This window comes from Variovorax sp. NFACC27 (assembly GCF_048301545.1).
Classification (GTDB): Bacteria; Pseudomonadota; Gammaproteobacteria; order Burkholderiales; family Burkholderiaceae_C; genus Variovorax; species Variovorax gossypii.
The window spans coordinates 6,116,576-6,174,069 of the sequence record NZ_CP157613.1 but is presented as its reverse complement, the minus strand read 5'-3'; the positions used below and the strand labels follow the sequence as shown (position 1 = coordinate 6,174,069).

The following is a 57,494-nucleotide window of genomic DNA, read 5'->3' as shown; positions in this document are numbered from 1 at the left end:
ACGAAATGCGGATCGACCGATGAAGGATTGCTGCTCAGCCCGATACGCAGGTCCTGCGCATGGGAAAGACATGCAAGGCATGCGAGAAGCGCGCCGCACAGCAGCGCGCGCCAGTGACGCAGGGTCGGTCTCATGGGTTCTGTCTCCGTTGGAATTCCGGTTGTCGCAACGGTTCGGGATTCATAGAATCCAGCCCGCCATCGACACACATTCATGCGCTTGAATCGTTGGATCCGTGGGCGCAAATCGATGCCGGGACATTAGCAAGCGGCGGCTTTCCCGCCATGTAGATTCTTAGCTTCCATGGAACTTCTTGCATCTTCCTATTGGCGCGACAAAGAGTTGGCAGGCCTGCAGTTCACCGCCAACCGGTTCGTTCAACGAGAGATCCGGGCGCACCGGCATGGCGGCTACACGCTGTCGGTTTCCGACACCGAGTTGCATGTGAGAACCAGCACCGGCGTCACCGTGGTGCCCCCTGGTGCGCTGCTGCGCATCGGTCCGCAGGTCTGGCATTCGATCAAGGCGCGAAGCACGCCGTGGCGCGAGGACGCGATGTACTGCAGCGTGGCGGTTGCGCGCTGCGTGAACCCTGTGCCCGAGGCGGACGACGGCATGCACGGGCCCGAGCCCGAACCGGTCTCGGTGTTCGCATGCGAGCCCTGGGGGCGCGAGTTCGCGCAGTGCCACAGGCTGCTGCACGAGATCGCGGACACGGGCCGCGAGGACGCGGGCATCGCGGCGCGCGCGCTGGTGCGCCGCCTGCTCGCGCAGTGGATCCCGATGCAAGCCGGCAAGACGACCGAGTCAGGCGAGGCGGACGATCGCCTGCGCCGCTCCTACGGCCTGATCGCCAGCGGCTTCCAGCAGCGCCTGACGCTCGACGACCTCGCCGAGGCGGTCAACTGGCATCCGATCCATCTGCACCGCCGCTTCAAGGACGCATGGGGCTTCACGCCGCACGAGCTGCTGGTGGGGCACCGCATCGAATACGCGCGAGACCTCATGGCCGGCGGCGCCCGCGTGACCTATGCGGCGCACGCGGCCGGCTTCAGCGACCAGAGCCACCTGCACAAGACCTTCATGAGCACCTACGCGGTGGCGCCGAGCGAGTACCGGCGGCTGTCGGCGCTCGATGCGCTGCAACCGCCGGCGGCGAGGAACGGCATCGTCGACTGACGCCGCGCGAGCCCACGCGGCCCCGCACGGGGCGCGTCCACGTCAGGCGAGCAGTACCTCCGCCGCCTTCGTGCGCTGGGAGTGGCCCGGATCGACGTTGAGGAAGCCCGACAGCGCCGGGTTGACAGACTGCAGCGGGTCCTGCGCCGTACCCGCATCGAGCATCGCCTGGAGTTCGACGGCCGTGGGCTGCATCGTGTCGACGATGAAGCGCACGCCGCCGCGCTGGGAATGCGTCGGTGTCGGCGTCGGCGTCGGCGTCAGAGTTGGCTTCGGGTTCGGCGTCGGAGTGGGCGTTGCCGTCGATCTCGGTATCGGTGTCGGAGTGAACGTCAGGGTGGGGGACGGGGTGGGCACCGGCGTGGTCGTCTGCGAAGGAGTGGGCGTCGGTGTGGGCGTCGGCGTGGGTGTGGGAGCCGGCTGCTGCGGCTTCTTGTTCTTCTCGTGCATCGACCATTCCTCGGCCGCCACCCGTGCGGCGACGGCCACGCCCAGCAGCACCAGCGGCGCCGCGCCGCGGCGGATCCAGCCGTGCGAGGTCTCGGTCGGATTCGTCCTGGCCTCTCCGAGCGGGGCGTTGAAGTAGTTGGTCAGGCGCGAGTGGTAGACCATCGGTCCCATCTGCCGGTTCGAGCGGTATTCGTCGATGTAGTCCTTCTGCGTGCCGCGGAAGATGCCTATGTCGCTCGCCACCTTCATCAACTGCGGTGTCGCGAGGTCCCATTGGCCGGCGCGGATGTACATGTAGGCCTGGATGCTGTCGGAGATCGTCAGGCCGATCGTTCCGCTGGAGTCGCCCCACGACGAGAACTGCGCCAGGCGCTGCGTGAAGGTGCGCTTGACCATCGGGCCGCCGTCGGGTGCCACGCCGTCGTGCGTGACAGCCTTCGGGTTGCCCAGGCCGATGAGGGCGCGCCTGAACCACGAGTAGCCGTTGGTGGCCTTGTAGACCGGCAGCGGATTGCCGTCCTTGTCGAGCGGCGCCGTGGTGGCCTTGGGCGGCGGCGTCTCGCCGGCCTTGGGTGCCGGAGCCTCGGTCGATCCGCGCTCGCTCATGACGTGCCCGCCGCGCGCCTGCGCGATCGATGCATAGCGGTTCGCCACGCTGGCGCCGAGGCCGGTGGCGTTGCCCACCGCATAGTGCAGGCTGCCCTCGTTGCCGATCCACTGGCGCACGCCGTCGAGCGTGGTGATGTCCCAGGTCCACTGGTGGCTCGGCGCGTCGAAGAAGGGGTTCAGGTACAGCCGCGTGCCCGCCGAGTGGCTCAGCCCGAAGCTCAGCACGCGTGCGCCGAACAGCGCGCGGCCCACCGGCGAGTTCGGCGAGGTGAGCTTGCCGGGGCTCTGGTCCAGCACGGCGCGCGAGCGTTCGTCCGACGGGTTGGCGCGCAGCGTGTCCGTCGCCATCGCGATGGTCTGGCGGTCGGCCTTCGGAATGCCGCGGAATGCGCCGCGGGCGCCCGTGGTCTGGCGCGCGACGGTGTCGAGCGGAATGCCCTCCAGCGTCTTGAGCGCGGCGTTGACGTCGCCGCTCTTGTTCGCCATGGTCTGCACAGCCTCGCGGTAGCGCGCGCGGTCCGCGCCCGGCACGTTGCGCAGCAGGCGCCCGCGCACGAATCCCGCATGCTGGGTGCCGCGTCCCACTTCCGGCGCGGTCATCAGCAGCGCCGCGGCCTGGGTGTCGCGGGGGTTTGCGTTGAAGGCCTTCAGCGCCTGGGCGTAGTCGTTGCGAAGTGCCGGCGGTATCCGGTTCAGCCAGCCGCGCTTGCCGATCACCGGGCGAGCGCTGCGCTCGATCGCGCCCTTGTAGAGCGTGTCGAGGGCGGTTGTGCTGTCGGGGTTCCTCGACAGGATCCTCAGCGCCTTGGCATAGTTGTGGCGGCCCTCGATGCCGCGCCGCGCCGCGTGCCAGCTGTCGAGCTGGCTCTTGAGCTGGAACAGCGAGGCCTCGCGCTTGGCCGGGTCGGCGATGTTGCCGATCAGCGCGAAGGTGTCCTGGTCCTTGGGGTTGAGGTACTTCTGCAGCCGGATCTTGCCGCCCTGCTTCAGGCCCGCGATGCTGCCGCGGTAGAAGAAGGCTTCGTAGGCGTAGCGAAGGAACACGGCGCGCGCACCGACGTAGCCGCCGAGCGAAGCGCCGGCGACGCCGAGCGCCGGGTTGGTCATGTGCAGGCCCAGTGCCGCGCCGCCGAAGCGCACGGCGCCATAGAAGGCCGCGCCAGTGCCGACCATGTAGCCGACCGACTTGAGGAAGATCTTCCTCTTCTGCGCCGGCGTCATGACCTGATCGTTCTGCTCCATCGTCTTGTGCGGATCGACGAAGACCTCGCCGGGCTTCGGCGCGTGCGCGGCCTGGCGGTTGCTGATGCTGACGGGGTGTATCGCGCCGTCGGGGCGCACGCCCACGATGCCGTCGACCTGCGCCTGGGTGAAGCGTCCGGTTGCCGCGACCTGGGCCATCTCGGTTTTCGGGCCGATCAGCCGCACCACGCCCACGAGGCCGCTGCCTTCGGCGTTCGCATGCGCGGCCGCCGCCGCGCGCGCGGTCTCGAAGCTGGAGTACACGTGCGATCGGTCGAGCAGCGAGAAGGTGGCGTCGGGCGCGCCCTGGTTGAGGCCTGCCGCGTCCTGGGCCAGCACGTAGCGCCCGCCGACGTAGTCCGGCGCACCGATGAAGGAGGGCGCCTGCCCGCGTGCCCATTGCATGAAGCGCGTGCGCAGCGGAACGTCGCGCGCGGCATGGCCGTCCGGCGAGCCGGCGCTTGCGAGGTAGTGCGTCTGCTCGACGTCCTCGGGCGTGGCCGGGGCCTTGCTCGCCTGGAGTTCTCGCATCGTGGCCGGACCCGCGTAGGCGGGGCGCGGCTTGGTGTAGTCGCTGCCCCCTTCGAGCAGCGCGTCCATGTCGGGCTCGACCATCGCGAGGCCGGTGGATTCGCCTGCCTGGTGATTGGCCGCCGCCGTGCTCGGTGCTGCCGGCGCGGTTGCGCCTTCGCGCCATGCGGCCGAGCGCACGTTCGGAATGCCGATGGGCATCGGCTTCCCGTTCGCACCGACGTGCACCGAACCCATGATCTCCTCGGGCGTCGCGCGGCCGCGCTTCGTCAGCGGCGCCATGGTGCCGTCGGGATGGATGCGGTACACCCACGCGCCGCCCTTCTGCTGCGCCGCGGCGGAGGCCTCGGCGAAGGTCCCGAAGGTGTTGTTGCGCTTGGCGCGCACGCCGGTGCCGCCGTACATGGTTTCGCCCGGCGCCATCGGATGGACGGCGAAGCGCACGTTCGAACCCGCGGCGGGGTCCTCGGTGATGCGGGCCGTCACCGCGGCCTCGTCGGGCGAGGGCTGCAGCGGCCGCAGCCCCGAGCCGGGCTCGCTCGCGCGCTGGTGGAACGCGACGAGCCTGTCGCCGCGCAGCGCGATCTGCAGCCAGCTGCGCCCGTTGCCGAGCGTGGTCGGCGGCAGGGGAGCGCCGTGCGCATCCACGCCGGTGGCGGCGGGGTCCCTTGGCTGGCCGGCCGTCTTGACGGAGGGCGTGTCGGTGTCGCCGCGGCCGGTGCCGGCGGTGCGCGGCAGCTCGGGCGCGATCGGTCTTGTCGTGCGCGGGGGCTCCGGCATGGCGGATGCGGCGCGGGGCGCGGTGGGTTGCGCACCGGCCGGCTCGATCGACAGGCCCGGGCGAAAGCGCGCGTAGACCGGGGTGCCCTGCACCGCGATGTCGTCGTAGACGGTACGCCCGTTCTCGCGGATTCCGACGATGGGCAGCGACTGCAGCGGCTCGGCCTTGAGTGCGCCACCGTTGTAGGAGCTGCCTTCGTTGCTCAGGGAGATGCGCCGGGTGTAGAGGGAGCCCGGCGCGTTCGCGTCGCGGTTGTTCATCATGACCGACTCGGTTGCCGCGTACACGTCGTGGCCGAGCAGCGTGGCCAGGCGCTGCGCCATCGGCACCGCGCCGTCTCCGCTGAGGCACGACAGCATCAGCACCGGCTGGCCGTGATAGTTCTCGTGCGCGACGATGGCTCGCGCCAACCCCTCGGCCGTGAGCGGATTGCCGCTCGCGTCGTTCATCATGCCTTCGAGCCCGTGGCCGTTGACCGCGAAGTAGCCCTCGGGAATGGGGACCGCCTCGCTGCCCGGCTTGCCGTCGCTGCGTACGGCGCGCTCGCCTGGCGCGAAGATATCGAGGTCGGCCACGCGGCGGCGGAAGGCGTTGATGCCCATCTCGCTGCGGCCGGACTGCGTGTTGAGCAGGTCGACGCGCTGGCCGTTGGCGCTGGTGTAGATCAGCGGCTGGCCCGGCGCATAGCCCTCGGGGTAGGCGATGCGCAGGGCGGGCCTGCCCGGATGGGCGGTGACCTGCGTGGCCTTCGCGGGGCCGCCTTGGGTGGTTTCGACCTTCACGGTGGCCATCACGGCCGAGGGTGGGACGCTGCCGTCCGGCGCGATGCTTGCCGCGTGCACGATCGCGATCTCGTCGCCCAGCGCGACGAAGCCCTCTGGCTGCACCGTCGCGAGCGCTTCGTCGAGGGTGGCGTAGTGAGCGGGCAGGACGCCGGAGAAGTCGCCGCTGTTTTCGCCCTGTGCATGGGCGCTGGCGCGCTGCGCGGCACTGGGGCTGTCCGTGCCGGCAGGCAATCCGTCGCGATGCGCGGCGAAGACGAAGCCGTTGTCGTCAACGGTGCGCGGATAGATGTAGTAGCGCACGCCCTCGGCTTCGCCGCCGGCGGCGAACACGGTGAGCAGCGAATCCGACCAGTTCGTCGGGCCGAGACGGCTGGTTGCCGGCAGCGGATAGCTCGTGGGCCCGCCGAGCTCGGGGTCCTGTGCCGGCTTGTAGACGGCGAAGCTGCCCTCGTCGCCCTTGGCGGGCGATGCCGGCGTGGACTTCACGCTCACCAGGTCCTTGGTGCCTGCGTTCTGCTTCAGCCCGATGCGTTGCGCCGAGCGCACGAAGGGGGCGTTGGCGCGCGGTGCGTCTTCCGCGGTGTTCGAGCCTGGGGCCGCGCGTTTCTCCTGGGGACTGCGTGCGCCCGTCGGTGCGCGCGCGGCTCCCGGGGCATCGGCGGTATCGCCCGCGCGTCGCACCGAGGCCATGACCGGGTTGAACGAGACATCGGTCACGATGGACGGCAGCGCCGCCGGACCGGCCACGTCGGCGGGCACCGTACGCGGCGTTGTCGGCCATGCGACGCTCATGCGCGGCGGCTCGCGGAACGGCGTGAGCGCGTCGGGCTTTGTCGTTGCGTCCGCCGGCCTTGCGGTGCCGGCCGTATCGGCGGCATCGACCGCATCGACAGGCTTGGGCGACGCGGATTGCGCCGGCCGCGCGGGCACGGCCGCGTCGGTGGGCGTCGTGTTCCGCGCCTCGTCGCCCACCGTGCCGGCCGGCCGGTTCACGACCGCCGGCCGCGCGGTGTTCGTGGATGGCGGCTTGATCGCGTTGTGCACGCGCACGTAGCCCTTGGCGAAGATAGGCGAGGCAAAGCCCGCAGCGTTGACGCTGAGCATCATGATCTGCTGCTCGCGCTCGGCCGGGCTCATCTGGTCCCAGTTCTTCACCAGCGAGTGCACGCCTTCCCCGGTGGCGTAGGCGCTGCCGAGGCCGAGCGGCTTGGAGGCCATCGCCGCGGGCTTGCCCCAGGCCTGGGCAGTCTTCGCGTAGCGCGCGAAGTCGGCCGCGCGTGCCTGTGCCGTCACGGCGTCGCCGGCGGCTTCGGCGGCCGTGGCCGCCTTGGCGGCCCGGCCTGCGCGCAGCGCGGCCATGGTGGCGCGCGTGGAGGCGCCCACCACCGGCACGCTGACCGTCGAGAGACCGAGGTTCAGCCAGTCCATGCGCGCCTGCTCGCTGTTCGCCGGATTGATGCTCTGGCCGTGCGCGCTGAGCTTGTTCAGGTCTTCGACCGAGGTCGCGACGCCGTAGCCGGCCGCGAGCACGGTGAACGCGCCGGCCGCCAGCATGACGCCAGGCGCCGCGAGCGTGCCGAAGGAGCCCACCGTCAGCGCCACGCCGGCCACCAGGCCCACGCCGGCGACCACCATGTCCAGGTGGGTCGCGCGCCGGAAGGTCTCCCATCCGGTCTCGGTGCGCGCGTCGCCGGCGAAGAGCTTGACGTTGCCGTTCTGGTCGAGCGAGTAGCTGGCGTCCTCGGGCGTGACGAGCTTCACTCCCTCTACCGGCAGGCTGTTGTTGGCGCGGTAGTCCGTGAGGTTCTTGTAGGTCCAGGCCTGTTCGTCGACTAGCTTGGTCTCGCCGGGCTTGTCCTTGCTCTCGACCTTGAAGATCGCCGTCTTGATGATGCCGCCGTCGTCGCTGTCGAGGGCGTAGACGACGGGCAGCACGGTCACGCGCGCGTGCTCGCCGCCGACTTCCACCACCTTGTCGACCATCTTCGAGAGCAGGTCCTTCTGCGCGTCGCCGAGGTTGCCGAAGAGGCGCTGGTTCTGCCGGATGCGCTCGCTGTCGGCCGGCGTCGCGGCATCGAGCGAGCGGCTGGGGTTCCAGCCGAGCGCGAGGCCGATTTCGTTCTCGAGCTGCGTGCGGCTCTTCATCTCGATCGGGCCGCCGCCGTACTGCACGAACTGGTCGTTCATGATGGCCTGCGCCATCACCTGCGGGTTCTTCTCGAAGAGCCGGTAGAGCGCGCGCTTGTCCTCGCGCTGGTTGAACGGCAGGTTCTGGATGGTGAATTCCTGCTGCTGCGCGTAGGCGTTGTCGCGTGCGCCGGCGGCCTGGTAGCGCACGGCGGTGTCCGACTGGGTCTGCGCCGCCTGCAGCTTCTTCCATGTGTCGCTGCCGGTCTCGGCCAGGCCGGGGTTGGCGCTCTTCCATTTCTCGTGCGCCGACTTCGCGGCTGCGAGATCGCGCGCCGCAGTGTCGGTGTGGAACTTGTTGACCGAGCTGAGCCAGTCCTTGCGCGCGGCGTCGGCCTTGTCGCGCGCATCGTCGGCGGTCTGCTGCGGCGAGGTGGCGTAGCACAGCTGTGCGCGGCCCGCGCGCTTGTCGGCTTCGATGCGCTGGCGCGCGTGGTTGGCCTCCTGCCAGGCGATCGCGGCATCGACCGCGAGCTGTTCGTTCTGGGCGATGGTGACGCGCGTCTTGGCGTCGTCGAGGTCGTTGCCCAGCGCGGTGCGGTCGCCGGTGCCTGCGTCGTAGTCGGCCTGTGCCTTGTCGCGTGCCTTGATCGCATCCGTGAGGTTCTGGTCCACCGTCTTCTTGCGCGGCGCGAGGTCGTCGCCGAAGTTCAGCGTGGGCGCGGGCTTGCCGTCGGGCCCGGGCGCCGGCTGTGCGCCGGGCTGCGGCGGCGCATCGGCCGCAGCCTGCGCAAGGCGTTTCTCGACGTCGGCGCGCGCACCGCGCGCCTTCGCCAGGTCGCCATCGCCGAACTCGGAGGTCTTCCACCGCGCGGCCGTGGCGGGGTTCATCTTGTAGGTGCCGGCGCGCACCGAGAAGTCGACCATCTTGCCCTGGTCGGACTGCTGCCAGCCGAAGACCTTCGAGTCCTTCTTGATCGTGACGTTGTAGCCGCCGTTGCAGTCCGAGTGCACCTCGATGTCGTCGGGCGAGAGGCCGCGCGGCAGGCCCTCGGCGCTGACCTTGCCGTCCTCGCCGCGCTTGATGTTCCAGGTCGGGTCGTAGTTCTTCGGGTAGACGTCGCCGGTGGTCGACTTGTCGCCGTCCATGAACATCGTCAGCTGCGGCTTGGCGAAGGTCGTGCGGTCGTACTGGTAGCGCGCGGCATACCAGGCGCGCTCGGCGTCGATCAGTCCGAGCTGGGTCTCGATGTCGCGCTTGGAGAGATCGAGCGCGTCGAGTTCGTCGAGCGCCTTCTGCTGCTCGGCCTCGGTGGCCTTGCTGCCGGGCGCGGTGAGCGTCGTCACCTCCGCGGCCTTCTTGTCGTAGGCCTCCTTCGCTGCGGGCAACTGCGTCTCGCGCATCTTCTTCTCGTCGTCGGCCGAGAGCTTCGGCTTCGCGCCGTCGGCCAGGCGCTGGGCCTCGCGCGCCGCCACGCGCAGGTCATCCAGCTTGCCGCCGTCCACGGTCTTGCCCGCGGCCTGGTCGCGCTCGGCCGCGCGCAGGTCCTGCATGGCCTTCAGCGCCTTGGCGTCGGCCTGCGCGGCGCGCTGCTGCTCGAGCGCCCGGCCCAGGTCCTGCGGCTTGGCGTTGGCGACGGCGTTGTTGGCGTCGGTCAGCCCCTGGTTGATCTTGTCCGCGCGATCGAGATAGCCGGCCTCGTCGAGCTTGGCTCGGCTGCCGTCGGCGCCGCCGAAGAGGTCGTCCTTGACGGCGTTCAGCGTGGTCGTGGTCTGGTCGCCGCGGGCCTTTGCGGCATCCTGCTTTTCGTTCGCGGCGTACAGCGCGGCGGTCAGCGGATCGAGCTCGGTCTTCTTGTCGCCGTCGACGTAGAAGTACTTGCCGTCGATGTTCTTGACCTTCTTGCCTTCCTCGCTGCCGGGCTTGGCCCAGAACGCGGGGTCGTAGCCGTCGGGATCGATGTTCCGCGTCGTGGTCTTGTCGCCGTCGTGCTCGGTCACGGTGACGCGGGCGGGGCGCTGCAACGATGCCGCGCTCCATGCGCTCTCGGCGTCGGTCTTGGCGTTCTCGGCGTCGCTGGCCTCGAGCTTGGCGTCGAGGTCGTCGCTCAGCGCGTGCATGTAGCGCTGGCCCTGCTGCGCATCGCGCAGGGCGGCGTCGGCCTTCTGGATCTCCTTGGCATCGCCGCCGGCCACCGCCTGGTCGTACTTGAAGCTCAGCTCCTTGACCTCGGCGTCGGCGACACGTGCGTTGTAGTCGGCATCGACCGTGCCGAGGGTGTTCGTCTTGGGGTTCTGCGGGTCCGACGGATCGGTGGTGCCGAAAGCCTTCTCGGCGCTCTGGAGTTCGGACTTGGCACGGTTGGCCACGGCCCGCAGGCGCTCGGCTTCGGCCTTCGCGTTCTGCTGCGCGGTGATGATCGTGTCGTTGCCGCCGCCGCCGGTGCCGAAGCTGGCGGCGTATTTCTCGGCCTTGGTCGCGGCGGCGTCGGCGTCCTGTGCGCGGCTGCGCGCGTCGGCCACGTGCGCCTTGCCGGCCTGGCCGGCGTCGTATTGCTCGCCGCGCAGCTGCCGCACCTCGGGCGAGTCCGCGCGCACGCCGTCGCGCGCCTTGTCGATGTACTCGCCGATGCTCTTCGGGTCGAACACGCCGCCCTTGTCGAGCGCGTCGTGAGCGTCGGCCGCCACCTTGTCGATCGCGTCGTTCGGGTCCTTGCCTTCGGCGATCGCCTTGAGGCTGGCCTTGCGCATGTCCTGCTCGGCGGCCTGCAGCCAGTCCGTCATGGCGGTGTCGACGGCGGCCTTCTGTTTCTTGGTGCCGTCGCCGCCGTTCGCCTGCGCCTTGAACACCGGCTTGGCGGCGGTCTGGGCCTTCTCGAGCAGGTCCTGCGTGCCCGGGCTGGTCGCGGGGGCCTGGCCCTTGGGCTGGTTGGCCGGCGGCTCGAAGATGGCATTCATCTTCTGCGCCGCGTCGACCTCACCCTGCGCGGCGCGCGTGGCTTCCGACGGATTGTTGTCCGCACGGCGCTGCTGGATGTCGTCGAGCTTGGCATCGGCGAGCGTGGACTGCTTCTGCTTGAGGTTGCTCGCCGCTTCCTGCTTGAGCGCATCGCGCTCGGCCGCGTCGCTGGCACTGCGCGCCTTGGTGGCTTCCTGCTGGTCGGCCTCGGCCTTGCTTTTCTCGGCCTTGGCCTCGGCGGCTTCCGCGGCCTTGCGCGCTTCCTCCGCCTTGCGGCGTGCCGCTTCGGCTTGCTTGCGCGCTTCCTCGGCTTGCCGACGTGCCTCCTCGGCCGCGCGCTTCGCCGCGGCTTCCGCCTGGCGCCGCAGTTCTTCGGCAGCCCTGGCGGCCGCCAATGCCTCCATTGCTGCCTGTGCGGCGGATTGCGTTCCCGACCCATCGCTGCTGACTGCTAGAACCATAAGACCCCGGATGAAGTTGCAGATTGAAAGAAGGGCGCGCGGAACTGCCCGGCCGGCTCCGATGCCGCGCGAACTCTAAGTGGCATACCCGCGCGCGGGCAACAACGAGTTCTCGTAGACGGGCGCGCGCCAATGCGTGGATTCGAGGGGCTGCGCGATGCGCGCGGCAGCCGAAGAGTCATGCGCCGTCGCGAGCTCATCGATACGACAGCACGAGCCCGTGCACCAGTCGCGTCCAGCCGTCGAGCATCACGAACAGGAGCAGCTTGAAGGGCAGGGAGATGGTGGTGGGCGAGATCATCGACATGCCCAGTGCCAGCAGCACCGTGGCGACGATCAGGTCGACCACCACGAACACCAGGTAGATGATGAAGCCGATCTGGAACGCTCGCGTGAGCTCGCTGAGCGTGAAGCTCGGCACCAGCACCATGAAGTCGTCGTCCTTCAGTTGCTCGGCGCGTGCCTTCGGCCAGATGTTGGCGGCCGACTTCAGGAAGAACTGCCGCTCGCGCTCGTGCGTGTGCTTCTGCAGGAACTCCTTGACCGGTGCCTTGGCCGCGTCGATGACGGCCATGATGTCGCTCAACCCTTCGCCCTTGGCGCCGAAGCTGCGGCTGCGCAGCGTGTCGCCGATGTCCATGCCCACCGGCGCCATGATGTAGACCGACAGGATGATCGCGATGCCGTTGAGCACCATGTTGGGCGGCGTCTGCTGCAGGCCCAGCGCGGTGCGCAGAAGGCCGAACACGATGACCAGCTTGGTGTAGCTCGTCACCATCAGCGCCACGAACGGCGCGATGCCGAAGGCGACGATGAGCGCGACCAGCGTGAGGGGTTCGGGAAGTCCGCCTTGCATGGGTATGGATCGCTTGAGGGGCGGCCTCTCAGACTTCGCCCGGCGCGAATTCCGACACGCGCACGCCCAGGCGGTCGCCCACCGCGACCAGATAGCCCTTGCCCAGCACGTTGCCGTGCGCAAGGATGCGCACCGGGCTGCGATTGAGCGGCTGGCCCAGGTCGAAGACGTGGCCTGCGCGGATGCTCCGGAGTTCGCCCAGCGACACGGAGAGGTCGCCGACCTCGAAGCGCAGCGTGACCTCCAGCGCGTCGAGCCGGTCGATCGGCAGGTTGGCGTTGTCCGCGGCGTCGGTCGCGAGGGCGGGTGTGTCTGGCTTCATGGCACTGTCTCTCGATTGCTGAACGGTGATGCGCGAGCCTTCGGCAAAGGCGGAAAGATGCCGCCCCGCGGGGCCTCCGAGTTCTGCCGTGACCACGATGGCGGCTCCAGAAGAACTCCATTGCTCGATGCCGACGATGTCGCCGGGCCGGATGCTGCCCACCTCGCCCAGGCGGATCGGCGTGCTGCCGAGGCGAAAGCTCACGGGCAGGCGCAGCGCGTCGAAGGCACTGGCGGCGTGGGCGTTGTGGCGCTGGCCGGAGCCCGCGGGCACCAGCGCGTCGAGCGTGGATGAATCCTCGAACTGCACGAAGCCGCGCAGCACGGCGCTGCCTTCCAGCGGCATGGCGACGAAGAAGGCCGCGCGCTCCGGATCGCAGTGGAGCGGCACCGCCTGCGGGCTGCGCTCATGGGCTTCGCGCGCTTCCGCTTCGGAAGGCTGCCATTCGAAATGAAGCCGCAGCGCCTTCTCGAGCGCATCGATCAACGGATGCAGCGCGTCGGCAAGCAGGATGTAGCGAAGGTCTCGCGGCAGCAGGTCGATGCGGCGCTCGCCCAGCAGCGCCTGGAGACTGGGCGCATCCATCGAGAGATGGCCGACATGTGCGCCGAGCCTGAAGCGGAAGCTCTCGCGCGCGGTGCGCCCGAAGGCCGGGTCGTGGTGCCAGCGGATGCGGTAGCGCGCGCCGCGCGCGGCCGCCATGTCGGGCAGCGGCGCGGCGCCGTAGAGGCGATTGAGCGCGCGCACATTGGCTGCATCGGCACGCGGCAATGCGCGGGCCTCGCCGAGCTCCGTCACTGCGTCGGCGCCTGTGTCAGGCATGCGTGCTTTCGGTCGGTATGCGGATGCTGGCGGCTGTGCTTCTTGTCACCTTCTTCATGCCTCGGAGCAACGCGAGACGGCTCGCATCGGGACCGGCAGCTTAGCCAGACGCATTGCGCGAAGGTAGTCCGCAAACACGTAGTGCCGCGCGCGCCACACGCGGCGAGCGTTTACGAAAACTCGTGGTTGCCGTGAATGGATGGCGGCGCATAGAGTCCGTCGCGACGCGAATCCCCGCGATCGACAACGAAGCGATGCAATGCAATCGGCATCGCACGGCACTTCGGAACACCCGCAAGAAGAAAAGACACCATGGCGAGTTCTCCGCGATCCTTCCCTGCCTACCGCGGCGGCGTGCGCGACCTGCTGGGCAATGCGGGCCGCTACAACGACCTGCTGCTCGCGGGCCTGCTGGTGGTGATCGTCGCGCTGTTCGTGCTGCCGCTGCCCACGCCGTTGCTCGACCTGCTGATCGCGAGCAACCTCGCCATCAGCCTGGTGCTGCTGATCGTGGCGATGTACGTGCCTTCGGCGCTTTCGCTTTCGACCTTTCCGTCGCTGCTGCTGTTCACCACGCTGTTCCGCCTCGCGCTGAACATCGCGTCGACCAAGCTGATCCTGCTGCATGCGCACGCGGGCCACATCATCGACACCTTCGGCAAGCTGATCGTCGGCAACAACGTGGTGGTCGGCGGCGTGGTGTTCCTGATCATCGCGATCGTGCAGTTCATCGTGATCGCGAAAGGCTCCGAGCGGGTGGCCGAGGTGGCCGCGCGGTTCGCGCTGGATGCGATGCCGGGCAAGCAGATGAGCATCGACGCCGACGTGCGCGCCGGCGTGCTGTCGTCCGCGCAGGCGCAGAAGCGCCGCCAGATGCTGGAGCAGGAGTGCCAGCTGCACGGAGCCATGGACGGCGCGATGAAGTTCGTCAAGGGCGACGCGATCGCGAGCATCGTGATCGCGCTGGTCAACATCCTCGCTGGCATCGCGATCGGCACGATGATGCACGAGATGAGCCTGGGCGGCGCGCTGCAGCGCTACGCGATCCTCACGGTGGGCGACGGCATGGTCTCGCAGATCCCGTCGCTGCTGGTGTCGATCGCGGCCGGCATCGTCATCACGCGCGTGAGCACCGGCGAGCGCCGCGACACGCAGCTCGCGAACCAGATCGGGCAGCAGCTGATGGCACACCCGCGCGCGCTGATCATCGCGGGCCTCGCGGTCGCGAGCTTCCTGGTCGTGCCGGGTTTTCCGAAGTGGGTGTTCGGCCTGCTGGCAGCGGTGCTGCTGGGTCTGGGTTTCGCCGTGCGCATGCGGCGCCAGAAGAACCAGACGCCGGGCTGGATCTCGCACCGTGAGGGCGCCGACCAGGAGGACACCGACGGCGACCACGCGATCGCAGCGCCGCTGGCGGTGCGGCTGTCGAGCGGCCTGCGCGGCGGCATCGACCGCCATGCGCTCGACCTGCAGCTGGCCCGGGTCAAGACTTCGGTCGAGTCCGATCTCGGCCCCGTGTTCCCGCGTTTGCAGCTCGCCTACGCGGACGGCCTTGCCGAGCATGGCTACCAGGTTCTGGTGCACGACGTCGCCGTGACCGAGGGCACGCTCAGGCCCGGGTGGCTGATGCTCGATCCGGCCGAGGCGGCCGCACCGCCGGCCGGTGCCGAGGTAGCCGAGCCTTTCGGTCCCTTCGCACGGGTGGTCTGGGTGCCTGGCGAGGCTGCCGGCTTCAAGGCCTGGGACAACGAGGAGGTGGTGGGCCTGCATCTGGACCATGCGGTGCGCGGCAACGTTCGCGAGCTCATCGGCCTGCAGGAGGTGCAGCGCCTGCTGCATTCGGTGCAGCGCGATGCGCCCGAGCTCGCGGCAGAAGTGTCGCGCGTGGCCTCGAGCCAGCGCATCGCCGAGGTGCTGCGCCGGCTGCTGCAGGAAGGCATCCCGATCCGCAACCTGCATGCGATCTTCGAATGCCTCGCGACCTGGGCGCCGAAGGAGCAGGACGCCATCGCGCTGACCGAGCTGGTGCGCATCGATCTCGGGCGCTACATCACCAGCCGCTACGTGGGGCCTAACCGGCAGCTCGAGGCCATCCTGTTCGAGTCGAGCCTGCTGGAGCGCGTGCAGAACGCGATCGAGCGCTCGCCCCGCGGCAATCTGCTGCTGCTGAGCCCGGCGGTCACGCAGGACATCCGCGAGCAGGTGCGCCGCATCCTCGGGTCGGCCGCGACGCGCGTGGTGGCCATCGCCTCATCGGACGTGCGCCGCTACATCAAGACGCTGATCGAGCCGGTGGCCCCGCTGCTGCCGGTGCTCTCCTACCAGGAAGTCGACGAAGACGTGGCCCTGCAGCCGGTGGGCTGGGTCACCAATCCGCAAGCCCACTGATGAACTTTTCACCGCCTTCGAAGGCGCACCGCAAGAACAACGCAATGACTCCGCAGAACATCCTGGACATCACGCGCGAGGGCCTGCTCCTCGTGCTGTGGATCTCGCTGCCGGTGGTGGCTGTGGCGACGCTCACGGCCCTCGTGGTGGCGGTGCTGCAGGCCGTGACGCAGGTGCAGGACCAGAGCATCGGCCAGTCCATCCGGATGATCGCGGTGATGGTCGCGATCATCGCCACCGCGGGCTGGATGGGGCGCGACGTGATGCGCTTTGCCGAGCGCGCGATCCAGGCATTGAGTTCGCTGCCGTGAGGAACTTCTTCGACATGCCCGCACCGCGCCTGAAAACCTTCAGCCTGCGCAGCCTCGTGCTGTGGGGTTGCGCCGCCCTCGCACTGCTGGCCGTGCAGCCGCCGGCGCGCGCGGCCGAGCTGCGCTGGAGCAACCGGCCGTTCCAGATTGTCGCCAACGAGAAGCCGCTGGCCGACTTCCTGCGCGAGCTGGCGTCTTCGCAGAACGTCACGGCGGTGATCGACACCAAGGTGGCCGGCGTCATCAGCGGCAAGTTCGCCGGCTCCGCGCTGGCCACGCTCAACAGCGTGTGCGCGGTCAACGGGCTGACCTGGTACTTCGACGGCGCCTTCCTGTTCATCGACCTGGCCGCCGATGCGAAGAGCGAAGTGCTGCCCATCGCGGCAGAGAACGCGGGGCGCATCGCCGAGACGCTGGTGCGCCTGCACATCTCCGACGAGCGCTATCCGCTGAGCATCAGCGAGCGCGACGCCAGCGTGTACGTGACCGGGCCGCGCCGCTACGTCGAGATGGTGCGCCAGGCGGTGAAGCTGGCCGACCAGAAGAGCGCGATGGCCGAGGGTGCCGAGATCAGGCTGTTTCCGCTCAAGTACGCGTGGGCGTCGGATTTCCGGATCAACCGCTCCGGCAAGGAGACCGTCATTCCTGGCGTGGCCAACGTGCTGCGCAGCCTCTATGGCCGCGCCAGCGGGAATGCCCCGTCGGGCGGCGGCGGCGCGCGGGGCATGAGCGGCGGCATGTCGCTGGGGCCGAACCGGCAGATCAAGCTGCGCAGCGGCGAGACCATCAACGCGCCCAAGGTCGAGATCGCCGGGGGCGGCGGCGGCGATGCCATCGCACCGGGCGGCGTCTCGGGCATCGCGGGCGGCGAGCTGCCCCAGTTCCAGGCCGACACGCGCATGAACGCGGTGCTGGTGCGGGACATGCCCGACAAGATGGCGCAGTACGCGAAGCTGATCGAGTCGATGGACGTGCGCCCGCGGCTGGTCGAGATCGAAGTGACCATCATGGACATCAGCTCCGACACGCTCAACAGCCTGGGCATCGACTGGCGCCTGCATGGTCGGCATGCCGACTTCCAGACGGGCCGCGGCGACCGCGGGCAGCTGACCTGGGGTGGCACGGGCAGCGAGGCCGGGCAGATCGGAAGCTCCGACGGTTCGGGCAATCCGCTCACGCCGCTGGGCGGCATGTTCACCGCCGCCATCGGCAACAGCGCGCGCAACTATCTGCTGGCCCGCGTGACCGCGCTGGCCACCAACGGCAACGCGAACTTCGTGGCGCGCCCCAAGGTGATGACACTGGACAACACCGAAGCGGTGCTGGAGAACCTCAGCGAGTTCTACGTGCGGGTGGACGGTTTCCAGGACGCGGGCCTGTTCAGCATCACGGCCGGCACCGCCGTGCGGGTGACGCCGCTGGTCATCGACGAGAAGGCCTCCCGCGGCGTGATGATGTCCATCGACATCGTCGACGGCGACCTCAGCCCGATGTCGGTCGACAAGATCCCGATCGTGCGGCGCCGCACCGTCAACACGCAGGCGCTGGTGGAGGAGGGCGCGAGCCTGCTGATCGCGGGCTACTCGTCGGAAGAGAAGAGCAATGCCGTCACGGGCGTGCCGCTGCTCAAGGACATTCCGGGCGTCGGCGGACTCTTCCGCTCGACCGAGAAGAAGCAGTCGAACATGGAGCGCTTCTACCTGCTGACGCCGCGCCTGGTGCTGCCCGGCGCCACGGCGAACGTGCCGACGCTGCCCTTGCCGGAAGTGGGAGGCTGAACGTGCGCGACCAGGACGACGACATCTCCCTCGACGGCGAAGAGCAGGCCGCGGCCGGCCCGGCTCCGGCTGCGCTCGGCGACGGCTGGTGCCTGCGCTTCCTCAGCGGCGCGGTGAAGGGGCGGACCATCGCGCTCAAGCCCGGCCTCAACGTGCTGGGTTCGGGCGGCGACTGCGAGGTGATGCTGCCCGGCGGCGACGTGCTGCCGCGCCATCTGGCGTTCACCGTCGGTGAACTGGTGGTGTCGATGCAGCGCCTGGGAACGGCCTCGGCGCGGCTCAACGGCGAGGACATGCGGCAGCCGCGCAGGAGCGTGGTGGCGGGCGATGTCGTGAGCCTGGGCCAGATCGACTTCCAGCTCGACCGCAGCTATGCGACCCGCGTGCGCGAGGACCGCATGTTCGCCCCGGACCATGCGGCGCAGCCCGATGCGCTCGCGCAGGCGAGCCCGTCGACGGCCCGATCGCGGCGCCTGGGCTACTGGGCGGGCGGCGTGATGGCGATGCTGGCGCTCGTCGGCCTGGCCGCCGTGTCGCTCGGCGATGCGGGTGCCAGTTCGCGGCGCACCGCCCGCGTGGACCTGGCGGCGGTGGAGAAGGCGCTCGTGCCGTTCCCCGAGGTGGAAGTGGTGGCCGCGCAGGGCGGCCGGCTCGGCGTGAAGGGCTATGTCGAGTCGAGGCAGCGCCGCGAGGCCCTGCAGCAGGCGATGGAGCCCTTCGGCAGCCAGGTCAGCGTCAATGTGCATTCGGCCGAGGACATGGTCGAGCAGGCGCGTCGCTACGTGGGCGACCCCGGCGTGGCGGTCACCTACACCGGCCAGGGCCGCCTGGTGCTCACCGGCACGGTGGAAGACGCGGCCGTGCGGCAGAAGATCCGCAGGCTCAGCGAAGACCTGCATCCGTCGGTGCTGGTCTCCGACAAAGTCCAGTACCGCGAGAAGCCCGCGGCCGAGCCCAAGGAGACCGACCTGCGCACGCAGTGGGACGGCTGGCAGAGCGTGCTGCCGGCGCGCATGGTGAGCATCACCGAGGACGGCAACGGCCTGCGCCACATCCAGCTGTCCAACGGCAGCAGGTACTACGAAGGCTCGGTGCTGCGCTCCGGCGCGGAACTCAAGCGCATCGACGCCGACGGGCTGGTCCTGAGCGGCGGCGTGCCCGACAGCGGCAACAACAACAGGCGCGGGAGGTGAGGCATGGCCATCGGCAAGGTCCTCCTCGCGCGCACCCCGGATTTCATGCGGCGCCGCATCCGTGCGCCGCGTGGAATGGCTCCGTCCCGCCGGGACGGAGCGCTTCAACCCTCGTAAATCATCCTTTCTTGACCAGGAGATACACATGGCAGGCGCAGTTGACAGCTCTATCCAGCAGATGAACCAGGCCGCGGCGGACAACGCCAGGCTGATGTCGGCCAGCATGGCCGCCTCCACCAGCATCCAGGGCGCGGCCTCCACCGCGCACACGGTCAACGGTGCGAGCGCCGCCGGCGGCGAGGTGGCCAAGTCCACCGGCAACGACATCCGCCAGTCGGCCAAGTCCTCGTAAGCAGGTCCGCGCGATGCCCCCGGGGTGCATCGCGCGGCCCTTTTTCCCAAGGACCCCCGAAAGAGGTGAACCATGACCGATCCCACCGCGCTGGTCGCGGCAGGCGCGCAGCCGGCCGGCGTGTCCGGGCCCGCGGCGCCGCAGCAGTCCGCGGCCCCTTCGCGCCTCGATCCGGGCGAGACCCGGATGTTCGCCAACATGATGCAGGGCGTGCAGGCGCCGCCGTCCGCGGTGGCCGCGCCGAGTGCGCTGGGCGATGCCGCCAAGGCGCTCGCGTCCCAGCTCTCGGGCAACGTGCGCTCCTACGAGGAGATGCGCCGCAGCATGCTCGAGTCGATCGACATGTCCGACCCCATCAAGACCATGTTCGCGATGACCGACCACGCCATGGAGGCGCACATGATGTTCGCGAAGATGCACATTTCCACGGGCCTGGCGAGCGCCGCCACCAGCCTGTTCGGCACCCTGCTGAAGAACCAGCAGTGAGGACGCCGTGAAGCTGCTGTCGCGCACCCTTTCATTCATTCCGCGCCGTGGCCGCTGGCTCGCGGCGCTGGCCCTGCTGATGGCATTGGGCGGCTGCAAGGTCGGCCTGTATTCCAACCTCAACGAGCAGGAGGCCAACGAGATCGTCGCCGCGTTGTCGTCCGAAGGCATCGATGCGGCCAAGAGCCGCGTGGAGGGTAGCAACTGGCAGGTCGAGGTCGACGAAAGCCGCATGAGCGCCGCGCTCGACGTGCTGCGCGCCCAGGGCCTGCCTCACGAGCGCTTCGCCACCATGGGCGAGGTGTTCCAGAAGCAGGGGCTGGTGTCCACGCCCTCCGAGGAGCGCATGCGCTACATCTATGCGGTCTCGCAGGAGTTGTCGCAGACGCTGCGCAACGTGGACGGCGTGGTGTCCGCGCGCGTGCACGTGGTGATCCCGGCCAACGATCCGCTCAGCGAGAAGACGCGGCCGTCGTCGGCCGCGGTGTTCATCAAGCACCGGCCGGACGTGGACATCCGCCTGCTGGCGCCGGCCGTGAAGGAGATGGTGGCGCACAGCATCGAGGGGCTGACGCACGACCAGGTGTCGCTGTCGCTGTTCGAGGCGCGCCGGCCGGCGGTGTCGGCGGCCGCCCTGGCAGGCGGCGCCAGGGAGCGCCCGATGGTGCTGGGCCTGTTCCCGGCCTCGACCGCGATGGTGCTGCTGGGCCTGCTGCTTGTGGCCGCCGTCTGCCTCATGGTGCTGCCGGTGCTGCTGCGCAGGCAGGGCGTGGACTGGCGCAACTGGGCGCGCCGCCAGGTGCTCAGGCGCTGACACGCGATGCCGGCATCCGCTCCTTCCGTCGGCCCCCAAACCGCACAGGCCGCGCCCGGCCCGATGGACCTCGTGCGACTGGTGATGCGCTTCAACCTGCATCCCGAGATCGACCTGCATCCGAGCTGGCTGCCAGCCGACTGGCCGGCGCGCCATCGCATTCCGGCGCGGCTGGGGGAAGCAGGCCGCACGGTTCTTGCCGGCCAGCTGCGCCGCAGCCAGGGGCCGGCGAACGGCGCCGCAGACTACAACTTCGACGCCCGCCTCAAGCGCGTGGTGCTGCTCGACGGCGCCGCGCTGCGACGGCTCGCGGCCTACCTGGGCTTCTGCGTGCACCTGCCGCTGTTTCGGCTGCGCGGCGGAGCGGGGGCGCAGATCCGCCGCCAGGCCCGCCGCTTCGATGCGGATGCCGTGGAGTTCCTGCTCGAGCGCGTGCCGCAGCTCACCGAGCTGCGTATGGACAACGCCGCGCTGCAGCAGTGGCCGCTTTCCGCGGGCCGGGTCGCGGTCGACCGGGGCTACCGCCTGCTGCTGGCGGCGGCCGCCGCCGAAGGCGACGCGGTGCGCCGTCGCCTGGGACACAAGCTGCCGCGCCGCATCTCGGCGCTCGGCGCGCCGCCGCTGCAGCGGCGCCAGATCCTGCAACTCAACGAACTGATGCTCTCGTGCATCGTTCCCGAAAGACTGCCCCAATGGGATTGGCTTTTCTGATCACGACCGAGAACCTGCAGCTCCTGAGCGAGCGCAAGGTCCTGAAGGAACACGAGTACGCGGCGCTGCTCGACGCATCGACCGTGGTCGAGACCGCGCGGCGCGAGGCGCGCCGCATCGTGCAGCAGGCCACGCAGGATGCCGAGGCCGACCGCAGGCAGGGCTACGAGGAGGGCCTGCGGCAGGCCAGGACGGAATATGCGACCCAACTGGTGACCGACACCGTGGCGGCCGAGCGCCAGCTCCATGCCTTGCGCGAGTCCATGGCGCAGATCGTGGTCAAGGCCGTGGGGCAGTTCATTGCCGACGCGGACCCGGCGACGCTGTTCGAGGCGGCGCTGCTGCGCGTCGATACGCTGATCCGCCAGGAGCCCTTCATCACCGTGCGCGTGGCGCCCGCGCAGGAGGCGATCATGCGCGGCGTGGTCGCGCGGCTGCGCAGCGACGCCAACTGGTCCATGACCGTGCACTTCGTGGCCGACGCGGCGCTGCCCGTCGGTGCCTGCGTGCTGCAGACAGCGTCCGGCGTGCTCGACATCGGCGCCGATGCACAGCTCGAGGCCTTTCGCCGCGCGGTGGAGCGCAGCGGCCTCGGCGAGGCCGGGGAGGGGCAGCAGTGAATCCGGTGTCCGACGCGGCGCTGGGCATCGTCGCCGAGCTCGAGCAGGCACTGGGCCGCGTCACGCCGGCGACGATCCGCGGGCGCGTGAGCAAGGCGGTGGGCATGCTGATCGACGCATCGGGCATCCAGGCCCATGTGGGCGAGCTGTGCGAGCTGGTCACGCCGGGCGAGCCGCCGCTGCTGGCCGAGGTGGTGGGCTTTCGCGACAACACCGCCATCCTCACGCCGCTCGGGCCGATCACCGGCATCTCGGCGCTGACCGAGGTGCTGCCCACGGGGCGCGGCCATGTCTGTCCCGTCGGCGCGGGCCTGCTCGGGCGGGTGCTCGATGCGCTGGGCCAGCCCATCGACGAGAAGGGGCCGCTGAAGACCCGCACGCTGCTGCCGGTGCACCGCGAACCCGTGAGCCCGCTGGCGCGCCGCATGATCGAGGCGCCGCTGCCCACGGGCATCCGCGCGGTCGACAGCCTGCTCACGCTCGGCGAGGGGCAGCGCGTGGGCGTGTTCGCGCCGCCGGGCGTGGGCAAGAGCACGCTGCTGGGCATGCTCGCGCGCGGCGCGACGGCCGACGTGAACGTGATCGCGCTGATCGGCGAGCGCGGGCGCGAGGTGAAGGAGTTCATCGAGCACAACCTCGGCGCCGAGGGGCTGGCGAAGACGGTGATGGTGGTCTCCACCTCCGACAGGCCGCCGATGGAGCGCATCAAGTCGGCCTACGTGGCCACCACCATCGCCGAGCATTTCCGCGACCAGGGCAAGAAGGTGCTGCTGCTGGTCGATTCGCTCACGCGCTTCGCGCGCGCGCAGCGCGAGATCGGCCTCGCGAGCGGCGAGCCGCCCACGCGGCGCAGCTATCCGCCCTCGATCTTCTCGATGCTGCCGCAGTTGCTGGAGCGCGCGGGGCAGGGCAGGACCGGCTCCATCACGGCCGTCTACTCGGTGCTCACCGAGGGCGACGAGGAGAGCGATCCCATCGCCGAGGAGGTGCGATCCATTCTCGACGGCCACATCGTGCTGTCGCGCAAGGTCGCGGCGGCCAACCGCTATCCGGCGATCGACGTGCTCGCGAGCATCAGCCGCGTGATGCCGCTGGTGACCTCGCGCGAGCACCGCGCGGCGGCGGCGCATTTTCGCGGGCTGCTGGCCAAGTACCAGGAGATGGAGCTGCTCGTGCAGATCGGCGAGTACAAGGCCGGCGCCGACGCGCTGGCCGACGAGGCGATCGGCGCGCGACCGGCGATGCTCGAATTCCTGTCGCAGCCGCCGGACGCGAGCCTGCCCTATGCGCAATCGGTCGAGGTACTGCGGCAGTTCGGCTGGACCGGGGAGCCCGCGCGATGAGCGGCGTCGACTGGAAACTGCTGGTGGGCGTGCGGGAGCGCCAGAAGACCGCGGCCATGGGCGTGGTCGCGCGCGACAGGGCCGCCGCCGAACAGAGCCACGCCGAACTCCGGCAGGCCGAGGCGTGGCAGCAGCAGCAGGTGCGGAACAAGGCCGCGCACTGGCAAGCGACGACCGGCGCGCTCTCGCACGGGGAATGCAGCGTTGCGCAACTGCGGCATGCGGGTGCCTGGAGCACCGCGCTCGATGCGCGGATCGCCGAGGCCGGCCAACTCGCCGCGCAGGCCGGACAGGCCCACGCGCTGCGCGAGAGCACGCTCGAGGCGAGCCGGCAGAAGCTGCGTGCCGCCAGCGGCGATGTCGAGAAGGCGCAGCAGATGCTGCAGCGTGCGCGCAGCGAGCAACTGCGCCTGCGCGAGCTCCGGCTGGACGACGCGACCGAGGAAGCCACCTCGCAAGCCTGGGCCGCACGGCGCAGGGCATAGAGCGCCCGACGAAACGACGAGAGAGACCCATTGCCCGTGGACGCTTCCATCGAACTGGCCAGCCTCGAGAGGTTCTTCTCGTCGGTGGTGCTCACCCTGCCGCGGCTGTTCGCGATCTTCGCGGTGGTGCCCTTTCTTTCGGGCGGCATGCTCACCGGCACGGTGCGCAACGGCCTGCTGCTGATGCTCGCGCTGTTCATGTCGCCCGTGGCGGGCGACATGCCGGTGGCCTCCATCGGCACCTGGGTGCTCATCGCCGGCAAGGAGGCTTTCATCGGCCTGCTGCTGGGCCTGGGCTTCGGCATCTTCATCTGGGCGGTGCAGAGCGTGGGCGACCTGATCGACTTCCAGACCGGCTCCAGCAACGCGTCGTTCTTCGACCCCGTGGCGGGCCACGAGAACGGGCCCACGGGCGAGTTCCTCGGCTGGATGGTGATCACGCTGTTCGTCTCGGCGGGCGGGCTGCTGGCGATGCTGGGCGTGGTCGTCGACTCCTACCGGCTCTGGCCGGTGGCCTCGTTCTTTCCGAACCTGGGGCTGGTGATCGAGCAGTTCGCGATCCGCCAGGGCGACACGCTGTTCCTGTGGATCGTCAAGCTCGCCTCGCCGGTGATCTTCGTGCTGCTGCTGGTCGAGCTGGGCGTGGGCCTCGTCAGCCGCGTGGCGCCGCAGCTCAACGTGTTCGTGTTCTCGCAGCCCCTCAAGAGCCTGCTGGCGCATCTGATGATGCTGCTGTTCGTTTTCTTCGTGTACGAGTCGCTGCAGGAATTCCTGCGGCCCGAGAACGGCGTTCTCGACTTCCTGCGGGCCACGCTCTAGCGCCATGGCTGAGAAAGACCAGGACCCAACGCCCAAGCGGCTGCGCGACGCGCGCAAGCGCGGCGAGGTGGTGTTCAGCAGCGACGTGGCATCGACCGTCGTGTTCGCCGTGGTCGTGGTCTGCATGTGGCTCGGAGGCGGCGCCCTCTACAGCCTGTTGCGCGAACTCTGGCTGCACGCCACCAGCACCAGCCTGCTGACGCAGCCCGACGACCGCTTCGTCGAGCTGCTGCTGCACACGGGAGAGGCACTCGCGTGGGGCACGCTGCCCATCATGGCCATCGCGGCCGTGGCCGGCATCGCGGGCTCGCTGGCCCAGGTGGGGGGCGTGGCGGCGTGGGAGCGGCTGAAGCCCGACGTGAATCGCATGAACCCGGCGCAGGGGCTGCAGCGCATCTTCTCCACGCGCAACCTCATCAACCTGCTGAAGATGAGCCTGAAGACGCTGCTGCTCGCCGGGCTGATGTTCGTGGTGGTGCGCGGCTTCGTCGATACCTCGCTCAAGCTGGGGTATGCCAACCCTGCGGCCATCATGACCGCCGCGGCCCACATGGTGCTGGTGACCTTCGGGTGGTCGGTGGTGATCTTCGCGCTGATGGCCGCGGTGGACTACGCGCACGAGCACTTCGAGTTCATGAAGCAACAGCGCATGTCCATCGAGGACATCCGCCAGGAATACAAGGAAGTGGAGGGCGACCCGATCAACCAGTCGCGCCGCCGCTCCGCGCACTTCGAGGCGGTGTATGCCAGCCTGGGCGATCGCGTGCGCATGGCTTCGGCCGTGATCCATTCGGCCCGCACGGCCGTCGCATTGCAGTACCTGGGCGAGACCGACCTGCCGCGCGTGATCGCGCGCGGCGAGGGCGAAGTCGCGGCGCAGATCCGGCGCTTTGCCGGCGAGGGCCTGGTGCCGATGGAGTTCGAGCCTTCGCTGGCCGAGCGCATCTATGCGGAGGTTCCGGTGGACCAGCCGATTCCGCGTTCGCTGTATGCGCCCGTGGCCACTCTGCTGCGTTGGGCGCAGGGTCTCGGATGACACCGGGGCCGCGAACTATCCGGCGATGCCGTTCCTGGCAGAGGGTGGCTGCAGCGCGTCGAGCGCGGCGAGCCTGCGGTAGTCGCCCGGCAGCACGGCGTAGGTGCTCATGAAGGTCTTGTGCAGATGGCTCTGGTCGGTGAAGCCCGCCGCATGCGCCGCGTAGGTGACGTGGGCGCCGCCGGCGATGAGGTCGCGCGCGTACTCGATGCGGTGGCCCACCAGCATCTCGTGCGGCGTGAAGCCCCAGGCGGCGCTGAAGCGCCGCTGCACGTGCACGGGATGCCAGCCGACCGCATCGGCGAGGCTGTCGAGGGTCATGCGTTGATGGAAGCCCGATGCGATCAGGGCATAGAGCCGGTTCAGGCGTTCGTCGCCGCTGTCGGGGAATGGTCGTTCCGCGTCGAGGGAGTCGTTCTCCGTGGGCGAGGGAGCGGGGAGCCACTGTGCGAGGCGCCGGCGCAGCAGTGCGCGGCCGGCCGCGATGTCCTCGGGGTCGCCGGTGCTCGTGGGAACGAAAAGCAGGCGGTGGCATTCGAGGAATTCGAGCGCGGCGGCGGCGTCGATGAACACCGAGACACCCGCATCGTTCTCCACGCGCGCGAGCGGCAGCGCATCGTCCGCGGGGCTGATGCAGCGCGCCACGGCAAGGCTGCAGAAGAGGGCGTCTTCGCGCCAGGCATGCGAGCGCGCCTGTACCGAGTGCCAGACATGCGGCGCGATCCGAAACAGTGCGCCCGGCGGCACCACGGTGACGCGCGTGCCGCTGCGAACCTGGAGCTCTGTGTCGGCCACCGCGAGCGTGAAACCCACGTGCCGGTGCGGCCGGACTTCGCGATGGCGAAACCGGTTGATCGTGAATTGAAGACCAGCGAGATCCGCGTCTCGCCAGTATTGGGAGGCAGGCAGTGCCATGGAGGACCGGGGTGTGTGCGGAGGTCGGGCGTTTGCCTCGCGCGATGTGCAGCATGCCAGTGCCGCCGGCATCTGTGAAGCCTCGGCCGGGCGCGTACCTTCGCAGGATGCGCATTGTTCAGGCGAAGGTACTCAGTTGGATGCGCGTGCCGCGGGCCATTGCCGATCGCCACCCACCCTGGAGCCGGCAAATGCGTTGGAAGCTAAAAATTTACAAGGCGATGACAAGGCCCTTGCGGTACTTTGGCCCAAGTCCGTCGCCCTCTCCGGCATGGCGGTACATCCATCAGGCCTTCCATGATTCTGTCTACCTTGTTTCATCGTGCCTCGCCTGCGTCGGCGTCCGAGGCGCAGGGTTTCGATCCGGTGTCGCGGTCGCAAGCGGAGCAGCAGCCCGCCAATCCGGTTCCGCAGTTCTATGACGAAGAACATCTGTACCTGCCGCGAAGCGCGCCGCCCCATGCCGGCGGCGTGCCGGCCATAGTCGGCGACCTGCTGGATGCGCCCAGCAACGAAGCCCGCACGGCATTGGTGCGCAGCATGCTCCACGCGCTCGATTTCGACTGGCTGGGCTACGGCACGGTGGCGTACATGCGGGGCCACTGGTGGCCGCTGAGCTTCTTCACCGCCTACGCGAACCCCGAATGGACGAAGCGCTACTTCGCGCACAACCATTGCGGCGTCGATCTCAGGCAGCAGGGCGTGCCCGCGTCGAGCCTTCCGCTGGCGTGGGACGTGGCCCAGCTCGAGGCCCTGGCGGCGGAGACGTCGGACGAGCTGAGCGAAGAGCGGCAGCGCTTTCTCGACGACCTGTATGCCAGCGGCATCCGCAGCGGGCTGCTGTTTCGCCTGGCATCTCCCACGCACGTGAACCAGCACACGGTGATCAGCCTGCTGTCGCGCAGGCCAGGAAGCGACTGGATCAGCGACAGCGTGATCGGGCAGGGGCTGATACTGGGACTGGGCGTGCACGAGTACGTGTCGCGCCATACGCGCATCGTCGGTGCGCCGGGCGCGGGCCGCATCGAGATCTCGGCCACGCAGCAGGACATCCTGCAGCATCTGCTGCAGGGGCGCAGCGACAAGGAAATCGCCAACCGGCTGGACCTGTCGTCGCACACCGTGGACTACCACATGCGCCAGTTGCGCCGCCGCTTCGCCGCGCGCAACCGGGTGCAGCTGGTGAATGCCGTGCAGCAGGGCGACAGCGACTTCGGGGTGCTCAGCGAGATCTAGGCGCGACGGCGGTCTTCATTCGATCCGCGGACCTGATTGATCGGGGGCGACGGACCTACCGGGTACTCTCCTGGTCACGCACGTGGAGCACGGTGCCGTCCTCCGAGAACTCGAGCAGCAGCGGTGCATCCAGCATCTGATACTTCTGCGCGAGCTGGAACAACGCATCCTTGAAGGACCCGCTGAACTTGCCGGCGCGCGCCTCGGGCGTGATCGTGTAGTCGCGAGTGCTGTCCCAGCGCACCTCGATGCCCACGGCGGAACCCCAATGCATGATCACGAGGCGCAAGGAGTCGTCCTCGATGGGCCATTGAGCGCGGACGGCGTTGATTCTTCGATCGGTGAGCCAGGCGGCTCCTGTGGCGGGTGCGCTGGATGCGGCGCTTGCGGGGAGAACTTCCTCCGGCCCCGGAAGCGCAACGCCCGCGGGCATGTCCCGCGATATCTTTTCAACTTGCACTCCCGCCGTTGCATTGGCGAGCGTCGCGGCAAGGCTCATGTTGATGCCTACCCAGATTGAAGGATGGAACAGGGCCTTTCTCATCGGCGAATTTGCGGGGCGACAGGGGTTGGAAAGATCGATCGAGAGCCAGCGGCACGCGGTCCGGTGCGGCGTGGCAAAAAGTCAGTCCTTTATCTTATCTGGCTCGCTTACCCTTCACTGGGACGCGGCCAGTTCCTGCAGTTGCCTGCCCTGGATGAAAAAACGGACCCCAGGGGTCCGTTGATGTCTGTCTTTGGGGTCCCGGCGCTGCCAGGAAAAACCTATTCGACGGTTTCACCGTCCTCTTCGTCTTCCGAGTCGGCTTCTTCCGCACGACGGACCGTCACGAAGTTGGTGGCGTCTTCCACGAATCCCATGACCTTTTCGTCGGGTGCCATCCCGCGCACTTCGGTCTGGATGCCGTCGCCATTCTTGTAGTCGACCTGCACCAGTGCAAAGCAGGCCAGCGGCTCTTCCAGTTCTCCTTCGTCGCCGCCGTCGTAGACAGCGACCCACCCTTCGGCGGGCATGATCTGAAGGATCTTCACATCTTCCATCGATTCACTCCAAGTAAAAACGCCGCGCAGCATAGCCCATGGAAAGAGCGGCTCCGAAGAGACGGCGAAGAAATCCCCTTGCTGCGCGCGTGCAACGCTCCTGTTGCCGGATCGCGATGGCGGTGTTAGCCTTCGCGCCCCTGTAGATCAATCATCGCACTGCGGCCAACAGTCGCCGCAGCAGAGACCCATGAAGCAATTCCTGACCGCGCAAGACGCATCGATGACCCGCACCTTTGCGGCGGCTTCGCTGCGCGCTCTTGGCGCCGAATCGCTTTCGTAGATAGAGCCTTTGCACCCGGAGGCTCGGCCTCCTGAGTTTCACAAGACCCGGTAGGCCTCAAGCCACCGGGTTTTTTGTTTTCCACCTGCTTCGCTGGAGATATGGACATGAGCACCGAACGAGAACTGCCTTTCGCCGCACGCGCTGCAAGCGCAGCGCTGTCCTTCGACTTCGCGGAGTGGTTCGTGTAGAGCCTCCTGGCCCTCGTGCGCCTGGAGGTCCATCCTTCAGGCAAAAGAAAAAAGCCTGCCGGGTGGACCACCCGACAGGCTTTCTTCTCTTGTCCGCATGGCGGGCACCCCGAGTCTGGCGCGCGCGCCGACAACCCGCCGGATGTTTCGCCTGGCCAGCGAATCGGATGGCTTTTCAAATCTCAAACTGGAGAAAAACATGATGAACAAGGTTCATGTGAACGTCGGAACCATCGGTCACGTCGACCACGGCAAGACGACGCTGACGGCTGCTCTTACCTTCGTGCAGGCCGCACGCACCGGCGGCCGCGCTCTGTCCTATGGACAGATCGACAACGCGAAGGAAGAGCGCGAGCGCGGCATCACGATCAACACCTCGCACGTCGAGTACGAGTCGGACAGCCGACACTACGCGCACATCGACTGCCCGGGACACGCCGACTACATCAAGAACATGATCACCGGCGCCTCGCAGATGGACGGCGCGATCCTGCTGGTCGACGGCACCGAAGGTGCCGCGCGGCAGACCATCGAGCATGTGCTGCTCGCGCGCCAGGTGAACGTCGGCCACATGGTGGTGTTCGTGAACAAGATGGACCTCGTCGCGGAAAGCGATCGCGCGGACATCGAGCAGCTGATCGAAATGGAGATCGGCGCACTGCTCGCTGCACACGGATACCGCGATGCCCGCTTCGTCTTCGGCAGCGCGCTGAAGGCCTTGGCCGCCGCGGAACGCGGCGAGCTCGAAGGTTCTGACGTGCAATGCATCGTCGAGCTCGTGGGTGCGTTGGACTCGTGCATTCCCGATCCGGTGCGCGACTACGGTGCGCCGTTCATGATGCCCGTCGAAGGCGTGCACACCATCACAGGCCGCGGCACCGTGGTCAGCGGCCGTGTCGAGCGCGGAGTGATCCGGGTCGGTGACAGCCTGGAGATCGTCGGCCTCAGCTCGGAGGGCGAAAGCCAGGTGGTCGTGACCGGCGTGCAGTCCTTCCACAAGGATGTCGCCGAGGCTCGGGCCGGCATGAACGTCGGGCTGCTGCTGCGCGGTGTCAAGCGCGACGATGTCGTGCGAGGCCAGGTCGTGGTGAAGCCCGGTGCGCTGAAGCCGTATCGGACGGGGCGTGCGCAGATCTTCGTCCTGGGCAAGGACGAAGGTGGTCGCCACACGCCGTTCGGCTCCGGCTACCAGCCGCAGTTCTTCTTCGGCACGACCGACGTGACGGGTGTCATCAGCGTCGACACCGAGACCGGCATGGTCGAGCCGGGCGCACAGGCGCAGATCAGCTTCGAGCTGAACAAGCCCGTGGCCATCGAGAACGGCATGCGGTTCGCGATGCGCGAAGGCGGCAAGACCGTCGGCGCGGGCATCGTGACCGAGGTGCTCGGCTGAAAGGCTGATACAGCCCTTGCCCCTGTCGTCCGCTTGTCGGGCGGCAGGGGCTTTTTTCGTTTCGTGGCCGCGGGCCGCCGTGCACGCGAGCGAGCCACCCGCCCTTAGCCGAGCTGCTCGGCAAGCCCGACGATGATGCCCTCGGGCCCGCGAACGTAGGCGAGCCGGTACGACTCCCCGTACTGCATCCGCCCGATGAGTTCTGCGCCGTGCGCCTGCATTCGCACAACGAGAGAGTCGATGTCATCGACGGCGAACATGACGCGGCGAAGGCCCAGTGCATTCACTGGCGCATCCACGGGCCCGAACCTGATTGCATCCGGCGTGTGGAACTTGTCCAGCTCGATTCCTTGCCCATCGGGAGTGCGCAGCATTGCGAGAGTGGCCCGGACGTCTCCCAGCCCTATGAGGCTTCCGATAGCGGCCCCTTCGACCGTGGTCTGGCCCTCGAGCGTGAGGCCCAGTTCGATGAAGAACGCCTTCACTGCTTCGAGATCGTCGACGACGATCAGGACGTTGTCCATTCGCTTGACTGTCATGTCCTTGGGTCCTTTATTCAACGGCCATGCCGGTTCGCGTGCCGGTTGCCTTGCACGCCTCGCGAGGGGCTTTCTGAAGGCATATGCCTTCTTGCGTATGCCTTCCCATTTGGGCGGCAAATGAATTCGAGAGGGAGGGCGCGTCCGGCATCGTAGACAGAAATCTGTTGCCAGACAGAAAGATGCTTCTACCCCTTCTTTCCCTCGTGGAAGTGGGCATCGAACCGGTAGTGAGCAACGCGAGGTCGACTCGATCGTTCATCAGGTCGAGCAGCGTTTGTGTGTCGTCATGGCAGTGGCTGCACGCAACAGGAGTGCGGATCTCATGACTTTGGTCATTTCGGGTTCGTGAACGCCCGCCCTAAGATGCCCGCACCATGGCCACTGCCACATCGTTGCCGCCGCATCTCGCTCCGTTGCGCAGCGAGGCCGGCGTTTCCATACCGGCGCGGGGCATCCTGGTGGTCGACGACCACGAGCTGGTGCGCCTGGGCCTCCGGGCGCTGCTGCTGGCGGAGACCGGCAGCGTGCCGGTGCACGAGGCACGCTCCCTGGCCGATGCATTGCGCCTGTACGAGTTCCACCTCACCTCGCATCTCCTGGTGCTGCTCGATCTCGACCTGCCCGATTCCCAGGGACTGGATACCCTGGTGCGCTTCAAGCGCGCCTTTCCCTCATCGCGCGTGGTCGTGCTCTCGGGCAAGGACAGCCATGCGCTGACGCAAGGGGTGATGGCGCTCGGCGCGCAAGCCTTCCTGCCCAAGACGGGCCACCTGGGCGAGGTGTTGCGCTACGTGAGGGACAACGATCTGGTCGCTCTGCCGGCATCGCCGCCCCCGCTGCCGTCCCCGGTCGCCGTTAGCGCCATGCCGGCGACGGCGACGGCGGCCGACGAGCAGCAGCCGCAGCTCAATGCGCGCCAGGTCGAGATCCTCGACTGGCTGCTGTCCGGCAAGTCGAACAAGGAGATCGCGCAGCTCTCGCACCTGACCGAGGGCACGGTCAAGAACCATGTGTCCACCCTGTTGTTGCTGTTCGGCATGCGCTCGCGAGCCCAGCTCATCAGCAGCCTGAAGTGATCTCTGCGCGACATGCGGCCTTGAACGTGGCGATGCCGGCATGCCTGCGATGAATGACCCGCATCCGCCCGAGCTGGCCGAGCGCGTGCTGCGCGAGCAGGTGGCCGCGGTCCATGCCAATGCTCCGGCTGCCTATCTCGCGGACTTCCTCACGGCGCAGTCGCTGGGCATCGGCCTGTTCGTGGCGACGTGGCGCTGGCAGGTCCTGCTGTGGATGGCGCTGCACCTGACGCTGACACTGCGTCGCGCCTACCGGCGCTACCAGCGCAGTCCCGATGCGGCGGCCCATCCCGAGTACTGGGCGCGCTTCAATGCGCGCAACGTGCTGCTGCGCTCCTGCGTCTGGGGCCTGGCGCCCTGGCTTTGCGTTCCGCCGGGGCGCAACCTGGGACTCTGGGTGATGGTCATCGTGATGATGATGGGCGGCTGCGCAGGCGGTGCGCTGTCGCTGGCGGTTCTCAAGCGCAACATTCCGCGCTTCATCGTGCCCAGCATGGCGAGCCTGACCCTGGCGCTGGCCTGGCGCGGCGACAACACGCATCTGTTCCTGGCCACCGGCTGCCTGCTGTACATGTGCGTGATGATCATGTTCGCGCTGCAGCATCATCGGCTGTTGACTGCTGCGCTGACCATGCGTTTCGAGAAGGAGGCGCTGGCCGAGCAGCTGAGCCATCAGATTGCCGCTACCCAGCGTGCCAGCGAGGAGAAGACGCGCTTCCTTGCGGCAGCGAGCCACGATCTGCGCCAGCCCCTTCACGCCATCGCCCTGTTCGGCGCCGTCATCGAGAAGAAGCTCAAGGGCACCCAGGAATGGGACCACGCGGTGCGGCTGATGGATGCGGTCGGAACACTCGGTGATTCGCTCGACATCCTGCTGGACATCTCTCGACTGGATGCCGGCGAGGTGGCGCCGCAGATTCGACCCGTGGAGCTCAATCCGCTGTTCCTCGCGCTCAACAATGTGTTCGTGGCGCAGGCGGCCGACCGCGATCTTCAACTGCGGCTGCGTGCCACGCCTTGCTGGGTACTGAGCGATCCGCAGCTGCTGCAGCGGCTGTTGTCCAACCTCGTGGACAACGCGCTGAAGTACACGTCGCGCGGCGGCGTGGTGGTGGCCGCCCGTGCACGCGGGTCGCTGGTGTGGATCGACGTGTGCGACACCGGCATCGGCATCGCGGACGAGCACCTCGGCCGCATCTTCGACGAGTTCTACCAGATCGGTAATCCGGGGCGCGATCGGGCGAAGGGGCTGGGCATCGGCCTGTCCATCGTGCAACGACTCTCGCGCCTGCTGGCGCATCCGCTGCAGGTGCGCTCCCGCCTGCATCGCGGCAGCCGCTTTCGCCTGGTGCTTCCGGCGGTTATGGCTTCGGGTGTCGTGCCGCTCTCCGCATGCCCGGGTGCCGCCTTGCCGCTGCCGCGGCGCGTGCTGCTCATCGACGATGAGGCCGCGATCCGGCAGGCAGTCACCGGGCTGTTGCAGGCCCACGGCGTGACCATCGACGCGGTGGCCGGAGAGGCGGAAGCCGAGGCCGTGCTGGCGCGCGCCGGGCATGGAAGTTCTCCTGTCGACGTGCTGCTGTGCGACGTGCGGCTGGCCGACGGTGCCGACGGACTGGCCGCGGCGCAGCGGCTGCGCTCACGCCATGGCCCCGGCCTGCAGGTGCTGCTGATCACCGGGGAAACCGCGCCGCAGCGACAACAGCAGATGCTCGACTCCGGCTTGCAGGTGCTGCTCAAGCCGGTGGCCGCCGACAGGCTCCTGCAGGCTCTTGCATCGCTGACGACACACGATGCGACGCACGCCCGCATGCGCGCCTGAGCATCTTTTTTTCTGCGCGTTGCGATGACCTTCGACACTGGATTGCTGGTGTAGCCGACCCTACCGTGGAGCCTTCTCGTTCACTCCACTTGAAACAAGGAAGGCCCATCATGAATACCACTCGTACCGTTTCCCGTGCATGGCGTACACCAGCCGCGCTGCTCATGACGAATCTCCTGCTGGCGGCCTGTGGTGGCGGTGGGGGTGGAGGCGGGGGCTTCCCCGGCTTCGCTGTCGCTCCTGCGCCAGCGCCTGCTTCGCAGGGAACGCCGGCACCCGCGCCCGCGCCGGAAGACACCACGCCCTCCATCACGACGCAGCCATCGGATATCACTATTGGCCAGGGTGTGGCCGCCACGTTGAAGGTACAGGCCGCGCATGCCACGACCTACCAGTGGCAGCGCAGCGGCGATGGCGGTGCCAGCTGGACCGATGTCTCCGGTGCCACGGGCGACAGCTTCACCACTGGCGCCAATCAACTGGCCGACAGCGGCCAGCAACTGCGCGTGCGCGTTACTGGCGCCGATGGCAACGTGACCAGCCGTGCCGCCACGCTGACAGTCAAGCCCTGGGTCGCCAACGTGCTGGCGACCACGGGGGTGACATACAACCATCCCTATCAGCTCGTGCTCGATGCCAGCGGTGCCAACCTCTACGTGGCCATGGGCGGCAACGGCTCTGTCTACAGGATCGACACGGCCAGCGGCAATGGCGCGGAAGTCACGCCGGGGACGACCATGAACACGCCGTATGGCCTGGCACTGGCAACCGACGGCACTCTGTATGTGAGCGACCAGCATCGCATCAACAAGATCGCTGCCAACGCCACGACCTACAGCACCTGGGTCGGCGACGGCACCAGCGGGTACGCCGACAGCCCGGCCGTTCCGATGTTCAGCAACCCCGCCAGCATCGCGCTCGACGGCGCAGGCAATCTCTTCGTGGCAGACCTGGGAAACAAGCGCGTGCGCAAGGTCGCGGCCGATGGCACCACGAGCACGCTCGCGGGCGATGGCACGCAGGCTAACCTGGACGGGGTCGGCACGGCCGCCCAGTTTGCCCGCCCGCAGGGCCTGGCGATCAGCCGCGATGGCCGCACGCTGTATGACACGGACACCGACAGCTTGTGCCTGCGCAAGATCGACGTGGCCAGCGCCACGGTGAGCACGCTGCTGGGCGACTGCGCCAACGGCGGCGTGATCGACGGAACGACCGCCACGCCGGCCAAGCTCGGCTACTCCTACGGCGTGACGGTGGATGCGCATGACAACGTGTTCCTGACCCATGCCTGGGACGGCGTGGCGCGCGTGGTCACGCCTGCGGGAGAGATCACCACGCTGCGGGACAGCAACGGCACGGCACTCGCGTTCAACTTCCCGATCGGCGTGGCGGTGGCCAGCGACGGGACCGTCTACGTGGGCGCATCCAACGGCAATCAGATCTACAAGCTCACGCTGGCGCCTTGATCGGGGCCGGGGAATCTTCGGTTTGCACCGAGCGAGCCGAAGATCCTTGATGCCTGTCGGTCTAGAGCTTGCAGCCCGACCGCACCCACTCATCGAGGTCGTCGGCCACTTCGACAAAGTCTGAACGGGACATGCTGCCGTGGCCCACCAGGTACACGGGCGTCGGCCACTTGTCCGGAGCCACGACGATGGCGCTGCCTCCGCCGTCGTCGCCGATCGTCAGCCAGCCGGGGCAGTACTCGCGGGTCTCGTAGGTCTCGTTGCGCTCGAGAAGATCGGCGAACGCATAGAAGTACGCGAGCTCGCCGATGGAGGTGCCGTTGATTCCGAGCAGCATCGCCCGCAAGGGAGACGAGATGGCGCAGCCGCTCCATTCTTCTGTTGCTTGAAATACTTCTTCGGATGTCATTTGCCAGGTGCTTGTTCGGAAGGGCCCGCCTTGGCCGGATGCCGCGACGACAGGAGCTACATCACGTGTATGTCGTTCAGCCGCACCGTCAGTCCGTCAGGGCCTTCTTCAACGTCGAAGGTCGCGGTGAGGTCGGAGGCATACCCGTCGATGTTCAGGTCGTACCAGATCTCGCCGATGCATCCACGGCCGTTCTCCTGCCAGCGCGTGACTTCCTTGCGCTGGGAGATGTAGGTGGGTTTTCCGTTCAGCGTGACCTTCTGGCCGGCGTTGCATTCGCCGTACGACTTGACGACCTGCCCGATGAGCGCCGGCGTCCATTGCATGGACGGCTCGTGCGCGGTGAACTCATAGGCGGCGACGTAGTCTTCGGCCTCCATCAGCCTTGCCCATTCGTCGGCGAATGCGATGAGGTCGTCGTCGGTGGCGGATGCGGGTAGGTGGGCCATGGCTGCGGAGCAGATGCGGGGAGCGGGAGACCGTGGTTGATCGAGGACGATTGTGGCCCGCGGTGCGCCGCGGTTCAGGCAGCCTGCCGCTTCTCGCGTGCAGACCTCGGCGCCTCGCTCCGCGCCAGCCAGAGTCCGCTCGCCACGATCAACGCCCCGCCGCCCAGCGTCCATGCATCGGGCGCGGCCTGCCAGAACACCCAGTCGAACAGCAGCGCCCAGGCGAGGGCGCTGTATTCGAAGGGAGCGATGGCGGCGGCCTGGCCATGGCGGAAGGCCTCGGCGATGGCCACCTGGCCCAGGAAGCCGCTGATGGCCAGGCCCGCAAGCAGCCACATGTGCTGTGACTGGATGGGCACCCATTGCGGCGCCGATGCCAGGCTGCCGCCCACGGCCATGCCGAACGTGGTCCAGAAGACCAGCGAGGAGCTCGGCTCGGTGCGGCTGATGAGCCGGCCCAGCATGTTCGACAGCGCATAGCAGGCCGCAGCCACCAGGATCGCCAGCGCGCCCGTCGAGAGAAAGGCTCCCTGTTCGGGCCGCAGTGCGATCACGACACCGGCGAAGCCCAGCCCGATGGCGACCCAGTGCCGCGGCTGGATCGATTCGCCCAGCATGGGCACGGCGATCAGCACCATCAGCAGCGGAGCGATGAAGGTGAGCGTATAGGCCTCGGCCATGCCCAGGGTCTTCAGGCCATGGACGAAGAGCACGAGCATCGTCATGTTGAGCGCGGTGCGCAGCAGGTGCAGCGGCCAGCGCAGGCGACGGTTGAAGACGCCGGTCGTCTCGCGTCGCCAGACGATGTACAGGCACACCAGGGGCAGGGCAGTGAGGCCGCGCAGTGCCATCACCTGCACCGGCGGGTAGTGCCCGGCCAGGTTCTTGAGCACCGCGTCCATGCAGGCGAAGAAGGCACAGGCCAACAGCATCGCGGCGATGCCGCGCAGGGTTCCGGTCGATTGCATGTTCGGGTCGTGTCTCGCGGCAGTGGCCGGGAAGGGGCCTTGTTCTTGGCCGTCCAGCACAGGTGCTGCGAACGGTTGGTCGTGGCAGGAGTCCGTGGCCTGAACTTGCGCTGGGCAGCTCTTCCGGATCGACTGCGACGAGTCTTCGAGGATACCGGGCGAAGAGGATTCTCGATGAGGCCCGGGTATTGCGATGGTGGCCGAGGACCAGTCGGATATTCGACGCGCACCGACTCCCGGCAGATGCAATGCCCTCGCGGAAGCAGCTGTCGCCTCGAGCTGCATCGATCTGATGCAGGCGCCGCAAACCGACCCGGTTTCAACCCCTGTACGCAGCACGTCGAGCCTCGCTGCTGCTTCTCCACCCTCGATCCGAAAGACCCGCAGCGACGGCAGGAAACTGCCGGACTCGGCGCGATGCATTTTGTTTCATATGTAATATGAAAATGAATACAAAGAAGCAGAGGCCAAGCACTTCTCATTGGGAGAAATTGGTTTTACAGCAAGGATCATCGGATGAATTTGTGTTACAGAACGGTATGGAATTCGGCGCTGGGCGCCCATGTGGCGGCGGCTGAGAACGTGCCTGCAAAGCGAGGCGGCAAGGCAAGCGGCTCGCGGCGTACCGCCACCGCAAGCGCGGCCCTGGCACTGGCCGCGTTGGCCGCCGGCGGAGTCGCACAGGCTGCGACCTTCACCGCCGCCAGCGAGGCGGAACTGATCACGGCCATCAACGACGCCAATGCCAGCCCGGACCTGAGTTCCACCATCACCGTCACCAAGGCCATCACGGTCACGACGACGTTGCCCCAGCTCTCGTCGAAAGTGACGGTGAATACCGGCACTTTCGCCACGACCATCGGGTCGGCTGCCGGGGCAACGCTGGACCTCCAGACGGGTGCGACCTATCAAGCCGCTGCAGTCCAAGTGGGGACCGTCGCCAACACGACCGGCAGCGTGGTCGCCCAGGGCAGCGGCACCACGCTGTCTGGCACTACCCTGACGACAGGGGCAGGTCAAAGCACGATCAGCATCCTGAAGGGCGCCTCTGCGGTGTTCACGGGCAACCTGACCACCGGGGCGGGCTCGGCCACCATCAACGTGGGGACAGGTGCCTCGGTGTCGGCGGACAACCTGAATTCGGGAACAGGTCATACCACGGTCAATGTGACGGGTGGCGGAACGATCACGCTCGGAACCAATGCCAACCTAGGTGGGGGCAACGGCGCCGCGAACGGCGGCATCACGGACGTCGTGGTGAGCGGCACCGGCTCCGCCTTGCAGTTCACCGGCGCCAGTGGCTACTACCACCATGCCGGCACACTGGAGGTCTCCGATGGCGGCTTCGTCGGGGCCAACACGGTGCAGCTCGGTTTCAGGGCGGGCGACGTCTTCACAGCTACCGTGACTGGCGCCAAAACCGTTTTCGGCAGCGTCAACAACAATCTGAGTTTCGGCGGGGCAGGAACTGCAACGGTCACCGTCGCAGACGGGGCAAAGCTGACGTCAGGCACCAACGGGACCAACCCGCTCTTCCTGGCCAATTCGGCGACTGGCGTGGCGACGTTGAACATCGGTGCTCCAGTGGGAAGCGCTCCTGTCGCGCCCGGTGTCGTGACTGCAAGCGGCATTACCTCCAGTGCCGGCCAATCGACGATCAACTTCAACCACAACGCGAGCAACTATGAGTTCGCGGTCCCGGTCGGAGGGACTGTCGCAGTCAATCAGATCGGCAGCGGCACGACTGCGCTGACGGGAGCCAACACCTACACCGGCGGCACCACCATCACCGCAGGCACGCTGCAACTGGGCAACGGCGGCACCACCGGCTCGATCGGCGGCAATGTGGTCAACAACGCCACGCTGGCCATCAACCATTCGAATGCCTTCGGCTTCGCCGGCGCCATCAGCGGCGGCGGTGTCCTCCAGCAGCTGGGCGCGGGCACCACGACGCTGACAGGAACCAACACCTACACCGGCGGCACCGTCGTGCAGGCCGGCCGGCTGCTGGCCGGCAGCGCGGGTGCCTTCGTGCAGAACACCGCCTACACGGTCAACGGCGGCACGCTCGACCTGGGCACCTGGGACCTCACCGCCTCCAGCCTTTCCGGCACAGGCGGCACCGTGGCGCTGAACGCCCGGACCCTCACCGTCGACCAGGCCGGTGACAGCACTTACGCCGGCGCCATCACGGGCACGGGCGGCGTCGTCAAGTCCGGTGCCGGCGTGCTCACGCTCTCCGGCACGAACAGCTACAGCGGCACCACCTCCGTGACGCAAGGCACCTTGCGCGCCGGCGCAGTGAACACCTTCAGCTCGAAGAGTGCGACCGTCGTCGGCAATGGCGCGACGCTCGACCTGGCGGGTCGCAGCCAGACCCTGGCATCCGTGAACAACAGCGGCACGGTGAGCCTCGCCGGCACGACGCCAGGCACCACACTCACCGTCACCGGCCCCTGGGTCGGCAACGGCGGCACGCTGCGCCTGGGCACGGCGCTGGGCGACAGCAGCAGCGCGAGCGACAAGCTCGTGCTCAGCGGCGCGACCGCCATTGCCAGCGGCGCTACCAACGTGCAGGTCACCAACCTCGGCGGCCTCGGCGCGCTGACGACCGGCAACGGCATCGAAGTCATCAGCGCGATCAACGGGGCAACCACCACCGCGCAGACGACGAAGAATGCCTTCGCGCTGTCGGGCGGTCACGTCGATGCGGGCGCCTACGAGTACCGGTTGTACGCGGCCGATGCAAACGGCGCGGGCGAAAACTGGTATCTGCGCTCGACTGTCGCGGCGGTGCCGCCGGTCAACGCAGGTGGAAGCGGCGTGGTCGTGCCGGCCTATCGCGCCGAAGTGCCGCTGTACGCAGTGCTGCCCGAGCAGTTCCGCCAGGCCAACCTGTCGATGCTGGGCAGCCTGCACATCCGCATGGGCGACAGTGGCCGTCCTGCCACCAACGACGCAGGCCCCGCCATCGCCGGCCAGAGCTATCGCCAGGCGTGGGGGCGCGTCATCAGCACCGATCGCACCACCAGCCAGACCGGCACCGTGAGCCCCACCAGCGAAGGTCGTCTCACCGGCTTCCAGGCCGGCACCGACCTGTGGGCCGACGCCCACTGGCGCGCCGGCGTCTACGTCGGCCAGCTCGACGGCGACATGCGCGTCAACGGCTTCGCCAGCGGCCTGCTCAACCTCGGCGTGGGCACCAACGACCTCAAGAACCAGTACTTCGGCGTTTATGGAACCTGGAAGAACGACGGCGGCCTGTATGTCGACGGCGTGCTGCAGGGCGGTCGCCACCGGTACACGGCATCGCCCACGCTGGGACTGGCGAGCAGCGGAAAGGGCAGCAGCCTGCTGGCGTCGATCGAAGTGGGCCAGCCATTCGGCATCGCTGCCGGCTGGACCATCGAGCCGCAGCTGCAGCTGGTGCACCAGCGCGTGAGCCTGGACGACACCGGCATCGTCGGTGCGCTGATCCGCCAGGACAGCCACGACGGCTGGCTCGTGCGTGCCGGCGTGCGGGTCAAGGGCGAGATCGACACCAGCGCGGGCCTGCTGCAGCCCTATGCGCGGCTGAACCTCTACCACTCGGGCGGTGGCACCGACGTTGCGCGCTTCACCGGTCCGGCCGGCTTCGCGGACATCGCCACGCGCACGGGCGGCAGCAGCGGCGAACTGGCGGTGGGCGCCTCCTGGCAATTGAGCCGCAGCACCAGCCTGTATGGCGAGCTGGGCCAGCTGTGGGACATGAGCGGCGATGCGCGCAACAGCAGCGGCGTCAACGCCAGCGTGGGCGTGAAGGTGCTCTGGTAGAGCCCTTCGAGCAGCCCTTTCAGGCAGGGCGCAGGCGATCGGACAAGCAATGCCGACCGCCTGCGCCGGCCAGGATGCCCCTCGCCATCAAGGCGCTTCGCCCGCGGCAAGCCGCTTCTCGACCCAGCTCTTCAAGGTGTCCACCTCGACGGGCTTGTGCAGCACCGGAATCGAGCGGGCCGCGGCTTCGATGAGCCGCGCCGGATCGGTGTCGCCGCTCACCAGCAGCGCCGGGATGGCCTCGTCGTTGTATTCCTCGTGCAGGCGGTCGATGGCCTGGATACCCGTCTCGTGTTCGCGCAGACGGTAGTCGCTCACGATGAGCCGCGGTTTGCCGGGCACGTCGGAGATTCGTTCGACCATCTCGGCTCCGCCCGCCGCGGCCACCACGCGATGGCCCCAGCTTTCCAGCAGCAGCTGCAGGCCCTCGCGGTTCTGCGCGTCGTCGTCGATCACCAGTATCAGCTGCCCCTTGGCAGGCTCGATGGCGAGAGCCTGTCGTCGGCTTTCGGCCTGCGTCTCTTCCGGCGCCGCGGGAGAGGGCGCGACGGACACGCGATGCGCCTCGACCTCCAGCAGGAAGGCCGTGCCCTTTCCCTCGATCGACCGAAGCGCGAGCGAATGCCCCAGCAGCGCCACCGTGCGGCGGACGATGGACAGGCCGAGTCCCAGGCCCTTGCTGCGGTCCCGCTCGGGGTTCTGCAGCTGATGGAACTCCCAGAAGATGCGTTCGTGCTCGCGCTGCGGAATCCCCGGGCCGGTGTCCCAGACCTCGACGCGGATGGCGCCGTTGCGCCTGCGGCATCCCACCAGCACGCGTCCGCTCGATGTGTGGGCGATGGCGTTGCTGACGAGGTTGCGCAGGATGCGGTCCAGCAGCACGGGGTCGGAGTGAACGAGCGCCGCGCTGCGGCGCACCGTCAGGGCCAGGCCCTTCTGCCGCGCCTGCGGCGTGTACTCCGCGCGGATCTGGTCCAGCAGCCGGTCGAGCTGGATGTTCTCCAGGCGCGGATGTATCACCCCCGCATCGAGCCGCGAGATGTTGAGCAGGGCGTCGAACAGGTGGCCCATCGCCGCGCTGGCCCTGGTGATGTTCTCGACCAGATAGCGCCCGTGCGTCGAGAGCCTCTCGTTCGCCAGCAGGCCGAGGAAGAGGCTCATCGCATGCACCGGCTGCCGAAGGTCGTGGCTCGCCGCCGCGAGAAAGCGCGACTTCTCCAGATCGCTGCGTTCGGCCGCTTCCTTCTCGAGGCGCACCTGTTGCAGCAGCGCGAGGTTCTCGTAGCTCAGCCGCAGCGCATTCAGGTGCGTGCTGTTCATCCGGTGGATGAAGGCGATGGTGGCCACCACGTACGCGATGCCGCCCGTCACCAGCGCCAGGTTGACGGCCGAGGGCTGAACCGCCAGTGCGATGAACGGAGGCGCGAAGGTCGGCATCACGAATCCGTAGACGGCCGGCAGCACCATGTAGTTCGAGTAGATGGCCCCGGTGCCGAGGCCGAACAGGACCACGATGAAGAAGAGCTGGTACTCGAGCGGAACGAAGAATGTCCAGTAGGCAAACGGCAGTCCCCAAAGCGTGCCCGAGGCGATGTTTCCGGTCACCATCTGCCGCAGCCACCGGCTGCCGGCCCCGGGGCGGCCGCGCACGCGGCGGTAGTGCAGCATGGCGCCGAGGCGGAAGCTGGCGACGAGCAGTGTGATCGCGAGCCAGCCGATCACCTGGGTTCTGGGAACCACGGCGAGCATCGCGTACGAGACCACGCAGGCGGCAATGACCGAGCCCGCCAGTGCGAACGGAAAGCTGCGCAGCAGCACGCCGAGCTGCACGTCGAAGATCTGCTGGCTCTCGAGCGACGAAGTCGGGGAAGATGAAACGGAAGGATGGGGCATGCGTTGATGCGTGCGGCGGGGCGCCTATCTGGGGCGGCCCATCAGGCCGGCGCGCCGTGCCGCGATCACGGCCTGCGTGCGGCTGTCGACCTCGAGCGCCCCGAAGATGGCCGAGATGTGCGCCTTCACGGTCCGCTCGGTGGTGCTCAGGCGGGCCGCGATGTCGGCGTTGCGCAGTCCTTCGCACAGAAGATGCAGCACCTCGGTCTGGCGTGCGGACAGGCGGGCCAGCGGATCCGCCCGGTCCGACAGGATCGGCATCGACGCCGGACCGCCCGGAGACGCGAGAACGACGCCGTGCTGCCCCTGCATCACGCGGCGCAGCGCATCCATGAGCTGCCTGCTGTCGGCCGACTTGTGCACGAAGCCGTGCGCGCCTTCCGCGATCGCGGTTTCCACGTCCTGCGGATCTTCGGAGGCCGACAGCACGAGGATGCGCAGCCCGGCGCGGCAGCGCCGCAATGAGCCCAGCAGCGCGGCGCCCGCCAGGTCCGGCAGGTAGAAGTCCGTCATCACGAGCTCCGGCGCCGATGGCATGTTCGCAAGCACCGCCAGCGCTTCCGCGCCGGAGCCGGCTGTCTCGATCACCAGGCTGGCGTCTTCCTGACGCAGCGTGAGCGCCAGGCCCTCGCGGAACATCGCGTGATCGTCGATCAGCAGAACGGTGGGCATGAAGCGGTCCGGGTTTGTTTTTCTGGAGCATTGGACTTTAGTTCAATGCTCCACGACCTGGCCGGGCGCGCAACGATGCACGCAGCGCCGGTAGTCGTACTCCTGAACGCAGCCTTCCACGAGCCGGCGCGGGGCGCGGCATCAGGCAATGTCGGTGGAGCGCGTCAGTGCCTCATGGTTCGCCAGGCTCGCCTGCATGGCGTCGAGCTTCGCCCGCACCAGCCAGAGTGCATCGCTGCCGATCAGCAGGTGCTCCGGCGGTTGCGGCATCTCCACCAGCGCGAGGATCGCCGCCGCGGCCTTGTCCGGATCGCCCAGCTGCTTGCCGCTCTTGTCCATGCGCGATTGCCGGATCGGGTCGAACAGGCTGTCGTAGTCGCCGATGGAACGCGCGCTGCGGACCATCGAGCGGCCGGCCCAGTCCGTCCTGAACGAGCCCGGGGCGACAGCCGTGACTGCAATGCCGAAGCCCTTCACCTCCTTCGCCAGCGTCTCCGAAATCCCCTCGAGCGCGAACTTGCTGCCGCAGTAGTAGCCGATGCCGGGCATCGTGATGTAGCCGCCCATCGACGTGATGTTGACGATGTGGCCGCGCCGGCGCTGGCGCATGAACGGCAGGAAGGCCTTGATGACGGCCACCGCGCCGAAGACGTTGACGTCGAACTGGCGGCGCATCTCGTCGAGCGGCGATTCCTCCAGGATGCCCTCATGGCCATACCCCGCGTTGTTGATCACCACGTCCACCGGCCCGAACTCCGCCTCGACGGCGGCGGCCAGCGGGGCGACGGTGTCGAACTGCGTCACGTCGAGCAGCTTCACGTGCGAATCTCGCTGGACTTGCGCCTCGAAGTCCGCGGCGGCCTGCTCCGTACGAACGGTTCCGACGACGCGATGACCGGCTTGCAGCGCCGCGCTGGCGATGGCACGACCGAAGCCGCTGCTCACGCCCGTGATGAAGAATGTTCTGGTGTTTTTCATGCAGCGATTCTCGGAATCGCGAGCGCCGCGAGCCATTCCTGAAGCAATGTTTGGTTTGCCTATTCCTATCAGCGCCGGGCGCCTGCAGTCGTCGCGCATCCGATTTGATGCACAGTACGCCGGATGAGCAGATCGCGCGCATCGCCTCCCGGCCGCAAGCCCGACGCCGGGAAGGACCATCAGGACCCTCAGGACCGCCAGGCCCGGATGGTGGCGCTCCTGAAGCAGCTGGCGCCTCGCGAGGGCTACACGCTGACTGCGCTTCCGGACGTGCGTTTCCTCCGTTCCGACCGGCCGTTGGCGTCGACCCCCGTGCTCTACGAGCCCGGGATCGTCATCGTCTGCCAGGGCCGCAAGCGCGGCCTGTGGGCGGATCAGGTCTACCTCTACGACGCACAGCACTACCTCGCGGTATCGGTGCCGGTGCCGTTCACCATGGAGACCGATGCCAGTGCCGACGAGCCTCTGCTCGCGATCTACTTCAGCCTCGATCTCGCCGTGCTCGCCGGCCTTGCGCTGCAGGTCGACGAACTCGTCGGCAGTTCGACGACCGAGCCCGTCGGCATGTTCTCCACGCCGATGGACGAGTCGCTGGCACGGACAGTCCTCCGGTTCCTGGAGGCGATGAGCTCGCCCGTGGAGGCCGTGCTGCTCGGCCCGGCGATCGTGCGCGAGATCTATTTCAGGGTGCTCATCGGAGAGCAGGGTGCATCGATGCGCGCGGCGCTCGCCGGCCGAGGACATTTCGGCAAGATCGCCAAGGCCGTGCGGCGCATCCACGGCGCGTACGGCGATCGCCTCAGCGTCGATAGCCTGGCCCGCGTGGCTGGCATGAGCGTCCCCGCGTTCCACGCTCACTTCCGCGCCGTCACCCAGAGTTCCCCGATGCAGTACCTCAAGTCGGTACGGCTTCACCAGGCGCGCCTGCTGATGCTGCGAAACGGGAAGACGGCGTCTGCCGCGAGCATCGAAGTCGGCTACGAAAGCGCATCGCAGTTCAGCCGCGAGTTCAAGCGCTTCTTCGGACTCGGTCCGCGCGACGAGATCGCGCGGCTGAAATCGAGCTTCGCCATGCCGCCGCTGCCGGGAGAGCAGGCATGGGTGGCGTCGCATTGATGGATGTGGCCGCCTGCCGGTGAAGGCAGGCCGGAGGAGGCGTCAGCCGTCGCTCGTGCGTGCCATCCGCGGCACATCGAACCGGTCAGGGGCCTGCGGCTCGCCGCTCAGGTCCGCGCGGGCAAACTGGAAGCAGTCCGTGCCGGCGGGAAGCACCACGCCCGTCTGCGCCGAGCTGGTCCAGATGTGCGAGCCGATCGAGACGGAATCCGGGTCGTCGAAAGTGCCGCGGGAGATCGCGCGGTATTCGGGCCAGCGCTCGAAGGTGAGGGAGAGCGTGGTGCCGCACCTGGGGCAGAAGTGGACGTGCACCTGCTTCGAGCTGCTTTCCGACCGGTGCGAGTACTGCGCCATCGGCTCGCCCGAGAACCGGACCGCATCCACCGGATACATCGATTCAGCGTATGAGGTCGAACCCGTCATCCGCTGGCAGAACCTGCAGTGGCATTGCAGGGTGCGCATGGGCTCGCCCAGTGCGACGAAGCGCACCGATCCGCACAGGCAACCTCCGTCACGTCGAATGTTCATGCGGCTTTCCTTCGATGGCGCTAGGCGCGGAACCAGATCTTGAGCGTCACGTACATCGCATAGCCGAGCGCGAGCAGCAGCCACACCAGGTAGAACATGTTGGCCCAGTACTCGCCGGTATGTGCCGCCAGCGTGTAGACCTGCCCCGAGCACGCCTTGCCGACGCACGGCACCTCGCCCCGGACCAACGCGCGCAGCACCGCGAAGAGGAGGCAGCACGTCACGCCACCGGTCACCAGGAGGCCTACGGGCCCGACGAACCCCTTGGTGAGTTCGTCGTTCTCGTCACGACGCCCCTTTCGGAGCAGGTTCTGCCCGAACCTGTACCAGGCGAATCCGAGCAGGAGCATCAGCGAGTAGTAGAGGAGGTCACGCATGGCGTCGCAGTGTAGTGTCGTAGCCGGTGGGCCCGGCCTTGGCTTGCGGATCGTCTCGAGTTGCCCTTCGAGTCTTCGTAGACGTCGGTGGCGCAGCTCCGAATCAGGTGCGGACGCTCACAATGGCGATGAAACCTCATCCAAAACCCATCCCGCCGCGTACAAGCACCCACGGCACGCGCTCCGGCGTGCCCCCAACGAGGAAACCGCACATGCCGCAGGACATCGCATTCGCCATCCGCTGGGTAGAAAAGGGCCTGGTGCCCGACACTGTGGTCCGCCAGGGCATCCGCCGCCTGCTGAAGGACCGGCTCGCCGAGCTTCATGCCGGCAACGCCCTGGCCGTGGCCGAGCTGACGCAGGCCTTCGTCTCCCGCATGGGCGCGGCGAACCTGGCGCCGCTGCCGGAGAAGGCCAACGAGCAGCACTACGAGGTTCCGGCCGCGTTCTTCGCCGAGGTGCTGGGAAACCACCGCAAGTACAGCAGCTGCTACTGGCCCGAGGGCACGCGCACGCTGGAGGAGGCGGAGTCCGCCGCGCTGGCAGCCACCTGCGAGCGGGCCGGCCTGGCCAACGGGCAGGACGTGCTGGAGCTGGGTTGCGGCTGGGGCTCGCTCACGCTGTGGATGGCCGAGCGCTATCCGGGCACGAGGATCACGGCGCTGTCGAACTCGAACTCGCAGCGCGAGTACATCGAGGCGCAGGCGGCGCGGCGGGGGCTGGGCAACGTGCGGGTGCTGACGCGGGACATCAACGTCTTCGACACCGATGAGCGCTTCGACCGGATCGTGTCGGTCGAGATGTTCGAGCACCTGCGCAACTGGCCCCGGGCCTTCGCCAACGTGGCGCGCTGGCTCAAGCCGGGCGGGCGCTTCTTCATGCATGTGTTCGCGCACCGCGAGGCGCCGTACCCCTTCGAGGTGCGCGACCCGAGCGACTGGATGAGCAGGTATTTCTTCTCCGGCGGCATGATGCCCAGCGACGACCTGGCGCTGCACTGCCAGGACGACCTGCGCCTGCTGCGCCGCTGGCGCTGGGAGGGCATCCACTACCAGCGCACGGCAGAGGCCTGGCTGCGCAACATGGACGAGCGCCGCGACGCGCTGCGCCCGCTGTTCCAGGCCACCTACGGCGCCGAGGCCAGGGTCTGGTGGACGCGCTGGCGGCTGTTCTTCATGTCGGTGGCCGAGCTGTTCGGCTTCGACGGCGGGCAGCGCTGGTGGGTGAGCCACTATCTCTTCGAGCGCCGCGGATGAGCGGGCTGACAGGAGTCGCGGGAATCGCATCGGCGGGGCTGGCGCTGACGGCGTCGCTGGCGTTCCTCACCTGGCTGGCGAGCCTCGCGCGGCATGACGCGAGCCTGATCGACCGCATGTGGTCGGTCTTCATCGTCGGCGCGGGCCTCGTGTACTTCGCGCTCCTGCCGGTGCAGACGGTGCGCGGGCTGTGGATGGCGGTGCTGGGCGCGGCGTGGTCGGTGCGGCTGTGCCTGTACGTCACATGGCGAAACTGGGGCCACGGCGAAGACCGGCGCTACCGGGCGATCCGCGCGCGCAACCAGCCGAACTACGGCTTCAAGAGCCTGTATCTCGTGTTCGCGCTGCAGGCGGTGCTGGCGTGGATCGTCTCCGCGCCTTTCCTCGCCGGCATGGCCGCCGCGCGGCCGCTGGGCCCGCTCGACGTGGCGGGTGCGGTGCTGGCGCTCTTCGGCATCTTCTTCGAGGCCGTCGGCGACGCGCAGATGGCGCGCTTCAAGGCCGACCCGAAGAGCGCGGGCCAGGTGATGGACCGCGGCCTGTGGCGCTACACGCGGCACCCGAACTACTTCGGCGAGGCCTGCGTCTGGTGGGGCATCTGGCTCGTGGCCGTGGGCGGCGCTGGATGGAGCGGCGCGTGGAGCATCGTGTCGCCGGTGCTCATGACCGTGCTGCTGCTGAAGGTCTCGGGCGTGCGAATGCTCGAGGCGGACATCGGCGAGCGCCGGCCCGCCTATCGCGACTACATCGCGCGCACAAACGCCTTTCTTCCGGGGCCGGTGAAAGACGGCCGCCGCAAGGCGTCGTGATGAAAGGTCGTGGTCGGTGGCACCATCCGGGGCAGTGAAGCCTTCATTGAAACCCAAGGTGATGCGCATCGTGTTCTGGAGCGTGCTCGTCGTCGCGCTGGCCGTCCTCGCTGGAGTGGCGTACGAGCAGTTCGGCCGCTACCGCGCGGCGCGGGACTTCCCCGCGCCGGGGAAGATGGTGGACATCGGCGGCGGGCGAAGAATCCAGCTCGATTGCCGGGGTTCCGGCTCGCCCACCGTGGTGTTCGAGGCCGGGCTGAGCATCGACGGCTCGCTGAGCTGGGCGGCCGTGCAGCCGGCTGTCGCGCAGCGCACGCGCGCCTGCTCGTACAGCCGCGCGGGGCTGATGTGGAGCGATGCTGCCGATGCGCCCCGCAGCGCGAAGCAGGTGGCGCAGGACCTTCACGAGGCACTGGTCCGCGCGGGCGAGCGGGGGCCTTTCGTGCTGGTCGGCCAGTCGCTGGGCGGCCTCTATGCGACGACCTTCACGAGGTACTTCGGCTCCGAGGTCGCGGGGCTGGTTCTCGTCGATCCTTCCCATCCGGACCAGGTCGCGCGCGTCGCGGCCTTCATGACGGAAACGCGCTCGCTGCGCTCCCGCATCGCCGTGTCGCTGGCGTGGACCGGACTGCTGCGCGCGGCGGCCCCGTCGCTGCTGCCGCAGGCGCCGAACCAGACCGAGCACGACGCGCGGGCGGTTCGCGCCTTCGCGCCGAAGTCGATGGTCACGCAGATGGCCGAGAGCGACGCGACCGACGCCGTGCTCGCCGAGGCCGGCGCATTCCGCGACCTGGGCAGCCGCCCGCTGGCGGTGCTCACGGCGATGGCGCCGTACACCGGCTCGGAGCTGCGGGGAATGCAGATCACGCCGGGGCAGGGCGTCCAGGTGCAGGCCATCTGGGAAAAGATGCACGAGGAGATGGCGGCGTGGTCCTCGCGAAGCACGCACCGCCTGCTGCCGAAGGCCGGGCACGACATCCAGTTCGACGACCCGCAGGCGGTGATCGAAGCGGTGCTGTCGGTGGTCGAGGCGGTGCGAGCGAACGGCGGCGCCAGTCCGGGCTGAGCCTGCAGTCCTGCCGTGCTCGGCGCTCTATCTCTATCTACCAGCGGACCCTGACGCCCACGCTGCCTTCGACGCCGTTGCTCCGGGTGCGCACGCCGCCGCCCGACGACCACAGCTTGCCCAGCTCCGCATAGATGCTCGCGCCCTGCGTGAGCTGCAGCGTGGCGCCCGCCGCCAGCTCGGTGCTCGTGCCGCCGGTGCGCGTGGCGATGTCGGTGTATGCCGCCGGTCCGATGAAGCGGCTGGTGTCGGTGCCGCTGCCGCTGCGGTAGACATTGACGCGCACGTACGGCTGCAGCAGTCCGGCGGAGGTGGCGATCTCGCCCTTCACACGCACGCCGGCGCGCGCGAGCCAGCCGCCGTGGCTGTCCTGCCGAACCAGCGCGCCGGGGATGCTGGCGTCGTCGAGGTTGATGCGCTGGTGCACCAGTTGCAGCTGGGGCTCGATGGTCCAGCCCGGGGCGATGCCGAAGGACTGGCCCACCTCGATGGAAGCCAGCAGGCTGCTGCCCTTGCCGGAGCTGCCGAAGCTCAGCGCGGGCGACACGATGTAGCGGTGGCGCCCGGCCTGCAGCACGCCGTCCACGTACAGGCCGCTGTCGTTCTTCCAGGTGGCGTAGCCGCCGAGGTACTGGCTGCGCAGGTTGTTGGCGCCGGCGCCGTAGCCCACGATGCCGCGGGCGAAGCCGCTCACGCTCATGTCGCCTTCGAGCTCGCCGACGTAGACGCCGGCGCGCCAGTGGGCGTCGGCCCACAGGTCGGTGCCTGCCTGGAAGCCGGTGAGGCGGCCCCTGCTCGTGGGGCTGACGGTGCCGGCCTGCGAGATGGTGCGGTCGGTGCTGAGGATGCGGGCCCAGGCCTGGCGGTAGCTCTGGTCCGGCGCTGCGGGTGCGGTGATGGTGGTGCCGCCGTCGTCGCCCATGCGCTGGTGCATGTTGCCCAGCATCGAGAGATTGGCCTGGCGGAACTGCTCGGGCAGCGCGGCATAGAGCGGCACTTCGGCGCGGTAGGTGGGAATGGTCACCACGGCTCCGCCGCCTGAGCTGCCACCGGCGCTGTTGCCGCCGCTGCCGGTTCCGCTGCCGCCGCCGGTCGCTGGAGGCACGACGACGGCGGCCGTGGAGCGCAGGTACCAGTTCTCGCCGGCGCCGCTGGCGTCGGCGGCATACAGCCGGTACTCGTAGGCGCCCGCATCGACATGGCCGCCCGACAGCGCGAAGGCGTTCTTCGTCGTCTGCGCGGTGGTCGTCGCGCCGTTGATCGCACTGACGACCTCGATGCCGTTGCCGCTGGTCAGCGCGCCGAGGCCGCCGATGTTGGTGATCTGGACGTTCGTCGTGCCGCTGGCGATGGCGGTGCTGCCGCTGAGCACGAGCCGGTCGCTCGCGCTGCTGCTGTCGCCCAGCGCTGTGCCCAGGCGCAGCGTGCCGCCGTTGCCGACCCAGGGGCCGGTGACGGTGAGCGTGGTGCCGGGCGCCGAGCCCACCAGCGAGACGGTGCCGCTGTTGGCCATCGACGCGATGGTCTGGTTGTTGCCTGCGAGGTCGAGCGTGGCACCGGTTCCCACGGTGAAGGCGCTGGCGCTGCTCAGGGTATTGGCCGCGCCGGCGCGCAGGGTGCCGGCCGCGACGTTGGTCGAGCCGGTGTAGACGTTGGCGCCCGACAGGGTCAGCGTGCCCGCGCCGCTCTTCACCAGGTTGCCTGCGCCCGAGATGGGGCCCGACCAGCCCATGTCGTTGCCGTTGGTGTCGAAGGTGCCCGTGCCGCCCAGCAGCAGGGCGTTGCCCGGGTTCAGGCCGCCGGCGCCCGCGACGATGCTGGCGGTGGCGCCGCTGTCGATGGCAACGGCGCCGGTCAGCACCGAGCCGGTGTTCAGCCTCAGGCTGTTGCTGCCGCCCGTGAACTCGACGGCAGCAGCGCGGGTGACGCCGTCGCCGCCCAGTCCGCCCGAGATGCCGCCGCTGTTGACGATGGCGAGGTTGGCGCCCGTCACGCCGACGCCGCCGGCACCGTTCGCGCCGCTCGCGCCCCCGTTGCTGTTGGCGCCGCCCACGCCGCCGTTTCCGCCGCTGATGGTGCCGCTGTTGGTCAGTGTCGTGCTGGCGCCCGTCGCCTGCAGGCCGATGCCGCCATCGCCGCCCGATCCGGGCGAGCCGGTGCCGCCCGCGCCGCCACCCGCGGCCCCGCCCGCACCGCCGGCGCCGGCGGTGACCGTGCCGGAGTTGATCACCGACACGGCGCTGCCCGCCAGCGTGATGCCGTTGCCGCCGCCGCCGCCACCGCCGCCGGAAGCGTTGTCGCGCGCGATCGAAAGCTCGGAGCCACCCGCGCCGCCGACACCGCCCGTGATGACGCCGCTGTTGGTGAAGGTGATGCCCGACGTCGTCGTGTTGAGGAAGAACCCGACGCCGCCGCTGCCCCCGCCGCCGCCTTGCGAGAAGGCGTCGCCGCCCTTGCCGCCCGCGCCGCCGGTGGAACTGCCGGATGCCGTGTAGTTGCCGGTCGGCCCGACGAGGATGGAGCCGTAGCCGCCGGCTCCGCCGCCGCCGGCAGCCCAGTAGCCGTCGCCGCCCGCGCCGCCGGCGCCGCCCGTGTAGCTGTCGGAAGAGGAGGTGACGCCGCTGCCGATGGTCGAGCCCTGGAAGCCGCCGCCTCCACCGCCGCCGTAGCCGTTTCCGTTGGCGAAGTCGCCGGTCTGCGACTGGCCCGCGACGCCGCTGTCGCCTTGCAGCACGCCGGGGCCGACGACGTTGGTGCCGGCCCCTGCTGCGCCGCCCGTGCCGGCGGTGGCGCCGCCGAAGGTGCCGATGTTGGCGTTGGCGCCGGCAGTGGGGCCGGCGTCGGTCGACGATCCGCCGGCGCCCCCGCTCGCATTCACCGACGTGTCGTTGAAGCCGCCGTCGCCGCCGCTGCCGTTGCTGCCGCCCGAGCCCGCATTCAACGACGTGTTGCCGACGGGCTGGCCGCCGGCACCACCCGCCGCGATCGCCTGCCCGGCGCCCAGCAGCAGCACCGCGACGGCGAGGGCCCCGAGTTCAGCCGAGCTTGTCGAGCATGCATGGCCGCGCGATGTTTCGGGCGCGGCGACCCAGGTGCCGCGGGCTGGATTCCAGAGGGTCCGAAAAATCTTGTTCATGGCTTCAAGTTGTTCATTCGTTACCTGAACGGGCAGGCTCCCGCGTGCGGGCGCACGTTCTCCTGCGCCAGCACATGCCGTCTTTTCGATTTACAAGTCAAAAATGTAAGTACGCGTACGGCCCGGCGATATGCCCGGAAGCGGGTACCCCGGTGAAGGCGGATCGGTAGTGCGATCGATGCGTGCAGCGCGTGGCGGAGCTGCAGATTGAGGACCAAGGCGCTACAGGCGCCGCGCGGCCCTGCGAAGGCATACCCTGAACTGCGTCAAGAAGTAACCAGTGTTTCGCGCGAAATACAAAGCCGGATGCGCGGATCGGCCGGAAACAAGTCAGCCGCGCGCCGGGCGGCGAGGGCGCTTTTCCTGCTTCTGTCCGTGCCCGAGGCTTTGGAGATAGGCGCAGAACATGTCGGCCATGGCGTCGGCATAGGCTTCGATTTCGGCGTCGGTCCGCGGGCTTTCGGAGAACTGCTTTCCCACCGCGCTGAACGTGGTCGTGATCAGGTCGCTGGCCAGCGCGCGCACGGATTCGGAAGCATCGGGCAGGGCCTCCAGCATGAAGGCCCGCACGGTGCGGTCGCCGGCGGCCCGTGCCTCATGCGCCTCGGGCGCATCGCGGTAGAGAGGCGCTGCGTCACTGAGCGCCACGCGCATTCCGGCCTCCTCGCACTCCGAGCGGATGAAGGCATGCACCAGCATGCGCAGCCGCTCCAGCGGCGGCCGTTGCGTGTCTTCGAGGATGTTGCACAGCATGTCGGTCGTCTGCCGCCACTCGTCGCTCTGCAGCCTGAAGAGGATCGACGCCTTGTTCGGGAAGTACTGGTAGACCGACCCGACGCTGACGCCGGCCCGCTCGGCCACCCGCGTGGTGGTGAAGCGCTGCGCGCCTTCCTTCTCCAGAACCTGAAGGGCTGCCTCGAGGATCGCAGCGACGAGATCGTTGGAGCGGGCCTGCTTGGGCTTTCTTCTAGAGGAGATCGGTGCGCTCTTTCGGTCTGCCATGGGCTGGGTTCGCAACGCGAATAGGAAATGTGAATGTTCCTTCATATTATGAGCGCACCCTGACACCAACACGAAGACCCCTGTGACGACACTCACCACCACACCACTGGCGCCCCTGCTGGAGCGCCTGTTCGACGAAGCCGCCGAGGCATCGCCCGCGCTGAGCGCCGCGATCGCCGGCTTCTCCGACGAAGAGCGTTCGCAGCTCATGCGCAGCAAGACCGGCTATCTCGATCTCTACGCTCGGCTCAAGGACGTTCCGCTTCCCGTCTCTCGCGAGACCGGCGTGCTGCTCTACATGCTGGCGCGCAGCAGCGGCGCGCGGAACATCGTCGAGTTCGGCACCTCGTTCGGCATCTCGACCCTGCACCTGGCCGCGGCCCTGCGCGACAACGGCGGCGGCCGCCTCGTCACCACCGAGTTCGAGCCCTCCAAGGTGGCGCGGGCCCGGCACAACCTCGCGGCCGGCGGCCTTGCCGACCTGGTCGAGATCCGCGAGGGAGACGCGCTGAAGACGCTCGCCGCCGATCTCCCCGCATCGATAGACCTGCTGCTGCTCGACGGCGCCAAGGCGCTCTATCCCGAGATCCTCGGCCTCGTCGAGAGCCGTCTCCGGCCGGGCGCATTCGTCGTAGCCGACAACGCGGACCACAGCCCCGAGTACCTCGCGCACGTGCGCTCGCCCGGTTCGGGCTACATGTCCACGCCCTTCGGCGCGGACGTCGAACTCTCGATGCGGCTCGGATGAAACCGGCCGTCAAGGAAACACTGCAATGAAGATATTCGTCACCGGCGCGACCGGATGGGTCGGCTCGGCCGTGGTGAGGGAACTGGTCGGCGCGGGCCATCGCGTGGCGGGTCTCGTCCGCTCCGCCGACAAGGCCACCGAACTCGAAGCGGCGGGCGCGCAGGCCGTGCGCGCCACGCTCGACGACCTCGATTCACTGCACGAGGCCGCCTCCGCGGCGGATGCGGTGGTCCACACCGCTTTCAACCATGACTTCTCGAAGTTCGCCGAGAACGCCGAGCAGGACCGGCTTGCGATCGAGACGCTCGGAAGCGCCCTCGGGACTTCGGGGCGACCGCTGCTGGTCACCTCCGGTCTCGCTCGGCTCGCACCGGGGCGGCTCGCGACCGAAGCGGATGTTCCCGATCCGTCCTTCGTGCGCAAGTCCGAAACCACCGCGCGTGCCCTTGCCGCGCGCGGCGTGCGTGCCGCGACGGTGCGGCTCGCACCTTCGGTGCACGGCCTCGGCGATCACGGGTTCGTTCCGATCCTGATCCGCATGGCGCGCGAAAAGGGCGTTTCCGCCTACCTCGGCGAGGGCCTGAACCGCTGGGCCGGCGTGCATCGCCTGGACGCCGCGCGGCTCTACCGGCGCGCGATCGAGCAGGGCGGCGACGAAGCCGTCTTCCATGCCGTCGCGGACGAGGGCGTGCCGTTCAAGGACATCGCCGCCGTCATCGGCCGCCGGCTCGGCCTGCCCGTCGAATCGCGCGGGCGCGAGCACTTCGGCTGGTTCGCCGACTTCGCGGGCGCGGACATGGCGGCATCCGGCGAGCGCACCCGCGCACGACTGGGCTGGACGCCGGCCGGCGCGGGCCTGCTGGCCGACATCGACCAGCCCGGCTACTACGCCGGCTGAAGACAACCCGAACGCGGACACGCACCACGGTGTCCGCAGTGCCAGTCGCACTGGCCGTAAGCGTCTGACGTCAATCAACGCACTCCACGACCCTTGCCGGTCGGAGTGCGTTCGCGTGCGCGCTCCGATCGACAGGGACACAGAAAACCTGGACGACACCATGACTCTTCAATCGACACGCTCGACAAACCCATCATCGACATCGACGCGCGATCCCGCGCAGGGCCGCCTGCTGCTGTTGGCGGCCATCCTCTTCATCTCATATCTCTGCGTGGGCATGTCCCTGCCCGTGGTTCCGATCTTCGTGACCGGACAGCTCGGGCTGGGCAACGTATGGGCCGGCCTCGGCGTCGGCATCGCCTTTCTCTCCACGGTCCTGAGCCGGGCGCATGCCGGCGCTCTTTCCGACCGCAAGGGGGCGAAGTCCGCGGTGGCGCGCGGGCTGGTCTTCTACGTGGCCGGCGCGCTGATGTCGCTGGTTGCGGGCCTCGCATCGCAGTCGCCGTGGACGGCCTTCATCGTCCTGCTCGCGGGCCGGCTGCTGGTCGGCCTAGGCGAAAGCCTGGTCGGGGTCGGCATCATCGGCTGGGGCATCGGCCTGGTCGGACCTGTGCGCTCGGGAAAGGTGCTGGCGCTGGTCGGCGCCGCCATCTATGGCGCGCTGGCGGTCGGCGGGCCGATCGGACTCGCGCTGCAGCAGCGCTTCGGATACGCCGGCGTCATGGGCTTCGGCGTGATCCTGCCCTGCATCGGCATGCTGGCGATCTGGCGCCTGACCGGGGTGCCAGCGCATCCCGGGGCCGAGCGTCCGCCGTTCTGGCGCGTGATCGGGCAGGTCTGGCCGCACGGGACCATCGTCTGCCTGCAGGGCATCGGCTTCGCGGCGATCGGCGCGTTCTTCACGCTGCATTTCCTCGACCAGCACTGGCGCTTCGCCGGGCTGGGACTGACGGTCTTCGGCGGCGGCTTCGTGCTGGTCCGCGTGCTCTTCGGTCATCTGCCGGACCGCGTGGGCGGGCTGCCCGTGGCCATCGGTTCGCTCGCCGTGGAGACCGTCGGCCAGGTGCTGATCTGGAGCGCTTCGGATCCGATGGTCGCCCTTGTCGGCGCGTTCCTCACGGGGCTCGGCTGTTCGATGATCTTTCCGGCCATGGGGCGCGAGGTGGTGCATCTCGTGCAGCCGCATCTGCGGGGCACGGCGCTGGGCGGTTTCTCCGCCTTCCAGGACGTCGCCTATGGCCTGACGGGGCCGCTGGCCGGGCTGCTCGCCGACAAGGCAGGCTACGGCGGCGTGTTCCTGGCCGGCGCGTGCGCGGCGGCGGTGGGGCTGGTGATCGCGATCAGCCTTCGCCAGGCACAGAGAGGCTCTCGGCCTTGATCGCGCAGGCGACCTTCGCCTTCTTCAGTTCGGATTCGAGCTCGGCCTTCAGTTCGGCGGCCACCTTCTCGGGCTCCCGGCGCAGCTCCACGATGTCGCGCTCGCCGACGCAGAGGCCGTTGAGCCGAACGTAGATGCGCGCGAAGTCGCCGCCCATCGCGCGCGCCACGTCGCCGAGGCACTCGGCCAGCGTGGCGAAGCCGCCGTTGCGGTACGAGCTGGGAGGTATCACGCCCCTGGAGCGGGGCGCGCGAACGGAGTAGGCATACGACGCAGCTTCCTTCCGCAGCTCCACCACCGGCTGCAGGCCACGCTGTGCTTCCCCTGTTCTCTTCATTGCCGCAGTTTAGATGCGGCGAAACCCGGTGGCCAGCCGGCCGCGGGTCAGGGGTTGGGGCCCAGCGCGCGCTGCTTCGCCACGAACTCCGGCGTCACCGTGGCCTGCTTGTTGCCGAACTGCGCGATGACGTAGTTGGCCAGCGCCGCGACCTCGGTGTCGGTGTAGGCCTTGCCGAAGGCCGGCATGTAGATCTCCCGGTCGTGCACGTGCATGCGCACGCCCTGCAGGATCATCTG

General features: G+C 68.5%; 47 protein-coding genes (2 of these 47 running past the window's edge). 27 read left to right on the top strand and 20 right to left on the bottom strand.

The window, feature by feature from the left end; genetic code table 11:
• Positions 1-134 carry the 5' end (the start) of an ABC transporter substrate-binding protein gene (locus ABL840_RS28915; RefSeq protein ID WP_093305391.1) on the bottom strand. Its footprint begins 1,459 nt before the window's first position, so 134 of the gene's 1,593 nt are visible here — the first part of the coding sequence; its start codon is at positions 132-134; its stop codon lies off the left edge, out of view.
• Positions 135-303: 169 nt separating this feature from the next.
• Between ABL840_RS28915 and ABL840_RS28910 the strand changes: the two genes are divergently transcribed.
• On the top strand, positions 304-1,179 hold the full coding sequence (locus ABL840_RS28910) for a helix-turn-helix transcriptional regulator (protein WP_093305390.1): 876 nt from the start codon (positions 304-306) through the stop codon (positions 1,177-1,179).
• A gap of 42 nt (positions 1,180-1,221) precedes the next feature.
• On the opposite strand, the gene ABL840_RS28905 is transcribed toward ABL840_RS28910, so the two are convergent.
• From ABL840_RS28905 to sctQ, 3 genes are all read right to left on the bottom strand, one after another.
• A complete protein-coding gene (locus ABL840_RS28905; protein WP_093305389.1) occupies positions 1,222-11,067 on the bottom strand; it encodes a DUF4781 domain-containing protein in 9,846 nt (3,281 codons plus the stop codon).
• A 253-nt stretch (positions 11,068-11,320) separates the two neighbouring features.
• Positions 11,321-11,980, bottom strand: a complete 660-nt coding sequence (sctR, locus tag ABL840_RS28900; protein ID WP_093200038.1) for a type III secretion system export apparatus subunit SctR — start codon at positions 11,978-11,980, stop codon at positions 11,321-11,323.
• A 28-nt stretch (positions 11,981-12,008) separates the two neighbouring features.
• Positions 12,009-13,124, bottom strand: a complete 1,116-nt coding sequence (gene sctQ, locus ABL840_RS28895) for a type III secretion system cytoplasmic ring protein SctQ (protein ID WP_093305388.1) — start codon at positions 13,122-13,124, stop codon at positions 12,009-12,011.
• 312 nt (positions 13,125-13,436) lie between these two features.
• Between sctQ and sctV the strand changes: the two genes are divergently transcribed.
• The 13 genes from sctV to ABL840_RS28830 all read left to right on the top strand — a co-directional run bounded on the left by sctV (position 13,437) and on the right by ABL840_RS28830 (position 25,457).
• Positions 13,437-15,509 carry a type III secretion system export apparatus subunit SctV gene (gene sctV / locus ABL840_RS28890; protein WP_093305387.1) on the top strand — a complete coding sequence of 691 codons (2,073 nt, stop codon included), beginning with the start codon at positions 13,437-13,439 and terminating at the stop codon, positions 15,507-15,509.
• A 44-nt stretch (positions 15,510-15,553) separates the two neighbouring features.
• Positions 15,554-15,820: a type III secretion system export apparatus subunit SctS gene (sctS, locus tag ABL840_RS28885; RefSeq protein ID WP_093200459.1), complete on the top strand. Its 267-nt coding sequence runs from the start codon at positions 15,554-15,556 to the stop codon at positions 15,818-15,820.
• A gap of 14 nt (positions 15,821-15,834) precedes the next feature.
• The gene (gene sctC, locus ABL840_RS28880; protein WP_093305592.1) at positions 15,835-17,598 is read left to right on the top strand and encodes a type III secretion system outer membrane ring subunit SctC; all 1,764 of its coding nucleotides are present in this window, start codon (positions 15,835-15,837) and stop codon (positions 17,596-17,598) included.
• 2 nt (positions 17,599-17,600) lie between these two features.
• Positions 17,601-18,791, top strand: a complete 1,191-nt coding sequence (locus ABL840_RS28875) for an FHA domain-containing protein (RefSeq protein WP_418116041.1) — start codon at positions 17,601-17,603, stop codon at positions 18,789-18,791.
• 145 nt (positions 18,792-18,936) lie between these two features.
• Positions 18,937-19,143 (top strand): hypothetical protein, encoded by a 207-nt coding sequence (locus ABL840_RS28870; RefSeq protein WP_021004014.1) that lies wholly within the window; start codon positions 18,937-18,939, stop codon positions 19,141-19,143.
• Between the two features lie 72 nt (positions 19,144-19,215).
• Positions 19,216-19,629 carry a hypothetical protein gene (locus tag ABL840_RS28865; RefSeq protein WP_093305386.1) on the top strand — a complete coding sequence of 138 codons (414 nt, stop codon included), beginning with the start codon at positions 19,216-19,218 and terminating at the stop codon, positions 19,627-19,629.
• Between the two features lie 7 nt (positions 19,630-19,636).
• Positions 19,637-20,443: a type III secretion system inner membrane ring lipoprotein SctJ gene (sctJ, locus tag ABL840_RS28860; protein WP_240651265.1), complete on the top strand. Its 807-nt coding sequence runs from the start codon at positions 19,637-19,639 to the stop codon at positions 20,441-20,443.
• A 6-nt stretch (positions 20,444-20,449) separates the two neighbouring features.
• Entirely contained in the window at positions 20,450-21,154 is a 705-nt protein-coding gene (locus ABL840_RS28855) for a type III secretion system protein (protein WP_093200043.1), read from the top strand.
• Positions 21,136-21,774 (top strand): type III secretion system stator protein SctL, encoded by a 639-nt coding sequence (gene sctL, locus ABL840_RS28850; RefSeq protein WP_093305385.1) that lies wholly within the window; start codon positions 21,136-21,138, stop codon positions 21,772-21,774. The genes ABL840_RS28855 and sctL overlap by 19 nt, the downstream gene beginning before the upstream one ends.
• Positions 21,771-23,117 carry a FliI/YscN family ATPase gene (locus ABL840_RS28845; protein WP_093200054.1) on the top strand — a complete coding sequence of 449 codons (1,347 nt, stop codon included), beginning with the start codon at positions 21,771-21,773 and terminating at the stop codon, positions 23,115-23,117. Before sctL ends, ABL840_RS28845 begins: the two co-directional genes overlap by 4 nt.
• Positions 23,114-23,602, top strand: coding sequence for a serine kinase (locus tag ABL840_RS28840; RefSeq protein WP_093305384.1), 489 nt, complete (start codon positions 23,114-23,116; stop codon positions 23,600-23,602). Before ABL840_RS28845 ends, ABL840_RS28840 begins: the two co-directional genes overlap by 4 nt.
• Before the next feature lie 36 nt (positions 23,603-23,638).
• Positions 23,639-24,421, top strand: a complete 783-nt coding sequence (gene sctT, locus ABL840_RS28835; RefSeq protein WP_093200056.1) for a type III secretion system export apparatus subunit SctT — start codon at positions 23,639-23,641, stop codon at positions 24,419-24,421.
• Positions 24,422-24,425: 4 nt separating this feature from the next.
• Positions 24,426-25,457, top strand: a complete 1,032-nt coding sequence (locus ABL840_RS28830; RefSeq protein ID WP_093305383.1) for an EscU/YscU/HrcU family type III secretion system export apparatus switch protein — start codon at positions 24,426-24,428, stop codon at positions 25,455-25,457.
• Positions 25,458-25,472: 15 nt separating this feature from the next.
• Here the strand turns inward: ABL840_RS28830 and ABL840_RS28825 are convergent, their stop codons facing one another.
• A complete protein-coding gene (locus tag ABL840_RS28825) occupies positions 25,473-26,372 on the bottom strand; it encodes a helix-turn-helix domain-containing protein (RefSeq protein WP_176947570.1) in 900 nt (299 codons plus the stop codon).
• 366 nt (positions 26,373-26,738) lie between these two features.
• Here ABL840_RS28825 and ABL840_RS28820 point away from each other — a divergent pair, with 366 nt between their 5' ends.
• A complete protein-coding gene (locus ABL840_RS28820; RefSeq protein WP_418116040.1) occupies positions 26,739-27,608 on the top strand; it encodes a helix-turn-helix transcriptional regulator in 870 nt (289 codons plus the stop codon).
• 55 nt (positions 27,609-27,663) lie between these two features.
• Here the strand turns inward: ABL840_RS28820 and ABL840_RS28815 are convergent, their stop codons facing one another.
• Complete coding sequence (locus tag ABL840_RS28815; RefSeq protein ID WP_093305382.1) at positions 27,664-28,152, bottom strand: TcpQ domain-containing protein; 489 nt, start codon at positions 28,150-28,152, stop codon at positions 27,664-27,666.
• Positions 28,153-28,373: 221 nt separating this feature from the next.
• The gene (locus ABL840_RS28810; protein ID WP_093200061.1) at positions 28,374-28,649 is read right to left on the bottom strand and encodes a hypothetical protein; all 276 of its coding nucleotides are present in this window, start codon (positions 28,647-28,649) and stop codon (positions 28,374-28,376) included.
• Positions 28,650-29,322: 673 nt separating this feature from the next.
• Here ABL840_RS28810 and tuf point away from each other — a divergent pair.
• Entirely contained in the window at positions 29,323-30,516 is a 1,194-nt protein-coding gene (gene tuf / locus ABL840_RS28805; protein WP_418116039.1) for an elongation factor Tu, read from the top strand.
• Positions 30,517-30,620: 104 nt separating this feature from the next.
• Here the strand turns inward: tuf and ABL840_RS28800 are convergent, their stop codons facing one another.
• Complete coding sequence (locus ABL840_RS28800; protein ID WP_093305381.1) at positions 30,621-31,055, bottom strand: VOC family protein; 435 nt, start codon at positions 31,053-31,055, stop codon at positions 30,621-30,623.
• A 377-nt stretch (positions 31,056-31,432) separates the two neighbouring features.
• On the opposite strand from ABL840_RS28800, the gene ABL840_RS28795 reads away from it, so the two are divergent.
• From ABL840_RS28795 to ABL840_RS28785, 3 genes are all read left to right on the top strand, one after another.
• Positions 31,433-32,134 carry a response regulator transcription factor gene (locus tag ABL840_RS28795; RefSeq protein WP_093305380.1) on the top strand — a complete coding sequence of 234 codons (702 nt, stop codon included), beginning with the start codon at positions 31,433-31,435 and terminating at the stop codon, positions 32,132-32,134.
• A 40-nt stretch (positions 32,135-32,174) separates the two neighbouring features.
• The gene (locus tag ABL840_RS28790; RefSeq protein ID WP_093305379.1) at positions 32,175-33,956 is read left to right on the top strand and encodes a hybrid sensor histidine kinase/response regulator; all 1,782 of its coding nucleotides are present in this window, start codon (positions 32,175-32,177) and stop codon (positions 33,954-33,956) included.
• A gap of 110 nt (positions 33,957-34,066) precedes the next feature.
• Positions 34,067-35,422 carry a hypothetical protein gene (locus ABL840_RS28785; protein ID WP_176947569.1) on the top strand — a complete coding sequence of 452 codons (1,356 nt, stop codon included), beginning with the start codon at positions 34,067-34,069 and terminating at the stop codon, positions 35,420-35,422.
• A 61-nt stretch (positions 35,423-35,483) separates the two neighbouring features.
• Here ABL840_RS28785 and ABL840_RS28780 read toward each other — a convergent pair whose 3' ends face one another.
• From ABL840_RS28780 to ABL840_RS28770, 3 genes are all read right to left on the bottom strand, one after another.
• Entirely contained in the window at positions 35,484-35,831 is a 348-nt protein-coding gene (locus tag ABL840_RS28780) for an SMI1/KNR4 family protein (protein ID WP_143042975.1), read from the bottom strand.
• A 56-nt stretch (positions 35,832-35,887) separates the two neighbouring features.
• Entirely contained in the window at positions 35,888-36,280 is a 393-nt protein-coding gene (locus tag ABL840_RS28775; protein ID WP_093305376.1) for a DUF7668 domain-containing protein, read from the bottom strand.
• Between the two features lie 74 nt (positions 36,281-36,354).
• Positions 36,355-37,248 carry a DMT family transporter gene (locus ABL840_RS28770; protein ID WP_093305375.1) on the bottom strand — a complete coding sequence of 298 codons (894 nt, stop codon included), beginning with the start codon at positions 37,246-37,248 and terminating at the stop codon, positions 36,355-36,357.
• Positions 37,249-37,764: 516 nt separating this feature from the next.
• Between ABL840_RS28770 and ABL840_RS28765 the strand changes: the two genes are divergently transcribed.
• Positions 37,765-41,061, top strand: coding sequence for an autotransporter outer membrane beta-barrel domain-containing protein (locus ABL840_RS28765; RefSeq protein ID WP_093305374.1), 3,297 nt, complete (start codon positions 37,765-37,767; stop codon positions 41,059-41,061).
• Positions 41,062-41,148: 87 nt separating this feature from the next.
• Here ABL840_RS28765 and ABL840_RS28760 read toward each other — a convergent pair whose 3' ends face one another.
• The 3 genes from ABL840_RS28760 to ABL840_RS28750 form a co-directional block, all read right to left on the bottom strand.
• Entirely contained in the window at positions 41,149-42,954 is a 1,806-nt protein-coding gene (locus ABL840_RS28760) for a hybrid sensor histidine kinase/response regulator (RefSeq protein WP_093305373.1), read from the bottom strand.
• Positions 42,955-42,978: 24 nt separating this feature from the next.
• Positions 42,979-43,626, bottom strand: coding sequence for a response regulator (locus tag ABL840_RS28755; protein WP_093305372.1), 648 nt, complete (start codon positions 43,624-43,626; stop codon positions 42,979-42,981).
• A 141-nt stretch (positions 43,627-43,767) separates the two neighbouring features.
• Entirely contained in the window at positions 43,768-44,604 is an 837-nt protein-coding gene (locus ABL840_RS28750) for an oxidoreductase (RefSeq protein ID WP_093305588.1), read from the bottom strand.
• 123 nt (positions 44,605-44,727) lie between these two features.
• Between ABL840_RS28750 and ABL840_RS28745 the strand changes: the two genes are divergently transcribed.
• The gene (locus tag ABL840_RS28745; RefSeq protein WP_093305371.1) at positions 44,728-45,720 is read left to right on the top strand and encodes an AraC family transcriptional regulator; all 993 of its coding nucleotides are present in this window, start codon (positions 44,728-44,730) and stop codon (positions 45,718-45,720) included.
• Positions 45,721-45,762: 42 nt separating this feature from the next.
• On the opposite strand, the gene ABL840_RS28740 is transcribed toward ABL840_RS28745, so the two are convergent.
• Positions 45,763-46,248: a GFA family protein gene (locus tag ABL840_RS28740; protein ID WP_093305370.1), complete on the bottom strand. Its 486-nt coding sequence runs from the start codon at positions 46,246-46,248 to the stop codon at positions 45,763-45,765.
• Positions 46,249-46,268: 20 nt separating this feature from the next.
• Complete coding sequence (locus ABL840_RS28735) at positions 46,269-46,625, bottom strand: hypothetical protein (protein ID WP_093200107.1); 357 nt, start codon at positions 46,623-46,625, stop codon at positions 46,269-46,271.
• A gap of 212 nt (positions 46,626-46,837) precedes the next feature.
• Between ABL840_RS28735 and ABL840_RS28730 the strand changes: the two genes are divergently transcribed.
• Genes ABL840_RS28730 through ABL840_RS28720 form a run of 3 tightly spaced genes read left to right on the top strand, consistent with a single transcriptional unit; the run spans position 46,838 to position 49,756 of the window.
• Positions 46,838-47,881: an SAM-dependent methyltransferase gene (locus tag ABL840_RS28730; RefSeq protein WP_093200108.1), complete on the top strand. Its 1,044-nt coding sequence runs from the start codon at positions 46,838-46,840 to the stop codon at positions 47,879-47,881.
• A complete protein-coding gene (locus ABL840_RS28725) occupies positions 47,878-48,690 on the top strand; it encodes a DUF1295 domain-containing protein (RefSeq protein WP_093305369.1) in 813 nt (270 codons plus the stop codon). The genes ABL840_RS28730 and ABL840_RS28725 overlap by 4 nt, the downstream gene beginning before the upstream one ends.
• 46 nt (positions 48,691-48,736) lie before the next feature.
• Complete coding sequence (locus ABL840_RS28720; RefSeq protein ID WP_418116038.1) at positions 48,737-49,756, top strand: alpha/beta fold hydrolase; 1,020 nt, start codon at positions 48,737-48,739, stop codon at positions 49,754-49,756.
• A gap of 37 nt (positions 49,757-49,793) precedes the next feature.
• On the opposite strand, the gene ABL840_RS28715 is transcribed toward ABL840_RS28720, so the two are convergent.
• Both ABL840_RS28715 and ABL840_RS28710 read right to left on the bottom strand, forming a co-directional pair.
• A complete protein-coding gene (locus ABL840_RS28715; protein ID WP_093305368.1) occupies positions 49,794-52,892 on the bottom strand; it encodes an autotransporter outer membrane beta-barrel domain-containing protein in 3,099 nt (1,032 codons plus the stop codon).
• Between the two features lie 330 nt (positions 52,893-53,222).
• Positions 53,223-53,894 (bottom strand): TetR family transcriptional regulator, encoded by a 672-nt coding sequence (locus tag ABL840_RS28710; protein ID WP_093200471.1) that lies wholly within the window; start codon positions 53,892-53,894, stop codon positions 53,223-53,225.
• An 82-nt stretch (positions 53,895-53,976) separates the two neighbouring features.
• Here ABL840_RS28710 and ABL840_RS28705 point away from each other — a divergent pair, with 82 nt between their 5' ends.
• The 3 genes from ABL840_RS28705 (at position 53,977) to ABL840_RS28695 (ending at position 56,918) form a co-directional block, all read left to right on the top strand.
• A complete protein-coding gene (locus ABL840_RS28705) occupies positions 53,977-54,642 on the top strand; it encodes an O-methyltransferase (RefSeq protein ID WP_093305367.1) in 666 nt (221 codons plus the stop codon).
• Between the two features lie 25 nt (positions 54,643-54,667).
• A complete protein-coding gene (locus tag ABL840_RS28700) occupies positions 54,668-55,540 on the top strand; it encodes an SDR family oxidoreductase (RefSeq protein ID WP_093305366.1) in 873 nt (290 codons plus the stop codon).
• 160 nt (positions 55,541-55,700) lie between these two features.
• Positions 55,701-56,918 carry an MFS transporter gene (locus tag ABL840_RS28695; RefSeq protein ID WP_093305365.1) on the top strand — a complete coding sequence of 406 codons (1,218 nt, stop codon included), beginning with the start codon at positions 55,701-55,703 and terminating at the stop codon, positions 56,916-56,918.
• Here the strand turns inward: ABL840_RS28695 and ABL840_RS28690 are convergent.
• Together ABL840_RS28690 and ABL840_RS28685 are read right to left on the bottom strand one after the other, a co-directional pair.
• The gene (locus ABL840_RS28690; RefSeq protein ID WP_093305364.1) at positions 56,881-57,255 is read right to left on the bottom strand and encodes a hypothetical protein; all 375 of its coding nucleotides are present in this window, start codon (positions 57,253-57,255) and stop codon (positions 56,881-56,883) included. The two genes, ABL840_RS28695 and ABL840_RS28690, sit on opposite strands and share 38 nt — an antisense overlap.
• A gap of 47 nt (positions 57,256-57,302) precedes the next feature.
• On the bottom strand, positions 57,303-57,494 hold the final stretch of the coding sequence (locus ABL840_RS28685) for a c-type cytochrome (RefSeq protein WP_093305363.1). Its footprint extends 1,128 nt past the window's final position; only the last 192 of its 1,320 coding nucleotides appear in the window; the start codon falls outside the window, past its right edge — the gene reads right to left on this strand; the stop codon is at positions 57,303-57,305.

Bases quoted from the DNA above. Each gene is read 5' to 3' on its own strand.
- ABL840_RS28870 (WP_021004014.1), top strand. From the start codon at position 18,937: ATGGCAGGCGCAGTTGACAGCTCTATCCAGCAGATGAACCAGGCCGCG.
- ABL840_RS28840 (WP_093305384.1), top strand. From the start codon at position 23,114: ATGAGCGGCGTCGACTGGAAACTGCTGGTGGGCGTGCGGGAGCGCCAG.
- ABL840_RS28745 (WP_093305371.1), top strand. From the start codon at position 44,728: ATGAGCAGATCGCGCGCATCGCCTCCCGGCCGCAAGCCCGACGCCGGG.
- sctQ (WP_093305388.1), bottom strand. From the start codon at position 13,124: ATGCCTGACACAGGCGCCGACGCAGTGACGGAGCTCGGCGAGGCCCGC.
- ABL840_RS28825 (WP_176947570.1), bottom strand. From the start codon at position 26,372: ATGGCACTGCCTGCCTCCCAATACTGGCGAGACGCGGATCTCGCTGGT.
- ABL840_RS28710 (WP_093200471.1), bottom strand. From the start codon at position 53,894: ATGGCAGACCGAAAGAGCGCACCGATCTCCTCTAGAAGAAAGCCCAAG.
- ABL840_RS28865 (WP_093305386.1), top strand. From the start codon at position 19,216: ATGACCGATCCCACCGCGCTGGTCGCGGCAGGCGCGCAGCCGGCCGGC.
- ABL840_RS28905 (WP_093305389.1), bottom strand. From the start codon at position 11,067: ATGGAGGCATTGGCGGCCGCCAGGGCTGCCGAAGAACTGCGGCGCCAG.
- ABL840_RS28800 (WP_093305381.1), bottom strand. From the start codon at position 31,055: ATGACAGTCAAGCGAATGGACAACGTCCTGATCGTCGTCGACGATCTC.
- ABL840_RS28750 (WP_093305588.1), bottom strand. From the start codon at position 44,604: ATGAAAAACACCAGAACATTCTTCATCACGGGCGTGAGCAGCGGCTTC.
- sctC (WP_093305592.1), top strand. From the start codon at position 15,835: ATGCCCGCACCGCGCCTGAAAACCTTCAGCCTGCGCAGCCTCGTGCTG.
- ABL840_RS28775 (WP_093305376.1), bottom strand. From the start codon at position 36,280: ATGGCCCACCTACCCGCATCCGCCACCGACGACGACCTCATCGCATTC.
- ABL840_RS28725 (WP_093305369.1), top strand. From the start codon at position 47,878: ATGAGCGGGCTGACAGGAGTCGCGGGAATCGCATCGGCGGGGCTGGCG.
- ABL840_RS28765 (WP_093305374.1), top strand. From the start codon at position 37,765: ATGAATTTGTGTTACAGAACGGTATGGAATTCGGCGCTGGGCGCCCAT.
- ABL840_RS28785 (WP_176947569.1), top strand. From the start codon at position 34,067: ATGAATACCACTCGTACCGTTTCCCGTGCATGGCGTACACCAGCCGCG.
- ABL840_RS28790 (WP_093305379.1), top strand. From the start codon at position 32,175: ATGCCTGCGATGAATGACCCGCATCCGCCCGAGCTGGCCGAGCGCGTG.
- ABL840_RS28730 (WP_093200108.1), top strand. From the start codon at position 46,838: ATGCCGCAGGACATCGCATTCGCCATCCGCTGGGTAGAAAAGGGCCTG.
- ABL840_RS28815 (WP_093305382.1), bottom strand. From the start codon at position 28,152: ATGAGAAAGGCCCTGTTCCATCCTTCAATCTGGGTAGGCATCAACATG.
- ABL840_RS28810 (WP_093200061.1), bottom strand. From the start codon at position 28,649: ATGGAAGATGTGAAGATCCTTCAGATCATGCCCGCCGAAGGGTGGGTC.
- ABL840_RS28795 (WP_093305380.1), top strand. From the start codon at position 31,433: ATGGCCACTGCCACATCGTTGCCGCCGCATCTCGCTCCGTTGCGCAGC.
- ABL840_RS28910 (WP_093305390.1), top strand. From the start codon at position 304: ATGGAACTTCTTGCATCTTCCTATTGGCGCGACAAAGAGTTGGCAGGC.
- ABL840_RS28780 (WP_143042975.1), bottom strand. From the start codon at position 35,831: ATGACATCCGAAGAAGTATTTCAAGCAACAGAAGAATGGAGCGGCTGC.
- ABL840_RS28695 (WP_093305365.1), top strand. From the start codon at position 55,701: ATGACTCTTCAATCGACACGCTCGACAAACCCATCATCGACATCGACG.
- ABL840_RS28690 (WP_093305364.1), bottom strand. From the start codon at position 57,255: ATGAAGAGAACAGGGGAAGCACAGCGTGGCCTGCAGCCGGTGGTGGAG.
- ABL840_RS28855 (WP_093200043.1), top strand. From the start codon at position 20,450: ATGCCGGCATCCGCTCCTTCCGTCGGCCCCCAAACCGCACAGGCCGCG.
- sctS (WP_093200459.1), top strand. From the start codon at position 15,554: ATGACTCCGCAGAACATCCTGGACATCACGCGCGAGGGCCTGCTCCTC.
- ABL840_RS28760 (WP_093305373.1), bottom strand. From the start codon at position 42,954: ATGCCCCATCCTTCCGTTTCATCTTCCCCGACTTCGTCGCTCGAGAGC.
- sctR (WP_093200038.1), bottom strand. From the start codon at position 11,980: ATGCAAGGCGGACTTCCCGAACCCCTCACGCTGGTCGCGCTCATCGTC.
- ABL840_RS28740 (WP_093305370.1), bottom strand. From the start codon at position 46,248: ATGAACATTCGACGTGACGGAGGTTGCCTGTGCGGATCGGTGCGCTTC.
- ABL840_RS28735 (WP_093200107.1), bottom strand. From the start codon at position 46,625: ATGCGTGACCTCCTCTACTACTCGCTGATGCTCCTGCTCGGATTCGCC.
- sctV (WP_093305387.1), top strand. From the start codon at position 13,437: ATGGCGAGTTCTCCGCGATCCTTCCCTGCCTACCGCGGCGGCGTGCGC.
- ABL840_RS28700 (WP_093305366.1), top strand. From the start codon at position 54,668: ATGAAGATATTCGTCACCGGCGCGACCGGATGGGTCGGCTCGGCCGTG.
- ABL840_RS28715 (WP_093305368.1), bottom strand. From the start codon at position 52,892: ATGAACAAGATTTTTCGGACCCTCTGGAATCCAGCCCGCGGCACCTGG.
- tuf (WP_418116039.1), top strand. From the start codon at position 29,323: ATGATGAACAAGGTTCATGTGAACGTCGGAACCATCGGTCACGTCGAC.
- ABL840_RS28830 (WP_093305383.1), top strand. From the start codon at position 24,426: ATGGCTGAGAAAGACCAGGACCCAACGCCCAAGCGGCTGCGCGACGCG.
- ABL840_RS28755 (WP_093305372.1), bottom strand. From the start codon at position 43,626: ATGCCCACCGTTCTGCTGATCGACGATCACGCGATGTTCCGCGAGGGC.
- ABL840_RS28770 (WP_093305375.1), bottom strand. From the start codon at position 37,248: ATGCAATCGACCGGAACCCTGCGCGGCATCGCCGCGATGCTGTTGGCC.
- sctL (WP_093305385.1), top strand. From the start codon at position 21,136: ATGGGATTGGCTTTTCTGATCACGACCGAGAACCTGCAGCTCCTGAGC.